This is a genomic window from Streptomyces sp. NPDC003036 (assembly GCF_040611175.1).
In the GTDB taxonomy this organism is placed as follows: Bacteria; Actinomycetota; Actinomycetes; order Streptomycetales; family Streptomycetaceae; genus Streptomyces.
Map to the genome: position 1 here is coordinate 1 of NZ_JBEXNO010000019.1, position 57,671 is coordinate 57,671.

Genomic DNA, 57,671 nt, shown 5'->3' on the forward strand with positions numbered 1-57,671 from the left:
GCGAAACGGGCACGCTCGCAGCGCTCTCCTGCCGCCAGGGCGGCCCGGCGGGCCTCGCCGTCCTGGAGGAGGCCTGGGATCCGCCAGCCGGTCCCTTCGACCGGGCGCGCCCGGCCCTGATCGCCGCCGACTTCCCGCACTTCCGCCCCTGGCGCAACCGCCTGTCGAGCCGCTCCCTCCAACTGCGCTACGGCCGCGACGGCCTCTGGTACGGCTACGAATCCGACCCGGACCGCGAGGACTGGTGGCCGCGCGGCACCCCCGACGCGGACCCCGTCGGCGCACTCGCCGACCTGCTCGGGCGCTGATGGGTAGGCTGCCGTGCATACGGGGAAACGACCACGAAGGGGGCCTGGTGGAAGCCGAGTTGGTAGCACTGGCGACGGCGGGGGCGACCGCGCTCGTCCAGCAGATGGTGGGCGAGAGCTGGGAGCAGGCCAAGGGTCGGATCGTCGCGTTCTTCGCCCGCCGCGCGGGCAAGGACCCGGAGGCGGTCACGGCGGAACTGGACGCGGTACGGGCGGAACTGCTCGCCGCCGAGGAGACGGGCGACGAACGCACGACGGCCGACGCCCAGGCCGAAGCGCGCACCGAGTGGCGGGCTCGTATGCGCCGAACTCTCCAGGCGGACCCGGAGGCGGCGGGGGAACTGCGGGCGATGCTGGATGAGTTGATGCCGACTTCCGGATCCATCACGGTCAACAACACCGTGAACGACGGGGTCTACCACGCCGCCGTGATCCAGGCCGGGTTCATCGGCAGGAACTACGGCACGCAAGGCGCCTGACCCCTACATTGGGCCGTGATCGACGAGACGCGGAACAGCGTGGGCGGAAGCGCACGGGGGGCCCGTCGTACCGGCAGGTCCCCATCCGTCACCTCGCGTCGTGCGTGCGCCAACCGGCCCAGCACCTCCCCTGATCGCGCACTCGCCCCGTGTCCTGGAGTGCGACCCGTAGAGGACATGTGAGGGTTCGATTAAGCCACCACTCGATGGGGTGAATGGCGGATGCGACATAACCCGCCTTGACTGTAAGGCGTTAATTCCGGTGCGGGCGGGTGCCCGTGAAAGTCTCCGGAAGGCAGGAAGCCATGAGGCACACTCGCCGAAATGGTCTGGCCACCCTGGTGGCCACCAGCGGCGCGCTCGCTCTGGCGGCGGGTTATGCGTACGCCGACTCCGAGGCGGCCGGCGCTGCGGTCGACTCGCCGGGGCTGGTCTCCGGCAACAGCGTGCAGCTGCCGGTGGACGTCCCGGTCAATGTCTGCGGCAACACCATCAACGTGGTCGGGCTCCTCAACCCCGCGGCCGGCAACACGTGCGCGAACAACGGCGGCGGAAAGTCGTCCCACAAGGACGAGGCGGCCACCCCGCACGGCGGCAGCGGTGGCGGTAGCGGAAAGGGCAGCGGGAACAGCGGCGGTGCGTCCGCCGAAGGCGTCACCAAGGGGTCCCCCGGGGTGATCACGGGCAACGGCATCCAGCTGCCCGTCGACCTGCCGGTCAACGTCAGCGGCAACTCCGTCAACTTCGTCGGCATCCTCAACCCCGTCTTCGGCAACGCCTCCAGCAACGGCGGTGGCAAGACCCCCGTCACGCCGCCGAAGGGCGACGAGCCGGCCCAGCCGCCGAAGCCGGGGGCGTCGAAGCCGGAGGAGCCGTCCGCCGCGGGGCCCGCCCCGGCGCCCGACACCCGTCCCGCGCTGGAGACCAGCACGACGCCGCTGGCCGAGACCGGCGCCGACGGCGGCCTGCTCGCCCTCGGCGGTGCCGCCATGGGCCTGATGCTCGGCGGCGCCGTCCTCTACCGCCGCTTCCGAGGCACCGCGACGCCCGAAGGCGTCTGAGCCGGTCGGGCCCGGCACCGGCGCGGAGGTTCACCGCCGCCAGGACCCCAGCATCGCGTCGATCACCGGTGCTACGCGGGTACGGGCCTGGTGGCGGGGGACGCCACGCATCAGCAGCGTGTCGTACTCGGTGTCGACGTGCCGCACCGATGCCCGCACCGCCGCGGTCACCGCGCCCTCGTCCAGGGCCCGCCCCGCCGCCGTGCGCCCGACGCGCCCGCTGCCGCGCAGGGAGGCGTGCGCCGCGATGCCGGCGGCCCGCTCCGGCGGGCAACCCGGGAACAGCCGGAGGATCTCGGCGGCCAGAGCGGCCGTGAACCGCTCGTCCTCGGCCGCCCGCCGCTCCGCGTCCCTCGCCCTGCGGCGGGCACGCGCCTCCGCGTCGGCGAGGCACGCGGCCTCGGCCCGCGCCAGGGCCGCCTCCTCCACGAGGATGCCCTGGCGTTCGTAGCGCGTACGGCGCCGGTTGTGGCGTACGACCACGGCCCACAGCCCGCTCGCCTCGCGGGCACGGCGGGTGAGCGCCGCGTCGCCGCGCGGCAGGTAGACCAGGTGGCCGAGGTCGGCGCAGTCCAGGCAGAGCGGCGCGTGGAACTCCAGGACCATCCGGGGCAGCGGGCCGCTGCGGCACTCCGCGCAGTGGCGGCGGCGTCGCAGCGGCTCGATCACCACGATCGGGGCCGGTACGGACATCTCGGCGCCCGCTCAGCGCACGCTCGGCGCCGCCGCCTCGATAAACGCGGTCAGTGCCCCGACCGCCCGCTCCGAGCGCCGCTCCCGGTCCGCCTCGTCCCTCGCCTCGTGCATGCAGTTCGTCACCTCGAAGGTCTCCTCGGCCAGCCGTACGATCGCGGGGTCGTCGCACACCAACTGCACCCGCACCAGGGCCTGCCGGGCCGTGGCCCGCCGCTCGTACGACTCCAGGCGTGTGCTCTCCGCGTGCGAGCCGTTCCGGCGGTACCAGCGTGCGTTCTGTGCCCGCCGGTACTCCACAACGGCGTCGGCGAACGCGCTGTACGTCGCGATCCGTTCCTGACGGAGCTGTTCCGCGCGGGCGAGCGTCGCGGTGCGCTGTGCCGCCCGCCCCTGGAAGAAGTGCGTGACCACCGCGCCGAGCAGTGTGCCGATCACCGCGATCAGCGCCGTCTCCATCGCTGCCTCCCCCTTCGGTCCCCGCTCCGCAACGCGGTCGCTCCGCACCCTATTACGGTCACACGCCGAGCCCCACCCGCCGGGAGCCGGGAGGGAGTTGAGTCCGCGAGCGCCGTCCCGTACACCCGCGGCGCCTCCTTGCCGCGCACGGTGCCGGACGGGTCCCCGGTACACCGGCGTGGGCATTGGGTGCATGGGGCAAGGACATGCTGCGGGGGCTCCTTCCTCGGGGAGCATGGGGGCGTGAGACTCGAACCGATCACCTGGGAACGGCTGGCCGACCGGCTCGCCGCGCACGTGGACGGGCTGCGCCCCGGCGACGGAGGGCCCTGGCTCAAGGTCGGCGTCGACGGGCCGCCCGCCGCCCGTCCGGACGAGCCGGCCGCGTTGCTGGCCGAGGCGTTGCGGCTGCGCGGCCGGGCGGTGGTGGTCGTCGGCACGGAGGGCTTTCTGCGCCCGGCGTCGCTGCGGTACGAGTACGGCAAGGAGGACCCCGACTCGTACTACAGCGGCTGGTTCGACACCAACGCGCTGTGGCGCGAGGTCTTCACGCCGCTGGAGCCGGGCGGCAGCGGACGCGTGCTGCCGGACCTGTGGGACCCGGTGGCGGACCGCGCCACGCGCAGCCCGTACACCCGACTCCCGCCGGGCGGTGTACTGGTGCTGCACGGTCCGTTCCTGTTCGGGCACTGGTTTCCGTTCGACCTGACCGTGCACCTGCGCCTGTCGCGGGGCGCCCTCGCCCGGCGTACGGCGGAGGCGTGGACCCTGCCCGCCTTCGACCGCTACGAGGCCGAGGTCGGGCCCGCGGAGACGGCGGACGTCCTCGTCCGCGCGGACGATCCCCGCCACCCCGCCTGGACCGGCCTCCCGGAGTAGCCCCCGCTTCCTTCCGCTTCCACCTCGCCCTCGCCCTTGCCCTCGTCCTCACCGTCTCGTCGGCCGGCCGCCCGGCACCGTCACCGCCTCCGCGCCCGCGCGGCAACCCGCCGACGCCGCTCCGGCCGGGGACGCGCCGGAGAGGCGGGCGGCCAGGAACGCGCCCGTGAAGGCGTCGCCCGCGCCCGTCGAGTCGATCGCCCGCACCCGCGGCGCCGAGGCGCGGGCGACGACGCGTCCGGACGCCGCCACCAGCGCGCCCGCCGCGCCGAGGGTCACCGCGACCAGCGGGAAGCCGTGGCTGAGCTTGGCCGCGGCGTCCGACGGGTCGGGCAGGCCCGTCAGCAGCGCGGCCTCGTCGGCGTTGGGCAGCAACACGTCCGCGCCCTCCACCGCCGCCAGGAACCGGGCTGCGCCGAACTCCGCGAGGAACCCCGCCGACGCCGGGTCCACGCTCACCGGGACGCCCCGCTCCCGCGCCGCCGCCAGGGCCAGGGACGCAGCCTCCCGGCTGGGCCCCGCGAAGAAGAGATACCCGGACAGATGTACGTGTGACACACCCTCCAACAGGCTTGGCGACCAGTCGCCACGGTCCAGCCGCAGCGCCGCCCCGCTGTCCGTGAGGAACGTCCGCTCGGCGGTCGCGTCGACCAGCGCCACGACGGTCGCGGTCGGCGCCTCCTCGTCCCGTACGAGCAGGGGCCGCACCCCGGCCGCCCGCAGCCGCTCCTCGTGCCAGGAGGCCCAGTCGGTGCCCACCCGCGCCAGGATCCGCACGTCGGGCCGGCCCGAACGCGCGGCCCAGCACGCGACGTTGCCTCCGGCGCCGCCGGGCAGGGTCCGGATCTCCGCCGCAGTGTCGGTCGCCCGCGCCGGCGGCGTACGGTGCCGGACCACGACATCGGTGACCACGTCACCGACCACGAGCAGCGCCCCGCTCATCGCACGGGATCGGCCGCAGCTGCGGTCGGTGCCGCGGTCGGTGCCGCGTCGCACGCTGCCGCCGCGATGCGCGCCGCCAGCCGCACATTGCCGCGCACCGCCGCGATGTTGGCCTCCAGGGACGCGCCGCCGGTGTGCCGCATCAGGTACTCCAGCAGGAACGGTGTCACCGCCTGCCCGGTGATCCCCCGCTCCCGGCACGCGTCCAGCGCCTCCGCCAGCACCCGGTCGTGCACCTCCGGATCCAGCTGCTCCGCCTCCGGCACCGGATTGGCGACGATCAGCGCCGCCTCGGCCCCGGCCCCTGAGCCGGAACCGGAGCCGCCGAGGGCGTCCTGCGCCCGCATCACCGCCGCCACCTCCTGCGGCGACCGCACCGTCCAGTCGACCGGCTCCCCGGAGGACGTCAGATAGAAACCGGGGAAGTGCTCGGTCCCGTATCCGAGGATGCCCACGCCCAGCGTCTCCAGCCGCTGGAGCGTCGCCGGGACGTCCAGGATCGATTTGACCCCCGCGCACACCACCGTGATCCGCGTCCGCGCCAGCAGGCGCAGGTCCGCCGACTCGTCCTGCGTGTGCGCCCACTCCCGGTGCACGCCGCCGAGCCCGCCGGTCGCGAAGACCCGGATGCCCGCCCGCGCGGCCAGGAACGCCGTCGCCGACACGGTCGTCGCCCCGCTCGCCCCCGTCGCCAGCGCGGGCGCCAGGTCCCGGTGCCCCAGCTTCCGTACGCCGGGATCCGTCGCCAGCCGCTCCAGGCCGCTCTTGTCGAGCCCGATGCGTGCCGCACCGTCCAGGACGGCGATGGTGGCCGGAACCGCACCACCCTCCCGTACGAGCGCCTCCAGCTCCTCCGCCACCGCCAGGTTGCGCGGGCGGGGCAGTCCGTGGGCGATGATCGTCGACTCGAGGGCCACGACGGGCCGGTTGGCCGTCAGGGCCTCTCGTACCTCTTCGGACAACACCACTGTGGTCTCTGGCATGTCCCCATCCCTGGCGCGGCGGCGGGCCCCGCAAACCTGGGCCCTCGGCAACGCTGAGGGCCCAGACCGGGCATCCGGGTCAGCAGGTCATCCGGGACGCTTCGGCGAGCGCAGCGCCAGGACGGCGAGCGGCAGGAGCAGGCACGCGCCGACCGCGTTCAGCCAGCCGTACCCGGCCTGGGCGACGATCAGGCCGGCCGCCGCGCCCCCGATGCCCGCCGACGTGTTCATCGTCAGGTCCGACAGGCCCTGGACGGCGGCGCGCGCCGCCTGCGGCACCGAGTCCGTCAGGAGCGCCGAGCCGGAGACCAGGCCCGCGGACCAGCCGAGGCCCAGCAGGAAGAGCCCGGCGGCCGTACGGCCGTGACTGCCCCCCGCCGTACCGGCCAGCAGGGCCGCGCAGGACAGCAGCCCGACCGCCAGGCCGATGACCGACAGCCTGCCGAGCTTGTCCGACAGCCACCCCATCACGGGCGAGAACGCGTACATGCCCGCGATGTGGCCGCTGATGACGAGCCCGATCAACTGGATGCCGGCGCCGTGGTGGCTGAGCGCCACGGGCGTCATCGACATGATCGAGACCATCGCGGTGTGCGAGGCCGCCACCGTCACCAGCGCGAGCCGGGCGCGCGGGGACTCCCGCACCGCCCGGAAGCCCGCCTTCAGGGAACGGCCCTCCGGTTCCGTGTCCTCCGCGGAGCCGGCCGCCAGCGCCCGCGCGGTCAGCAGCGGGTCGGGCCGCAGCAGCGCGGCGACCATCACCGCCGAGACCAGGAAGACCCCGGCCGCCCACAGGAAGGGGCCCGCCGCCGCGGGGATGCCCATCCCGGCGACGCTCCGCCCCGCCGGTGCGGCGATGTTCGGGCCCAGCACCGCGCCGATCGTGGTGGCCCACACGACCGTGGAGATGGCCCGCGCGCGCCGCTCCGGCTCGGCCAGGTCGGCGGCCGCGAAACGGGCCTGGAGGTTCGCCGACGACCCGGCGCCGAACCCCGCCATGCCCACGAGCAGCAGCGGAAAGCTCCCGACGACCGCCGCGACCACCACCACACCCGCGCCGACCGCCCCGAGCACGTACGCCAGGACCAGCCCGGGCCGCCGCCCGCGCGCGGTCATCAGCGCCGCCAGCGGCATGGACAGCAGCGCCGTTCCGGCCACCATGGCCGTGGGGGCGAGCCCGGACAGCGCCTCCGTCCCGCTCACCTCCTGCGCCAGTACGGAGGCGAGCGCGATGCCGATGGCCACCCCCAGCCCGCCCAGGATCTGGCTGACGATGAGGACGGCAGCGGTCCGCCGCCGCAGGGAGGGCAGCTCGGCCACCGCGACCGGCGCGGAAGCGGACGTCGGCGCCGGCACGGGAGCGTCGGGTATACCGGAGGGTGTAGTCACCGCAGCAGTTTGTCACCCCTTACATCATCGGACCAGATCCGGAGAGCGGTGGCGGTCGCCACACCCCGTCCGCCTGGCCGCCCGGTCCGCGCGGGCAGGGACGCCCTCCATGCCGACCACCGTACGACCCGCCACTGACGGCGCCACCCGGCACGTGGTCGCGGTGTGAATCTTTGTTTGGTACGACTCCGGCCATAGCCTCGCACCCCTACCAGCGGGTACACATGGCACGACCAGCAGGACAGCACCACGACGACAGACCACGTACGAGGCTTGGCAGGCGGCGGGGCACAAGGGGCGAAGGGCTTACGGGTATGCCGGGTATGCAGGGCACAGTCGACGGATTCAGCTACGGACTGGTCACCCCCGTGGCCGCCTATCTGATGGCCTGCCTCGGCGGCGCGCTCGGTCTGCGCTGCACCACCAGGTCACTGCGCGACGGCGGGCGCTTCCGGCTCGGCTGGCTCGCCCTCGGCGCCACCTCCATCGGCTCCGGCATCTGGACCATGCACTTCATCGCGATGATGGGCTTCAGCGTCCAGGAGTCGCCGATCGGCTACGACAGGCTCACCACCTTCGCCAGCCTCGCCGTCGCGATCGTCATGGTCGGCATCGGCATCTTCCTCGTGGGCTACCGCGGCGCGACCGCGATGGCCCTCGTCACCGGCGGCACCCTCACCGGGCTCGGCATCGCCACCATGCACTACCTCGGCATGGCCGGAATGCGGCTCCAGGGCCGGATCGAGTACGACACGGTCACCGTCGCCCTCTCGGTCGTGATCGCGGTGGTGGCGGCCACGGCCGCGCTGTGGGCGGCCGTATCGGTCCGCGGCTTCACGGCCACCCTGGGCGCCAGCCTGGTCATGGGCGTCGCGGTCACCGGCATGCACTACACGGGCATGGCCGCGGTCAACGTCCACCTCCACGGCGACGGCCAGGTGCCGGGCACGGAGAACACCACCGCGCTCCTCGCCCCGATCCTGATCGGCCCGGCGGCGTTCCTGCTGCTCGCCGGGATCGTGGTGCTCTTCGACCCGCTGCTGGTCCTGGGCGAGCCCGGCGGGCGGCGGCCCGCCGTTCGCCCTCCGCACCGGTACGGGGCGTCGGCCCGGCTCCACGGCCGCCGGGCCGACGAGTTCCACCAGGACCACCGGAGCCACGGGAGCCACGCCTACGGCGAGCCGGCCAACTGGTCGGCGGTCCGTCCGCCGCGCCGCAGCGAGCGCTCCCGCCACCGCTGACCCCGCGGGCGACCCCCGACTGTCAGTGGTGAGTCGTACGGTGGTTGCATGCGGCCCGTTTCCAAGATCGAACGTTCGGTGGCGCCCTTCGAGGTCGTCAGCCCCTACCAGCCCAGCGGCGACCAGCCCGCGGCCATCGCCGACCTGGCACGCCGTATCCAGGCGGGCGAGAAGGACGTCGTCCTGCTCGGCGCGACCGGCACCGGCAAGTCGGCGACGACCGCCTGGATGATCGAAAAGCTCCAGCGCCCCACCCTCGTGATGGCGCCGAACAAGACGCTGGCCGCGCAGCTGGCCAACGAATTCCGCGAGCTGCTGCCGAACAACGCCGTGGAGTACTTCGTCTCGTACTACGACTACTACCAGCCCGAGGCGTACGTCCCGCAGTCGGACACCTACATCGAGAAGGACTCCTCCATCAACGAGGAGGTCGAGCGGCTGCGCCACTCCGCCACCAACTCGCTGCTCACCCGGCGCGACGTCGTCGTGGTCGCCTCCGTCTCCTGCATCTACGGCCTCGGTACGCCGCAGGAGTACGTGGACCGGATGGTCCCGCTCAAGGTCGGCGAGGAGATCGACCGCGACGAGCTGCTGCGCCGCTTCGTCGACATCCAGTACACGCGCAACGACCTCGCCTTCACCCGCGGCACCTTCCGGGTGCGCGGCGACACCATCGAGATCTTCCCGGTCTACGAGGAGCTCGCCGTCCGCATCGAGATGTTCGGCGACGAGATCGAGGCCCTCTCCACGCTGCACCCGCTCACCGGCGAGGTCATCAGCGACGACCGGGAGCTCTACGTCTTCCCGGCCAGCCACTACGTGGCGGGCCCGGAGCGCATGGAGAAGGCGATCAACGGCATCGAGCGCGAGCTGGAGGTGCGCCTGGCCGAGCTGGAGAAGCAGGGCAAGCTGCTGGAGGCGCAGCGGCTGCGCATGCGCACCACGTACGACATCGAGATGATGCGCCAGATCGGCTCCTGCTCCGGCATCGAGAACTACTCGATGCACTTCGACGACCGCGAGCCCGGCTCCCCGCCCAACACCCTCCTCGACTACTTCCCCGAGGACTTCCTCCTCGTCATCGACGAGTCACACGTCACCGTCCCGCAGATCGGCGCCATGTACGAAGGCGACGCCTCGCGCAAGCGGACGCTGGTCGACCACGGCTTCCGGCTGCCGTCCGCGCTCGACAACCGGCCGCTGAAGTGGGAGGAGTTCCAGGAGCGGATCGGCCAGACCGTCTACCTGTCGGCGACGCCCGGACAGTACGAGCTGTCCCGCTCGGACGGCTTCGTCGAGCAGATCATCCGCCCCACTGGCCTCGTCGACCCCGAGGTCGTCGTCAAGCCCACCGAGGGGCAGATCGACGACCTGGTGCACGAGATCCGGCTGCGCACCGAGCGCGACGAGCGCGTCCTGGTCACCACCCTCACCAAGAAGATGGCCGAGGACCTCACCGACTACTTCCTGGAGCTGGGCATCCAGGTCCGCTACCTGCACAGCGACGTCGACACCCTGCGCCGGATCGAGCTCCTGCGCGAACTGCGCGCCGGTGACTACGACGTCCTGGTCGGCATCAACCTGCTCCGCGAGGGCCTGGACCTGCCCGAGGTGTCCCTGGTGGCCATCCTGGACGCCGACAAGCAGGGCTTCCTGCGCTCGGGCACCTCGCTGATCCAGACCATCGGCCGCGCCGCGCGCAACGTCTCCGGCCAGGTCCACATGTACGCGGACACCGTCACGCCCGCCATGGCGCAGGCCATCGACGAGACCAACCGGCGCCGCGAGAAGCAGGTCGCGTACAACAAGGCCAACGGCATCGATCCGCAGCCGCTCCGCAAGAAGATCAACGACATCGTGGCCACCATCGCGCGCGAGGAGGTCGACACCGAGCAGCTGCTCGGCACGGGCTACCGCAAGTCCAAGGACGGCAAGGGTGCCAAGGCGCCCGTGCCCTCCCTCGGCGGCGCCACGGCGGCCAAGGCCGGCAAGGGCGGCAAGGCGGCCAAGGCCGCCTCCAAGGGCGCGCTGGTCAGCGACCGCCCCGCGGCCGAACTGGCGGGCATCATCGAGGAGATGACCGACCGGATGCGGGCCGCCGCCGCGGAGCTGCAGTTCGAGGTGGCCGCGCGGCTGCGCGACGAGGTGAGCGAGCTGAAGAAGGAGCTGCGGCAGATGAAGGAGGCGGGCATCGCCTGACGCCCCCGCAGCCGGCCGACCCCAGCAGTCGGCCGACCCCGCAGCCGGTCGGCTGCCACAGCCGGTCCGCCGCGACGCACGAGTGAGGCGAGTGACGCCGCGGCGACCGGCTGTGTTGCAACACCGCCACAAAAGAGGGCCGCGCCTGCTGCGGTCCCAGCCCTTCTGCGTAGGGTGCTGGCAACCGCACTCGCAGACGGTCGCGGGGGAACGCAACGAGAGGGGACAGCGGTGACGGTCAACATGACCAAGGGTCAGGCCATCAGCCTGCAGAAGAGCGACGGAGGCACCCTGACCGCCGTGCGGATGGGGCTCGGCTGGCAGGCCGCGCCGCGCCGCGGTCTGTTCGGTTCCCGCACCCGGGAGATCGACCTCGACGCCTCGGCCGTGCTCTTCGCCGACAAGCAGCCCATCGACGTGGTCTTCTTCCGCCACCTGGTCAGCGACGACGGCTCCGTGCGCCACACCGGCGACAACCTGGTGGGCGGCGCCGGCCAGGGCGGCGACGACGAGGCGATCCTCGTCGACCTCGAGCGCGTCCCCGTCCACATCGACCAGATCGTCTTCACGGTGAACTCCTTCACCGGCCAGACGTTCCAGGAAGTGCAGAACGCCTTCTGCCGCATCGTCGACGAGACGAACGGCCAGGAGCTCGCCCGCTACACGCTCGACGGCGGCGGCCAGTACACCGCGCAGATCATGGCCAAGGTGCACCGGGCCGGCTCCGGCTGGCAGATGACGGCTCTGGGCAACCCGGCCAACGGCCGTACGTTCCAGGACCTCATGCCGGCGATCGTGCCGCACCTGTAAGTCCACGGCTCGTCGCCGCGACACGCGGCGACGAGCACCGCGTCCATCCGCAGCTCCCGGAGGCACCAGGTCGCCCCGGGAGCTGCCGCAGCGTTCGAGCTGTCGCAGCTACGAGGGGGGAACAGGCGCATGACGGCCGAGCTGGTCCGGGGACAGAACCATCCTCTGCCCCACGCCCGACTCGAGATCCGGGTGTCGGCCCGCGAGCCGGTCATGGCCGGTGCCACGCTCGGCGACGAGGACGGCCGCGTCCACGGTCCCGAGTGGGTCGTCCACCCCGGAGCGCCCGCCCTGCCCGGTGTGGAGGTCTCCCGCCAGGCCGCCGCCGACCACCGGCTCGCCGTCGACCTCGACGCGCTGCCGGCCGCCGTCCACCGGGTCACGGTGCTGCTCGCCCTGCCCCTCGGCCTCGGCGGCCCGGACCGGTTCGGCGCCGTCGCCGCGCCCTTCGTCTCGGTCACCACCCTCGACGGCACCGGCATCGCCGACTACACCCTCACCGGCCTCGACCGCGAGTCCGCCGTCGTCGCCCTGGAGCTCTACCGCCGCCAGGAGGCGTGGAAGGTCCGCGCCGTCGGCCAGGGGTATGCGGGTGGCCTCACGGCGCTCCTCGCCGACCAGGGGCTCGACCCGGCCGCGGACCTGGCGGGAGCCATCCAGGAGGCCATCGCGAAGGGCATGAGCCGCGCGGTGGCCGCGCCCCCGCCGCGTATCGCGCGGACCGCGCGTACCGCCGAAGGCGACCGCGCCCGCCGGGACACGCCCCCGACGGCCGGCCCCGTCGACTACACGCACCCCCGCCGCCAGGCCCCTCCGCAGCAGGCAGCCCCGGTCCCGGCGGCCTCGCGGCAGCCCGCAGCGCCGGTGGCCGGCGACGCGTCGGGCTGGACCATGGAGGAGCGGCTCTACAACCAGGTCTGGGGCATGTTCGAGGACCTGGCCCGCACCACCGCCGCCTACCGCAGCGCCGTCGACTTCGCCGAGTCCCGCATGGACCAGGAGCTCGAGCGCGTCCTGTCCGACCCGCGCAGCCGTAACGGAGCGGGCGGCGACGCCGTACGGGCCGCCGCCCGCGCCAAGCACGACGAGCTGACCGCCCGGGCCCGCGAGGCGCTCGACCGGGACCTCGCGCAGCTCACCGCCGAGGCGCAGGTCGTCGAACCGGCCCTGCCGCCCGCGTTCGCCGGCTGGGACAACCCCGTCTGGCACGCCTACCGCGTCCCCACCGAGGCCCCGATGGCCCTGCGCCTCGGCGACCTCCACCTCCCGGAGAGCCCGGAGCTGCGCATCCCGATGCTCGTACGGCTGCCGCTGGCGCGCGGCCTGTGGGTGGACAGCGGCCGCTCGGAGGCCGCCGAGGCCGTCGGCACGGACGACGCCGTGCTGCGCCGGCTCGCCATGGACACGGCGGTGTCGCTCGCGGCGCGGATCGTCGCGGTCCATCCGGCGGGGGAGTACGCCGTCCACGTCATCGACCCGGCGGGCTCGGCGGCGGCCTCCCTCGCCCCGCTCACCGGCTCCGGCGTGCTCGCCGGGCCGCCCGCGTCCGGCGCCGGGGGAGTGTCCGACGTCCTCGGCCGGCTCACCGACCGCGTGGACCTGGTGCAGATGGCCGTCCGCGGCGGGGCGGCCGACTCCCTCCCGCCGGACCTCGACACCGCCGAGCAGCTGCTGATCGTCAACGACTTCCCGCACGGCTTCGACGACCGGGCCGTCACGCGGCTGCGCTACCTCGCCGACGAGGGCCCGGCCGTCGGCGTGCACCTGCTGATGGTCGCGGACCGCGACGACGCCCGGGCGTACGGCCCGGTGCTCGACCCCTTGTGGCGTGCGCTGCTGCGGGTCACGCCCGTCCCGGACGACCACCTCGCCGACCCGTGGGTGGGCCATGCCTGGACGTACGAGCCGCCTCGGGTCCCGGAGGGCAGCGGCATCCTGCGCCAGGTCCTGTCCCAGGTCGCCGACGCCCGTCCCCATAGGCGTCCCTGACCTGGGCACTTGGGACTCCCTTTACTTTTCCCTTTACCTTCCTTTGGTGTATGCGGTACTGTTCTTTGCGCGGAGGGGAGTACTCCCACGTGCGGCGTTCCCGTCAATACGGACGGTCGGATCACGACCGGTCCCGGGGCGTCGGCCCGTGTGTCGTCCGGCGGTGAGAACCGGCGGGGCCTCGGGTGGAAGAGACCTCCGGCAGCGACGACGCTGATCAGTAGCCGTACGACGCCGGAGGCGCAGTGGACGTTTCAATGAACTTGTGGGTGGCGACCGTTCTCGGTCTGTCCATCCTGATCGCGGCCGACTTCTTCATCGGGCGCAAGCCGCACGACGTGTCGATCAAGGAAGCGGGAACCTGGACGGTCGTCTGGATCGTCCTCGCCGCGCTGTTCGGTGTGGGCCTGCTCGTCTTCGGCGAGAGCCAGGCGTCCGGCGAGTTCTTCGCCGGTTACATCACCGAGAAGTCGCTCAGCGTCGACAACCTCTTCGTCTTCGTCCTGATCATGGCGAAGTTCTCGGTGCCGACCCACCTCCAGCAGCGCGTGCTGCTCATCGGCGTCCTGATCGCCCTGGTCCTGCGCGCGATATTCATCGCCGCCGGCGCCGCGATCATCGCCAGCTTCTCCTGGGTCTTCTACATCTTCGGCGCGTTCCTGATCTACACCGCCTGGAAGCTCATCCAGGAGGCGCGGGCGGACGAGCCGGAGGAGGAGTTCGAGGAGAACCGCCTCCTGAAGTCCATCGAGAACCGCTTCGGCGTCGCGGACCGGTACCACGGCACCAAGCTCTTCATCCGCAACAACGGCAAGCGCATCCTGACCCCGCTGATGGTCGTCATGCTCGCCATCGGCACCACGGACGTGCTGTTCGCGCTGGACTCCATCCCCGCGATCTTCGGCCTGACCCAGGACCCGTACATCGTCTTCACGGCCAACGCGTTCGCCCTCATGGGTCTGCGGCAGCTGTACTTCCTCATCGGCGGCCTGCTGAAGAAGCTGGTCCACCTGAGCTACGGCCTGTCGGTGATCCTCGGCTTCATCGGCGTGAAGCTGGTGCTCCACGCCATGCACGAGTCGGGGGTGCACGTCCCGGAGATCTCGATCCCGGTCTCGCTGGCCTTCATCTGCGCCGTGCTGGTCATCACCACGATCACCAGCCTGATCGCCTCGAAGAAGCAGGCCGAGCGCGAGGCGGCCGCCGAGGGCGCCGCGGACAAGGACAGCGTCGAGGCCTGACGGCCGCCGTACGCGCCGCAGCAGGCACTGGCTCAGCCGGCCGGTACGGGTTCGCATGGCGACCCGCACCGGCCGGTGCTTGTGTGGACGGTGAACGGACCCGCCCAGACGGTGGTGGAAGGACCCGCGCTGAGCGGCCTCGTCACACCGCCGCCGATTCCCCGGCCGACTGCACGGCCTCGCCCCCGGCAGGCTCCGCCACCGGCTTCGGCCGCGTCTCCGGCAGCAGCGCGAAGCACGCGAAGCTCAGCAGCGCGATCCCGCTCAGATACGCCGCCACACCCCACGGCGGCCCGGCGCCCCCCGCCGCGGCCGTCGCCACGATCGGCGTGAGCGCGCCGCCCACCACCCCCGCCAGGTTGTAGCCGACCGCCGCACCGGTGCACCGCACCCTCGGCTCGTACAGCTCGGGCAGGTACGCCGCCACCACGGCGAACGTCGTGATGAAGGCCAGCAGCGCGCCGGAGAACCCCAGGAACATCAGCAGCGGCTGCGCGGTGTGCAACAGCGCCACCATCGGGAACATCCACAGCGCGGACGCCGCGCAACCCGCCAGGCACATGGGCCGCCGCCCGACGCGGTCCCCCAGCACCGCGACGAACGGCGTCACCACGCCGCTGATCGCCACCGCCGCCATGATGCAGACCAGCATCACCGTACGGCTCACGCCGAGCCGCTCCGTGCCGTACGCCAGCGCCCAGGTGGAGACCGCGTAGAAGACGGCGTATCCGACCGCGAGCGCCCCGGCGGTCAGCAGCACCAGCCGCCAGTGGCCGCGCGCCACCTCCACCAGAGGGGCGTTCGCCCGCTTCCCCGTCTCGGCCATCTCCTCGAACTGCGGAGTCTCCCGCAGCGAGCGGCGCAGCAGCAGCCCGCCGGCCGCCAGCACCCCGGCCGCCCAGAACGGCACCCGCCAGCCCCACTCCCGGAACTGGGCGTCGCTCAGCCCGGCCGACAGGCCGAGGATCACCCCGTTCGCCAGCAGGAATCCCACCGGCGGCCCCACCTGCGGAAAGCTCGCCCACAGCGCCCGCTGCCGCTCCGGCGCGTGCTCCACCGTCAGCAGCACCGCCCCGCCCCACTCCCCGCCGAGCCCGAGCCCCTGCACGAACCGCAGCACGAGCAGCAGGACGGGAGCGGCCACCCCGAGCGTCGCGTACGTCGGTACGCAGCCGACCGCGACCGTGGCCGCGCCCGTCAGCAGCAGCGAGGCGAGCATCACCGGACGCCGCCCGTACCGGTCACCGATGTGTCCGAACAGCGCGGAACCGAGCGGCCGTGAGACGAAACCGATCGCGAACGTGCCGAACGCCGCCAGCGTCCCGGCCACCGGCGAGAACGTCGGGAAGAACAGCGGCCCCAGCACGAGCGCGGCGGCGGTCCCGTACACGAAGAAGTCGTAGAACTCGACCGCCGTCCCGGCGAGGGCGGCGAGGGCGAGCCGTTTCATGGACGGGTTCGCGGATGGAGCGGGTGCGGTGTGACTCTGGCGCATGCCGCGCCAACCACCCCGCGCACACCATGGTTACGGCGCGTCACGGGGCGCGCGGAAGCACACGGCGCGCACGCTCCCCACGCCGCTTACCAGCCGCGCTCGCGCCACTCCGGCAGATGCGGGCGCTCGTCACCCAGCGTGGTGTCCTTGCCGTGGCCCGGGTAGATCCAGGTCTCGTCCGGCAGGACGTCGAAGAGCTTCGTCTCCACGTCCAGGATCAGGCTGGCGAAGGCGTCGGGGTCCTTGCGTGTGTTGCCGACGCCGCCGGGGAAGAGGCAGTCGCCGGTGAAGACATGCGGATGGCCGTGCGGGTCGTCGTAGATCAGCACGATCGAGCCGGGCGTGTGCCCCACCATCCGCCGCGCGGTGAGCTCGACCCGCCCCACGCGGATCGTGTCCCCGTCCTCGACCGGCACGTCCGTCGGGACGTCGATGCCCTCGGCGTCGTACCGTCCGGCGTACGTACGGGCGCCGGTGGCCGCCACGACGTCGGCGAGCGCCTGCCAGTGGTCGTGGTGGCGGTGGGTGGTGACGACGGCGGCGATGCCGTCGTCACCGATCAGCCGGAGCAGCGTCCGCGGCTCGTTCGCCGCGTCGATCAGCAGCTGCTCGCCGGTGGTCCGGCAGCGCAGCAGGTAGGAGTTGTTGTCCATCGGGCCGACGGCGACCTTCGAGATGATCAGGTCCGTGAGCTCGTGCGCATCCGCGGGCCCGCCGACCCTGACCGCTCCGCTGTACGTCATGACCCCAGGCTATAGCGGCGGCAGCGCCGGAAGGGTGCCACCGCGTACCTCCAGGGCCGAGCCGTCGCGGCGGCCGGCGAGCCAGCCGAGGAGGTCGGCCGCCGGGCCCGAGACGGTCACCTCGGTGCCCTCCTCGCCGCCGGTGCGCCACTCCCGGCCGCCGGCCAGCAGCCGGGTGGGCGGCACCGTCGGGTTGCCGGAGAACCGGTCGGCGAGGAACTCGATCTCCCGCTCAGTGAACTCCTGCGGGAGGTCTTCCAGCTCGTAGCCGATGCCCAGGTCGACGTGGTGCAGCTCGACCTCGACGAGGCGGCGGAAGGGCACCCGGACGGCGCGGTCGGTCACGCCGTTGCGGAGCTCCACCGTCCGGTCCCAGTCGGCCGGGACCTCGCCCTCCGCCTGGAAGCGCGCGGCGCTCTCGCGTACGTCGTGGAGCTGGGCGGCGAGCGGGCGCGGCGCGTCGCGCTCGATGTCGGTGTCGCGGGCCTCGGCACTCACGTACATCGGACGGCCCTGGAGAACATTCACGAGGGCATCCGCGTTACGTGAGAGGTGGGCCAGCACATGGCCCCGGGTCCAGCCCGGCAGCCGGGAGGGCGCGGCGACGGCCGCGTCGTCCAGCTTGGCGGCCGCGGTGAGCAGCCGCTCGGTCGCCTCGCGTACAGAGGCCAGGTCATGCACGTGGTCGATCATGCCGCCGACCCTAGCGCCGCCACACGATCGGGTGAAGGTGGCCGGGGAAGGCCGGAAATCGAATGCGCGTGCTATACGCTCGGTGGAGGCATCCTTGAAAGTCAGGCACTCATCCGTTTGGCGGCCCCCCGTAGGCTTGAACAGTCTGGGACGGGGGCTGTGCCCCCGCTTCTCTCAAGAAAGGTGCGGACCGGCGTGGCCGACCGTCTCATCGTCCGTGGCGCGCGCGAGCACAATCTGAAGAACGTCTCGCTCGACCTCCCGCGCGACTCCCTCATCGTCTTTACCGGGCTCTCGGGGTCGGGCAAGTCCTCCCTCGCGTTCGACACGATCTTCGCCGAGGGGCAGCGCCGGTACGTCGAGTCGCTCTCCTCCTACGCCCGGCAGTTCCTCGGCCAGATGGACAAGCCGGACGTCGACTTCATCGAGGGCCTCTCCCCGGCCGTCTCGATCGACCAGAAGTCGACCTCGCGCAACCCGCGCTCCACGGTCGGCACCATCACCGAGGTCTACGACTACCTGCGCCTGCTCTTCGCGCGCATCGGCAAGCCGCACTGCCCCGAGTGCCGCCGCCCGATCTCGCGCCAGTCGCCGCAGGCCATTGTCGACAAGGTCCTCGAGCTGCCCGAGGGCAGCCGCTTCCAGGTGCTCTCGCCGCTGGTGCGCGAGCGCAAGGGCGAGTTCGTCGACCTCTTCGCCGACCTCCAGACCAAGGGCTACAGCCGGGCCCGGGTGGACGGGCAGACCATCCACCTCGCCGAGCCGCCCACGCTGAAGAAGCAGGAGAAGCACACCATCGAGGTGGTCGTCGACCGCCTGACGGTGAAGGACAGCGCCAAGCGCCGGCTCACCGACTCCGTGGAGACCGCGCTCGGCCTGTCCGGCGGCATGGTCGTGCTCGACTTCGTCGACCTCCCCGAGGACGACCCCGAGCGCGAGCGGATGTACTCCGAGCACCTGTACTGCCCGTACGACGACCTCTCCTTCGAGGAGCTGGAGCCCCGCTCCTTCTCCTTCAACTCGCCCTTCGGCGCCTGCCCCGAGTGCACCGGCATCGGTACGCGCATGGAGGTCGACCCCGAGCTCGTCGTCCCGGACGAGGAGCGCTCCCTCGACGAGGGCGCGATCCACCCCTGGTCGCACGGCCACACCAAGGAGTACTTCGGCCGCCTGATCGGCGGGCTCGCCGACGCGCTCGGCTTCCGTACCGACATCCCGTGGGCCGGGCTGCCCGCCCGTGCCAAGAAGGCCCTGCTGTACGGGCACAAGACCCAGGTCGAGGTCCGCTACCGCAACCGGTACGGCAGGGAGCGGGCGTACACCACCCCCGCCTTCGAAGGCGCCGTCTCCTTCGTCAAGCGGCGGCACAGCGAGGCCGAGAGCGACTCCAGCCGTGAGCGCTTCGAGGGGTACATGCGCGAGGTGCCCTGCCCCACGTGTGAGGGCACGCGCCTCAAGCCGATCGTCCTCGCGGTCACGGTCATGGAGAAGTCCATCGCCGAGGTCTCGGCGATGTCCATCAGCGAGTGCGCCGACTTCCTCGGCCGCCTCACGCTGAACGCCCGCGACAAGAAGATCGCCGAGCGCGTGCTGAAGGAGGTCAACGAACGGCTCCGCTTCCTCGTGGACGTGGGCCTCGACTACCTCTCGCTGAACCGCGCGGCCGGCACGCTCTCCGGCGGCGAGGCCCAGCGCATCCGGCTCGCCACCCAGATCGGCTCCGGTCTGGTGGGTGTGCTGTATGTGCTCGACGAGCCGTCCATCGGCCTGCACCAGCGCGACAACCACCGGCTCATCGAGACGCTCGTGCGCCTGCGCGACATGGGCAACACGCTCATCGTCGTCGAGCACGACGAGGACACCATCAAGGTTGCGGACTGGGTCGTGGACATCGGCCCGGGCGCCGGTGAGCACGGCGGCAAGGTCGTCCACTCCGGCCCGTTGAAGCAGCTGCTGGCCAACAAGGAGTCGATGACCGGGCAGTACCTGTCCGGGAAGCGGTCCATCCCGACCCCCGACGTCCGACGGCCCGTGGACCCGTCCCGCCGGCTCACCGTGCACGGCGCCCGCGAGAACAACCTGCGGGACATCGACGTCTCCTTCCCGCTCGGCGTGCTCACGGCGGTCACCGGCGTCTCCGGATCCGGCAAGTCGACCCTGGTCAACGACATCCTCTACACCCACCTCGCGCGCGAGCTGAACGGCGCCAAGTCGGTGCCGGGGCGGCACACGCGCGTGGACGGCGACGACCTCGTCGACAAGGTCGTGCACGTCGACCAGTCGCCCATCGGCCGCACCCCGCGGTCGAACCCGGCGACGTACACCGGTGTCTTCGACCACGTCCGCAAGCTCTTCGCCGAGACGATGGAGGCGAAGGTCCGCGGGTACCTGCCCGGGCGCTTCTCCTTCAACGTCAAGGGCGGCCGCTGCGAGAACTGCTCCGGTGACGGCACCATCAAGATCGAGATGAACTTCCTGCCGGACGTGTACGTCCCGTGCGAGGTCTGCCACGGGGCGCGCTACAACCGGGAGACCCTGGAGGTCCATTACAAGGGCAAGTCCATCGCCGAGGTGCTGGACATGCCGATCGAGGAGGCCCTCGACTTCTTCGAGGCTGTCCCGACGATCGCCCGCCACCTGCGCACCCTGACCGAGGTCGGCCTCGGCTACGTACGGCTGGGCCAGTCGGCGCCGACGCTCTCCGGCGGCGAGGCGCAGCGCGTGAAGCTCGCCTCGGAGCTGCAGAAGCGGTCCACCGGGCGCACGGTGTACGTGCTGGACGAGCCGACCACCGGTCTGCACTTCGAGGACATCTCGAAGCTCATCAAGGTGCTGTCCAACCTGGTCGACAAGGGCAACACCGTGATCGTCATCGAGCACAACCTCGATGTCATCAAGACCGCCGACTGGGTCATCGACATGGGCCCCGAGGGCGGCAGCGGCGGCGGCCTGGTTGTCGCCGAGGGCACGCCCGAGCAGGTCGCGGGCGTCCCGGCCAGCCACACCGGCAAGTTCTTGCGCGACATCCTCGACCCGGAGCGCATCAGCGACGCGGTCCCGTCCGTGCCGGCGGCTCGCAAGCGCGCGCCGAAGAAGGCGGTCGCGGCGGCGGACGGTACGCCGCGCCGCAAGACGGCCACGGCCCGGACGACCCCGGCGAAGAAGACGGCGTCGGCCCGCGGCCGCACCTCCTGACGACCGGCCGCAGGCCGCGCCGCCCGGTGCCCCCTCCCCGCGCGGGAAGGGCCACCGGGCGGCGCCGGTTTCACCGGTGCGGCAGCAGCGACCGCGGCAGCTCCGCCGCGTACGGCGGCTCCGCGCCCGGGCGGGAGCAGGTGACGGCCGCCGCGTGGGAGGCGAAGGTCAGGAGCGCCCGCCAGCCGTCGGCATCCAAGGAGTCCACGGCATCCGGGTCGCGGCCCGCCAGGCCGTGCAGCAGCGCGGCGTTCACCGTGTCGCCGGCCCCGATCGTGTCGGCGACCGCCACCGGCACCGCCGGCACCGAGACGTCCAGGCCGCGGGTGTGGACCGACAGCCCCGACGCGCCACGGGTCAGCACCACCGCCGAGGGCCCCTTCGCCAGCCACTCCTCCGGCGAACCGCCCAGCCACCGGGCGTCCTCCTCGGAGAGCTTCAGCACCGACACATACGGCAGCCACCCCGCGAACCGCGCCCGGTAGGCGTCCGCGTCCGGGATCAGACCCGGCCGGACGTTCGGGTCCAGCAGCGTGAGCACCCCGCGCCCCGCCTCCCGCCGCAGCAGCGCCTCGTACGCGCTCGCGCCCGGCTCCAGCGCCAGCGAGCACGTCCCGAAGGAGATCGCGCGCACCCCCTCCGGCAGCCGCTCCGGCAGCGCGAAGAGCCGGTCGGCCGTGCCCTGCGCGTAGAACCCGTACCGCGCCGACCCGTCCGCCCCCACCGAGGCCACCGCCAGCGTCGTCGGCTCGGGACCGCGCTGTACGAGGCCGGTGGCGACACCCGCGGCCCGCAGCCCCTCCAGCAGGGCCTCGCCGAAGGCGTCGGTCGAGACCCGGGAGCAGAAGGCGACGTCCGCGCCCAGCCGCCCCAGCGCCACCGCGGTGTTGTACGGGCCGCCGCCCCGCCGCGGCACGAGCGGCGCGAGCGGACCGGCGCCCGCGGCATCGGCACCGGGCTCGGCACCGGGCTCGGCACCGGGCTCGGCACCGGGCTGGGGGACCAGGTCGATCAGGGACTCTCCTGCCACGACGATCACGAGGCCGAACGTAACCCATCGCCGAGGGGCGGGACAGCCCCCGCGGAAGGGCCGCACATCTACGCGGGTATCGTCGGATCCGTACCGAGTCGGACCGCGCAGGTCCGTCCGTGCCGCGTCGGCGCGTACCGAACGGTCCCGCCGCCGACGTCCCCCCTTCCGCCGTGAGACCCGTGGAGCGCCCATGTCCGGCCAGCCCGCAGCCCGCCGCACCGTGCTGAAAGGCGCCGCCCTCGCCGGGGCCGCCGGGCTGGGCGCCGCCGCCTGCTCCACCGAGTCCAAGCTCGGCCACGCGAAGACCCCGACCCCCACCGCCCCGGTCGACCTCGGCGCGGCGGACGAGGTGCCCGTCGGCGGCGCCAAGCTCTACCGCGAGCAGCGGTTGGTGGTGAGCTGCCCGGCCAAGGGCCAGTACAAGGCGTTCAGCGCCCAGTGCACCCACGCGGGCTGCGTCTTCGACAAGGTCGAGGGCATCGAGGGCAACTGCCCCTGCCACGGCAGCCGCTTCGACGTCACGACCGGCAAGGCGCTCAAGGGCCCGGCGACCGCCGCGCTGCCGGAGGTCCCGGTCAAGGTCACCGACGGCAAGCTGGTCGCGGGCCCCGACGCGTAGCGCGACGGTCCCCGCGGGGCCTGTGAGCCCACCCGGAGTGTCAGTGGGCGCCAGTAGGGTGTGAGACATGGCAGACCCCTCCAGCTACCGCCCCAAGCCGGGACAGATCCCCGACTCGCCGGGGGTCTACAAGTTCCGCGACGAGCACCGCCGGGTGATCTACGTCGGGAAGGCGAAGTCCCTGCGCCAGCGGCTCGCCAACTACTTCCAGGACCTGGCTGGCCTGCACCCGCGCACCCGGACCATGGTCACCACGGCCGCCTCCGTGGAGTGGACCGTGGTGTCGACGGAGGTCGAGGCGCTCCAGCTGGAGTACTCGTGGATCAAGGAGTTCGACCCCCGGTTCAACGTCAAGTACCGCGACGACAAGAGCTACCCCTACCTCGCCGTCACCCTCAACGAGGACTTCCCCCGCGTGCAGGTCATGCGCGGCCAGAAGCGCAAGGGCGTCCGGTACTTCGGCCCCTACAGCCACGCCTGGGCCATCCGCGACACCGTCGACCTGCTGCTGCGGGTCTTCCCCGTACGGACCTGCTCCGCCGGCGTGTTCAAGAACGCCGAGCGCACCGGCCGCCCCTGCCTCCTCGGCTACATCGGCAAGTGCTCGGCCCCCTGCGTGGGCCGGGTGAGCCCGGAGGAGCACCGGGAACTGGCCGAGGATTTCTGCGACTTCATGGCCGGCCGCACCGGCACGTACATCCGCCGCCTGGAGAAGGACATGATGGTGGCGGCCGAGGACATGGAGTACGAGCGGGCCGCCCGGCTCCGCGACGACATAGAGGCCCTGAAGCGGGCCATGGAGAAGAGCGCCGTCGTCCTCGCCGACGCCACCGACGCCGACCTGATCGCCGTCGCCGAGGACGAGCTGGAAGCCGCCGTCCAGATCTTCCACGTCCGCGGCGGCCGGGTCCGCGGCCAGCGCGGCTGGGTCACCGACAAGGTGGAGGCGGTCGACACGGCGGGCCTGGTCGAGCACGCGCTCCAGCAGCTGTACGGCGACGAGACCGGCGACGCCGTCCCCAAGGAGGTCCTCGTCCCGGCCCTCCCCGAGGACGTCGAGGCCGTCACCCAGTGGCTCGGCGGCCGCCGCGGGTCGAACGTCTCCCTGCGCATCCCGCAGCGCGGCGACAAGAAGGCGCTGATGGAGACCGTGGGCCGCAACGCCCAGCAGGCCCTCGTGCTGCACAAGACCAAGCGCGCCAGCGACCTCACCACGCGCTCCCGCGCCCTGGAGGAGATCGCCGAGGCGCTGGGTCTCCAGACGGCCCCCCTGCGCATCGAGTGCTTCGACATCTCACACCTCCAGGGCGAGGACGTCGTCGCGTCCATGGTCGTCTTCGAGGACGGCCTGCCCCGCAAGAGCGAGTACCGCCGCTTCCAGATCAGGGGCTTCGAGGGGCAGGACGACGTCCGCTCGATGCACGAGGTCGTCAGCCGCCGCTTCAAGCGGTACCTGGCGGAGCGCGAGCGGACCGGCGAGTGGGCGGTGGAGGAGCCCGACGGCGCCGCAGGCCGCGCCGACGGCGCCATCCCCGGCGCGGTCCCCGCGCCCGGCGAGGCCCCGGCCGCCCCCGGTACCGCGCCCGGCGAGGCCCCGGCCGCCCTCGGTCTCGCCGACGAGACCGGCCGGCCGAAGAAGTTCGCCTATCCGCCCCAGCTCGTGGTCGTCGACGGCGGCCGCCCGCAGGTCGCGGCGGCCCGCCGCGCCCTCGACGAGCTCGGCATCGACGACGTCGCCGTCTGCGGTCTCGCCAAGCGCCTGGAGGAGGTCTGGCTGCCGGACGAGGAGGACCCGGTCGTCCTGCCCCGCAGCAGCGAGGGGCTGTACCTCCTCCAGCGCGTCCGGGACACGGCGCACGACTTCGCCATCCGCTACCAGCGCAGCAAGCGCTCCAAGCGGATCAGGACCAGCCCGCTCGACGACGTCCCCGGTCTCGGCGACACCCGAAAGCAGGCGCTGATCAAGCATTTCGGCTCGGTGAAGCGGCTGCGGCAGGCGACAATCGAGCAGATCTGCGAGGTACCGGGCCTCGGCCGGAAGACCGCCGAAGCCGTGGCCGTCGCCCTCGCGCAGGCCGCCCCGGCCGCTCCCGCCGTGAACACCGCGACAGGAGAGATCATTGAAGACGACGGCGGGGGAACCGCACAGGACGGGGGAAGCAGAGATGACTGAGCACGAGCCACTGGCAACCGGACCGGCAGTCGACCCGGCAGCCGGACCAGCTGTCGAACCGGAAGCCGAACCGGCGGCAGCGCGAGAAGACGGAGCAGCACACGTGAGTACGGGCACGACGATGGAGCCCGGTGAGGCCGCCGAGGCGGCCATCCCCGAGCTGGTGATCATCTCCGGCATGTCCGGCGCCGGGCGCAGCACCGCCGCCAAGTGCCTGGAGGACCTCGGCTGGTTCGTGGTGGACAACCTGCCGCCCGCGCTGATCCCCACCATGGTGGAGCTCGGCGCCCGCTCCCAGGGCAATGTCGCGCGGATCGCCGTCGTCGTCGACGTACGCGGCCGCCAGTTCTTCGAGAGCCTGCGCGAGTCCCTCGCCGACCTCGACGCCAAGCAGGTCACGCGCCGCATCGTCTTCCTGGAGTCGTCCGACGACGCCCTGGTCCGCCGCTTCGAGTCGGTGCGCCGCCCGCACCCGCTCCAGGGCGACGGCCGGATCGTCGACGGCATCGCCGCCGAGCGCGACCTGCTGCGCGAGCTGCGCGGCGACGCCGACCTGGTGATCGACACCTCCAGCCTCAACGTCCACGAGCTGCGCGCCAAGATGGACGCCCAGTTCGCCGGCGACGAGGAGCCGGAGCTGCGCGCCACGGTCATGTCCTTCGGCTACAAGTACGGCCTGCCCGTCGACGCCGACCTGGTGGTGGACTGCCGCTTCCTGCCCAACCCGCACTGGGTGCCGGAGCTGCGCCCGTACACCGGCCTCAACGAAGAGGTCTCGGGGTACGTCTTCAACCAGCCGGGCGCCAAGGAGTTCCTGGACCGGTACACCGAGCTGCTCCAGCTGATCTCCACCGGCTACCGCCGCGAGGGCAAGCGGTACGTCACCATCGCCGTCGGCTGCACCGGCGGGAAGCACCGCTCCGTCGCCATGTCCGAGAAGCTCGCCGCCCGCCTCGCCTCCGAGGGAGTCGAGACCGTCGTCGTCCACCGGGACATGGGGCGCGAGTGAGGCCGTACCGCCGGCGTACGAGCACCCTGTCCGCTCGTACGCTCCGCCGACGCGGCGCGCAGCCCAAGGTCGTCGCCCTCGGCGGCGGCATGGGCCTGTCCGCGTCCCTCGCCGCGCTGCGCCGCATCACCGGCGACCTGACCGCCGTGGTCACGGTCGCCGACGACGGCGGCTCCAGCGGCCGGCTCCGCGAGGAGCTCGGCGTGCTGCCGCCCGGGGACCTGCGCAAGGCCCTGGCGGCGCTGTGCGGTGACGACGACTGGGGCCAGACCTGGGCCAGGGTCATCCAGCACCGCTTCCAGTCGCAGGGCGAGCTGCACGAGCACGCGGTCGGCAATCTGCTGATCGTCGCCCTGTGGGAGCAGCTCGGCGACCACGTCCAGGCACTGGACCTGGTCGGCAGGCTGCTCGGCGCGCACGGCCGGGTGCTGCCCATGTCAGCCGTGCCGCTGGAGCTCCAGGCGCTGGTCAAGGGCCATGATCCCGGGCGCCCGGACGACGTGGACCTGGTGCGCGGGCAGGCCACGGTGGCCCTCACGCCCGGCGAGGTGCAGTCGGTGCACCTCGTGCCGAACGACCCGCCCGCCGTGCCCGAGGCGGTCGCGGCCGTGCTGGACGCGGACTGGGTGGTCCTCGGCCCCGGCTCCTGGTTCTCGTCGGTGATACCGCACCTTCTGGTGCCCGAGTTGCTGGACGCCCTGATCGAGACGAAGGCCCGCCGGGTGCTGTCGCTCAACCTGGCGCCGCAGCCCGGCGAAACCGAGGGCTTCTCCCCGCAGCGTCATTTGGAGGTTTTGGGACGACACGCCCCTAAACTCGCCCTGGACGTGGTGCTGGCCGACGAGGCCGCCGTACCCGACCGCGAGTCCCTCGCAGACGCCGCCCAGCGGCTCGGTGCCGCGGTCGAGCTGGCCCCGGTGGCCAGGAAGGACGGCTTGCCGAAGCACGACCCGGAGCTGTTGGCCGCCGCGTACGACCGTATTTTTCGGATGCATGGAAGGATCGGCCCATGGCGATGACGGCAGCGGTGAAGGACGAAATCTCCCGGCTTCCCGTCACCCGGACCTGCTGCAGAAAGGCGGAGGTCTCGTCGATCCTGCGGTTCGCCGGCGGACTGCACCTGGTCAGCGGGCGGATCGTGATCGAGGCGGAGCTGGACACGGCGATGGCGGCCCGCCGCCTGAAGCGGGACATCGCGGAGATCTTCGGCCACAACTCCGAGTTGATCGTGATGGCACCCGGCGGTCTGCGGCGCGGCTCGCGCTTCGTCGTACGCGTGGTGGCCGGCGGCGACCAGCTGGCGCGGCAGACCGGGCTGGTGGACGGCCGGGGCCGCCCCATCCGGGGACTGCCGCCGCAGGTCGTCTCCGGCGCCACCTGTGACGCCGAGGCCGCCTGGCGCGGCGCGTTCCTGGCGCACGGCTCGCTGACCGAGCCGGGCCGCTCCTCGTCGCTGGAGGTCACCTGCCCGGGACCGGAGGCGGCGCTCGCGCTGGTCGGTGCCGCCCGGCGGCTGTCCATTCCCGCCAAGGCCCGCGAGGTGCGGGGTGTGGACCGCGTGGTGGTACGGGACGGTGACGCGATCGGTGCGCTGCTGACCCGGCTCGGGGCACACGACTCGGTGCTGGCCTGGGAGGAGCGGCGGATGCGCCGCGAGGTCCGCGCCACCGCCAACCGCCTGGCCAACTTCGACGACGCCAACCTGCGCCGCTCGGCCCGCGCGGCCGTCGCCGCCGGCGCCCGGGTGCAGCGCGCCCTGGAGATCCTCGGCGAGGAGGTGCCCGAGCACCTGGCGGCTGCCGGTCGGCTGCGCATGGAGCACAAGCAGGCCTCGTTGGAGGAGCTGGGCGCGCTCGCCGACCCGCCGCTGACCAAGGACGCGGTCGCCGGCCGGATCCGCCGCCTCCTGGCGATGGCCGACAAGCGGGCGCAGGACCTGGGCATTCCGGGCACGGAGTCCAGCTTGACGGAGGAAATGGCCGACGGCCTCGTCGGCTGACGTCCGAGACCCCGGTGTGTGTCATTCGCTGCCGGCGCCCCCTCCCCGGGCGCCGGCAGCGGCGTTTCCCGGGCCCGCGCCCATCCCGCGCCCACCCCGCGCCGGCACCGTACAAGACCTGGCCGGTCTCCCCGAGGCGGTATTGACATGATCATGAAGTCTCACAAGCCTGGCGCTGTTCACTTTCGTGGCAGACAACAGCAAGGGGGGCTAATGAGACGCAGAGCGAGATCGATCCTCGCCGCGGCTTCACTGCTGATCGCCGGACTGGCGGCGGGACCCGTCGCCGGAGCGGTACCGAACGACGACACGGACGGCGACCGCCTGTCCGTATGGCACGCGAAGGTCGGCAAGGACCAGGTGCAGCTGCTCCTCGAAGCCGGTGCCGACGGACATGAGCTGAGCGAGCGCGTCCCCGACAAGGGCACCGCCACCGTCGAGGTGTACCTCACCGGGCCGCAGGCGAAGAGCCTGCGCGACAAGGGCGTCAGCCTCACCGAGCACACCGTCCCCGCCGCCGCCGAGAAGCGCCTCGACGCCGCCGGGGACGGCGTCTTCCGCCCGTACGGCGGCGAGAGGGGGCTCAAGGCGGAGATCATGGCGACCGCCCGCGCCCACCCCGGCATCACCAAGGTCGTCAGCATCGGCAAGACCGTGCGCGGCCAGGACATCCTCGCCCTCAAGCTCACCAAAGCCGCCCAGAAGTCCAAGGACGGCTCCAAGCCCGCCACCCTCTACCTCTCCAACCAGCACGCCCGCGAGTGGATCACCCCCGAGATGACTCGGCGGCTGCTCCACCACTACCTCGCCGGCTACGGCAAGGACCCCCGCATCACGAAGATCGTCGACACCACCGAGCTGTGGTTCGTGCTCTCCGCCAACCCCGACGGCTACGACTTCACGCACGCCGACCCCGCCAACCGCCAGTGGCGCAAGAACCTCCGCGACAACAACGGCGACGGCCGGATCACCCCCGGCGACGGCGTCGACCTCAACCGCAACTTCTCCTACAAGTGGGGCTACGACGACGAGGGCTCGTCCCCCGACCCCGCCGACGAGACCTACCGCGGCCCCGGCCCCATGTCCGAGCCGGAGACGAAGGCGCTCGACGCCTTCCAGAAGCGGATCGGCTTCCAGTACGGCATCAACTACCACTCCGCCGCCCAGCTGATCCTCTACGGCGTGGGCTGGCAGGTCGCCACCGACACCCCTGACGACGTGGCCCTCAAGGCGCTGGCCGGCACCCCGGCCAAGCCCGCGATCCCCGGCTACCGCCCGCAGGTCTCCTCCGAGCTCTACACCACCAACGGCGAAGCCGACGGCCACGCCGCCAACGTCAACGGCATGCAGATGTTCACCCCGGAGATGTCGACCTGCGCCACCGCCTCCCGCGTCGACCCGAACGACCCCTGGGAACCGGCCGACTGCGCCTCCGTCTTCACCTTCCCCGACGACGAGAAGCTGATCCAGCAGGAGTTCGCCAAGAACATCCCGTTCGCGCTCGCCGTCGCCGAATCCGCCGCCCGCCCGGACAGCCCGGTCTCCCCGACCGGTGCCGACGCGCCCCCCTTCGTCCCCGACGCCTTCACCACCTCGTACGCGTACGACGGCGCCGACCAGGAGGTCTCCGTCACCGCCCGCAGATCCCTGCGCGACAAGGAGCTCAAGTACCGCGTCAACGGCGGCCGCACGCACGACCAGCGCCTCGAGGCCTGGGAGGGCGGCGAGACGTACGGCGGCGAGGACAACCTCTACTACGACGAGTACCGCGCCGAGGTCCAGGACGGCGAACCGGGCGACACGGTCGAGGTCTGGTTCACCGGCCGCACCCGCGACGGCGAACGCGTCTCCTCGACCCCCTTCACGTACACCATCGCCGCCCGCCCGCGCGGCGACGTACTGGTCCTCGCCGAGGAGGGCGGCACCGCGCAGCACACGGCCGCGTACACCCAGGCCGTGCGGGACAACGGCCGCCGCGCCGCCGTCTGGGACGTCGCCACCCAGGGAGCCCCGCACCCGCTCGGCGTCCTCGGCCACTTCGGGACCGTCGTCTGGTACACCGGCGCGAACGCGCCCTCCGGCCCCACCATGCTCGCCGTGCGCGACTACCTCAACGAGGGCGGCAAGCTCGTCAACGCCGGCGAGCAGGCGGGCGGCCTGGTCGACATCGGCCGCGCCGACTCCAACGACTTCGCGCAGTACTACCTCGGCGCGTACCACCGCGCCGGGCTGAAGGACCCGACGGGCTTCACCGGTGCCGGGCCCTTCGCCGGTACGGGCGCGTCGCTCGGCCCGGTCGCGGGCAACCCCCTCGACCACGCCGGCGCCTACACCGTCACCTCCGACACCCTCCCGCCGGACCGCTTCCCGCAGTTCCGCAGCGCCGCCGCCGGCGACTACCCCGGCCTGCGCACCCCCTTCGAACCGTCCGAGGGCACCTCCTTCGCGGCCGTCCGGCACGCCGACGACACCTGGGCGCGGCTCACCCGCACCATCGACCTCACCGGTGTCGACGCCGCCTCGAAGCCCACCCTCCGCTTCGCCCTCAGCCACGACACCGAGCCCGGCTACGACAACGTCCTCGTCGAGGCCCACACCGCCGGGCAGGACGACTGGACCACCCTCCCCGACGCCAACGGCAACACCTCCACCACCGTCCCGACCGACTGCGGCGAAGGCTTCTACGTCGCCGGCCACCCCTTCCTCACGCGCTACCTCACCGTCGGCGCCGACGGCTGCACCGCCACCGGCACCACCGGCGCCTGGCACGCTTTCACCGGCGCCTCCAACGGCTGGCGCCAGGCCGCCGTCGACCTGACCGCGTACGCGGGCAAGAAGGTCGAGCTCTCCCTCTCGTACGTCACCGACCCCGGCACCGGCGGGATGGGCGTCTTCGTCGACGACACCGAGCTGGTCGTCGGCTCCGCCCGGCAGGACGGCGAGGGCTTCGAGGCCTCGCTGGGCCCCTGGACCGTCACCGGCCCGCCGGCCGGCAGCCCGGGCAACGGCGCCGACTGGACGCGCTCGCCCGCGCTGTTCCACTCCCAGGCGGCCGTCGCCACCCGCGACACCGTGCTCCTCGGCTTCGGTCTGGAGCACGTGGCCACCGCGGCGGAGCGCAAGCAGCTCCTCGGAAGGGCGCTCACCGCGCTCCGCCGCTGACCCTGCGTAATCGGCGAGAGGCCCCGGGAACCGTACCCACCAGTAGGTACGGGACCCGGGGCCGGACGGATGCGCTGGATGTCACTAGCGCGCCCTAGGCGGGGTAGGGTCGTAATCGGTCGGGGACATCCCAAATAAAACTCGCCGGCGTCGAAACCCGGCGTACCTAACGAGGAGATCGGTTCGTGACGATCCGCGTAGGCATCAACGGCTTTGGCCGCATCGGTCGTAACTACTTCCGCGCGCTGCTGGAGCAGGGTGCAGACATCGAGATCGTGGCTGTCAACGACCTGGGTGACACCGCGACCACCGCTCACCTGCTGAAGTACGACACCATCCTGGGCCGTCTCAAGGCCGAGGTGAGCCACACCGCCGACACCATCACGGTCGACGGCCACACGATCAAGGTGCTGTCCGAGCGCAACCCCGCCGACATCCCGTGGGGCGAGCTGGGCGTCGACATCGTCATCGAGTCGACCGGCATCTTCACGAAGAAGGCCGACGCCGAGAAGCACATCGCCGGCGGCGCGAAGAAGGTCCTCATCTCGGCTCCGGCCAGCGACGAGGACATCACCATCGTCATGGGTGTCAACCAGGACAAGTACGACGCGGCCAACCACCACGTCATCTCCAACGCCTCCTGCACCACCAACTGCGTGGCGCCGATGGCCAAGGTCCTCGACGAGAACTTCGGCATCGTCAAGGGCATGATGACGACCGTCCACGCGTACACCAACGACCAGCGCATCCTGGACTTCCCGCACAAGGACCTCCGCCGCGCCCGCGCCGCCGCGGAGAACATCATCCCGACCTCCACGGGCGCCGCCAAGGCCACCGCGCTGGTCCTCCCACAGCTCAAGGGCAAGCTGGACGGCATCGCCATGCGCGTCCCGGTCCCGACCGGCTCGGTCACCGACCTCGTCATCGAGCTCGACCGCGAGGTCACCAAGGACGAGATCAACACCGCCTTCCAGAAGGCCGCCGAGGGTCAGCTCAAGGGCATCCTGGAGTACACCGAGGACCCGATCGTCTCCTCGGACATCGTCAACTGGCCGGCCTCCTGCACCTTCGACTCGCAGCTGACGATGGTCCAGGGCAAGCAGGTCAAGGTCGTCGGCTGGTACGACAACGAGTGGGGTTACTCCAACCGACTCGTCGACCTCACCGTCTTCGTCGGCGAGCAGCTCTGAGAGTCTAAAGCCACCAGGGCAGGCATCACGATGTGAGCACAGGGCTCGGGCAGCGCAACGCCGCGCTGTACGGGCCCTGTCGCTTGCGCGATCCTCCCTCGCGTTGATCTTCCTAGGAGTACGGAGCAACAGGACAGATGAAGACGATCGACGAACTTCTCCGCCAAGGAGTGGACGGCAAGCGGGTATTCGTCCGCGCCGACCTCAACGTGCCGCTGGACGGCACCACCATCACCGACGACGGCCGCATCCGCGCCGTCCTGCCGACCGTCAAGGCGCTGACCGAGGCCGGTGCCAAGGTCGTCGTGGCGTCGCACCTCGGCCGCCCCAAGGGCGCCCCGGACCTGGCCTTCACGCTGCGGTTCGCCGCCTCGCGCCTCGGCGAGCTCCTCGGCCGCCCGGTGGCCTTCGCCGGCGACACCATCGGCTCCGAGGCCCACTCCGCGGTCTCCAACCTGGAGGCCGGCCAGGTCGCCGTCCTGGAGAACCTCCGCTTCAACGCCGGCGAGACCTCCAAGGACGACGCCGAGCGCGCCGAGTTCGCCGCCCGCCTCGCCGCCCTCGCGGACGTGTACGTCGGCGACGGCTTCGGCGCGGTGCACCGCAAGCACGCCTCCGTCTACGACCTGCCGAAGCTGCTCCCGAGCTACGCCGGGTACCTGATCTCCTCCGAGGTCACCGTCCTCAAGCGGCTCACCGAGGACGTCAAGCGGCCGTACGTCGTCGTCCTCGGCGGCGCCAAGGTCTCCGACAAGCTGGGCGTCATCGACCAGCTGCTGGAGAAGGCCGACCGCATCCTGATCGGCGGCGGCATGGCGTACACCTTCCTCAAGGCCAAGGGCCACGAGGTCGGCATCTCGCTGCTCCAGGAGGACCAGATCCCGGAGTGCCTGAAGTACCTGGCGCGCGCCGAGAAGAAGGGCGTGGAGTTCGTGCTCCCCGTCGACGTCCTGGTCTCCGCCGACTTCCCGGACCTGAAGACCAAGGCCCCGGCGCACCCCACCACGGTGGCCGCCACCGCCATCCCGGCGGACCAGGAGGGTCTGGACATCGGTCCGGAGACCCGCAAGCTGTACGCATCGAAGCTCGCCGACGCGGCCACCGTTTTCTGGAACGGCCCCATGGGCGTCTTCGAGCACCCCGACTACGCCGAGGGCACCAAGGCCGTCGCCCAGGCGCTCGCCGACTCCCCGGCCTTCTCGGTCGTCGGCGGTGGCGACTCCGCCGCGGCCGTCCGGACCCTGGGCTTCGACGAGAACGCTTTCGGCCACATCTCGACCGGCGGCGGCGCGAGCCTCGAGTACCTCGAGGGCAAGACGCTTCCCGGCCTCGCCGCACTGGAGGACTGACCCCTACATGAGCAACACCCGCACCCCGCTGATGGCGGGCAACTGGAAGATGAACCTCAACCACCTGGAGGCCATCGCCCACGTCCAGAAGCTCGCCTTCGCGCTGACCGACAAGGACTACGACGCCGTCGAGGTGGCGGTCCTGGCGCCCTTCACCGACCTGCGCTCCGTGCAGACGCTCGTCGAGGGCGACAAGCTCAAGATCAAGTACGGCGCCCAGGACATCTCGGCGCACGAGTCCGGCGCGTACACCGGCGAGATCTCGGGCGCGATGCTGGCCAAGCTGAAGTGCTCGTACGTGGCCGTCGGCCACTCCGAGCGCCGCCAGTACCACGGCGAGACCGACGAGCTGTGCAACGCCAAGGTGAAGGCCGCCTTCCAGCACGGCCTGACCCCGATCCTCTGCGTCGGCGAGGGCCTGGACGTCCGCAAGGCCGGTGACCAGGTCTCCTACACGCTCGCGCAGCTCGACGGCGGACTGAAGGACATCCCGGCCGAGCAGGCCGAGACGATCGTGATCGCGTACGAGCCGGTGTGGGCCATCGGCACCGGCGAGGTCGCCACCCCCGAGGACGCGCAGGAGGTCTGCGGAGCGATCCGCGGGCGTCTGGCCGAGCTGTACTCGCAGGAGCTGGCCGACAAGGTCCGCATCCAGTACGGCGGCTCGGTCAAGGCGTCGAACGTCGCCGCGATCATGGCGCAGCCGGACGTGGACGGAGCCCTGGTGGGCGGCGCGGCGCTGGACGCCGACGAGTTCGTCAAGATCGTGCGCTTCCGCGACCAGTAAGTATGCGGTAGAGCGGATCCGTCGTACTCTTGCGGGGGCCGGGGCCCGGAATCCGGGCGCCGTGCCCCCGCAGTGCGTAGAAGTCCGTTTGTCGGTGTAGTCCGAGAATTGCCAGGAAGTAGGGTCCAGCCGTGGTTATGGGGTTCTCGATCGCCCTGATCGTCTTCAGCCTGCTGCTGATGCTGCTGGTGCTGATGCACAAGGGGAAGGGCGGCGGCCTCTCCGACATGTTCGGCGGCGGCATGCAGTCGTCCGTCGGCGGCTCGTCGGTCGCCGAGCGCAACCTGGACCGCATCACCGTGGTGGTCGGTCTGCTGTGGTTCGCGTGCATCGTCGTCCTCGCGCTGCTGGTGAAGCTGGACGGCTGAGCCATCGGTTCCGTGTCCCGTGGCCGGGTGTAACTCCCACCACTGGACGCGCGTTGGGCCTTACGTAGACTGGGGCATCTTCGAGCACCATCACGCAGGGAGTTACGACCGTGGCAAGTGGCAACGCGATCCGGGGAAGCCGGGTCGGGGCGGGGCCGATGGGGGAGGCCGAGCGGGGCGAATCCGCGCCGCGTCTCCGGATCTCCTTCTGGTGCTCGAACGGGCACGAGACCCAGCCGAGCTTCGCCAGCGACGCGCAGGTTCCCGACACCTGGGACTGCCCGCGGTGCGGGTTCCCGGCCGGCCAGGACCGGGACAACCCGCCGGACCCGCCGCGCACCGAGCCGTACAAGACGCACCTGGCGTACGTACGAGAGCGGCGCAGCGACGCGGACGGCGAGGCGATCCTGGCCGAGGCGCTGGCCAAACTGCGGGGCGAGATCTGACCTGGACGACGACGGGCTTCGCCGGTGGACATCACCGGCGGGGCCCGTTGTCAGTGGTGCCCTCTATCGTCGTGCTCATCGCCTCACCGGCGCCCGGGATCAATTAGGTTGGAGTCGCAGCGGGGCAAGCAGGCACGTACGAGAAGAAGTGGGCTGATGTCCGAGATGAACGCAGAAGGACGTACCAGGCTCAACCGGTTGCCCGAGTGGACGGCTCTGGGCAAGCACCGGGAGCAGCTGGGGGAGACGCATCTGCGCGAGCTGTTCGCCACCGACCCGGAGCGCGGCAGCCGGTTCACCCTGCGGGTGGGCGACCTGTATCTGGACTACTCCAAGCAGCTGGTCACCGACGAGACGCTGAGGCTCCTGCGGGAGCTGGCCGCGGCGACCGGGGTGGCCGAGCTGCGGGACGCCATGTTCCGCGGCGAGAAGATCAACACCACCGAGAACCGCGCCGTGCTGCACACCGCGCTGCGCGCCCCGCGCGACGCCGTGATCGAGGTCGACGGGGAGAACGTTGTCCCCGGCGTCCACGCCGTGCTCGAGAAGATGGCCGCGTTCTCCGAGCGGGTCCGCTCCGGTGCGTGGACCGGCCACACCGGAAAGCCCATCAAGAACGTCGTCAACATCGGTATCGGCGGCTCCGACCTCGGCCCGGCGATGGCGTACGAGGCGCTGCGCTCCTTCACCCAGCGGGACCTGACGTTCCGTTTCGTGTCGAACGTCGACGGTGCCGACCTGCACGAGGCGATCCGCGACCTGGACGCCGCCGAGACGCTGTTCATCATCGCGTCCAAGACCTTCACCACCATCGAGACCATCACCAACGCCACCTCCGCCCGTGACTGGCTGCTCACCGAGCTGAGGGCCGGTCAGGAGGCCGTCGCCAAGCACTTCGTGGCGCTGTCGACGAATGCCGGGAAGGTCGAGGAATTCGGCATCGACACGGCGAACATGTTCGAGTTCTGGGACTGGGTCGGCGGCCGGTACTCGTACGACTCCGCCATCGGCCTCTCCCTGATGATCGCCATCGGACCGGACCGCTTCCGGGAGATGCTCGACGGCTTCCACCTCGTCGACGAGCACTTCCGCACCGCTCCGCCCGAGGAGAACGCGCCCCTGCTGCTGGGCCTGCTGGGCATCTGGTACGGCGCCTTCTTCGACGCCCAGTCGCACGCCGTCCTGCCGTACAGCCACTACCTGTCGAAGTTCACGGCGTACCTCCAGCAGCTCGACATGGAGTCCAACGGCAAGTCCGTCGACCGCGAGGGCAACCCCGTCGACTGGCAGACCGGCCCGGTCGTCTGGGGCACCCCCGGCACCAACGGGCAGCACGCCTACTACCAGTTGATCCACCAGGGCACCAAGGTCATCCCGGCCGACTTCATCGGCTTCGCCAAGCCGGTCCCCGACCTGCTGCCCGGCCTGGTCGCCCAGCACGACCTGCTCATGGCCAACTTCTTCGCCCAGACGCAGGCGCTCGCCTTCGGCAAGACGCCCGAGGAGGTACGCGCCGAGGGCGTCCCGGAGGAGCTGGTGCCGCACAAGACCTTCCGCGGCAACCACCCGACGACCACGATCCTCGCCGACGAACTGACGCCGTCCGTGCTGGGCCAGCTCATCGCGCTGTACGAGCACAAGGTCTTCGTCCAGGGCGCCGTCTGGAACATCGACTCCTTCGACCAGTGGGGCGTCGAGCTCGGCAAGGTACTGGCCAAGAAGATCGAGCCGGTGCTCACCGAGGGCAAGGGCGGCGAGAGCCTGGACAGCTCCACCGCCGCGCTGGCCGACCGGTACCGCGCGCTCCGCGGCCGTAGGGCATAGGCAGGCAGATCCGATGACGGGGGAGAACGCGGTGCGGCTGCGGCCGCCGGCACACACGCTGAACGAGCGGGCCATCGGCTGGTGGCGGGCGCAGCTGCTGCTGCTGACGGCGGTGCCGGTGGTCGTGCTGGTCCTGCTCGGCGGCTTCATCGGGCCCGCCCGGCCCTGGCTGCTCGCGGGCGCGGCGGCCGGGGCCGTACTGGGGCTCGTCTGCACCGCGTTCCTCCCCCGCTGGTGGTTCACCGTCCACCGCTGGGAGGTGACGGACGACGCCGTCTATGTCCGAACCGGCTCCTTCTGGCAGGAGTGGCGGATCGCGCCGATGTCCCGGATCCAGACCGTGGACACCGTGCGCGGCCCGCTGGAGCAGGTCTTCCGGCTCGCCACGGTGACCGTCACCACCGCCTCCGCCAAGGGTGCCCTCCGCATCGAGGGACTGGACCACGAGGTGGCCGCGGCCCTCGCCGAGCGGCTGACCCGCATCACCCGGGCCACCCCCGGCGACGCGACATGACCGCCCCGGGGAGCCCCGCCGACGGTCGGCACGCCGACGGCGACTGGCGGCGGCTGGACAAGCGGACGGTCCTTGTCACCGCCCTGGTCATGGCCGGCGTCTCGGTCGGCGGTGGGGTCCCCGCCTTCCTCGGCCTCTCCGGAGGGATGGCCGCCTGGCAGGCGCTCGCCCTCGTGGTGGCCGGTGCGGCGCTGCTCGTGACCGGCGCGGCCGCCGCCGACTACGTCCGCTGGCGCAGGACCCGCTACCGCATCGGACCCGAGCGCGCCGAACTCCACACCGGCCTGCTCCTGGTCAAGCGCCGCTCCCTGGCGAGGGAGCGCATCCGCAGCGTCGACCTGACGGCCCATCCGCTGCTGCGCGTCCTCGGACTCGTCAAGGTCCGCATGGGAACCGGTGAGCACACCGGCGGCGGCGAGTCGACCCTGGAGCTCGACGCCGTCACCCGGGCCGAGGGGGAGCGGCTGCGCCGCGAGCTCCTGGACCGGACCCTGACCCGGCCTCAGGACGACCGCCAGGACGGCGAACTGGCCGCCCTCGACCCGGCCTGGATCCGGTACGCCCCGGTGTCGTTCGTCGCCCCGGTGCTGGGCGGAGCGGCGGCCGGTGCCGTGATGCAGGTCAGCGAGTGGTTCGGCGCCCGGCGGGAGGTCATCCACTGGATAGGGGACCGCTTCCGCGAGACGCCCCTGGTGTGGGTCGTGGTGACACTCGTCGCGGCCGCCGTACTCACGGGCGCCGTCGGCGCGCTCGGCCTGTGGGTCGAGATGTGGTGGAACTACCGGCTGGAGCGCGAGCCGGGCGGCACCCTCAGGGTCCGGCGGGGCCTGCTCACCGCGCGCTCGGTCTCCATCGAGGAGCGGCGGCTGCGCGGCGTGGAACTCGTCGAACCGCTCGGTGTGCGCCTCAGCGGCGCCGCCCGGCTCGACGCGGTCGCCACCGGCCTGGTCAAGGACCAGGAGGACAAGCACGCCGACCTGCGGACGCTGCTGCCCGCCGCGCCGCGCGCCGTCGCGGACACGGTGGCCGCCCGGGTGCTCCGCGAACCCGCCGCCCCCACCGGTGCGCCCCTCACCGCCCACCCCCGCGCGGCCCGCACCCGGCGCCTGCGCTGGGCCCTCGCCGCCGCCCTCCCGCCCGTGCTGGTCCTCGCCCTCCTCGGAGCGCTCCTCACCGACGTACTGCTCTACGCGGCGGCCGTCTGCGCCATGGTGCTCGTGCCGCTCGCGGTGGTCCTCGCCCTGGACGCGTACCGGAGCCTGGGCCACGGCCTCAGCGGCGGCTACCTCGTCACCCGCTCCGGCACCCTCCGCCGGGCGACGGTCGCCCTCCAGCGCGGCGGCGTCATCGGCTGGACGGTCAAGCAGTCGTACGTCCAGCGCCGCGCGGGCCTGATCACCCTGACCGCCACCACGGCGGCGGGCACCGGCGCGTACGCCGTCCACGACGCCGACGAGACGGAGGGCCTGCGCTTCGCGGCGGAGGCGGTTCCGGAACTGCTGGAGCCCTTCCTCGAACCGCGGACATGAGGAACGGCCCGGTTCACCTCTCGGTGAGCCGGGCCGTTACGGTCTGTCCGTCCGCCCGTCAGGGCGACGCCGGTGGATACAGCGCGCGCGGCAGGCGGGAGGCCGCCGCCGCGTCCAGGAGCCACAGGGTGCGGGAGCGGCCGTACGCCCCGGCGGCCGGGGTCTGGAGCTCTCCCGCGCCCGACAGGGCGATGGCCGCCGCCTTCGCCTTGTCCTCGCCCGCCGCCAGCAGCCACACCTCACGTGCCGCCCGGATCGCCGGGAAGGTCAGCGAGATACGGGTCGGCGGCGGCTTCGGTGCGCCGTGGACGCCCACCACCGTGCGCTCGGTCTCGCGCGTCGCCGGGTGCTCCGGGAAGAGCGAAGCGACGTGCGTGTCCGGGCCGACGCCCAGCAGGAGGACGTCGAAGGCGGGTACCGGGCCGTGGTCGTCGGGCCGGGCGGCCGCGGCGAGCTCCTCGGCGTAGGCGGCGGCTGCCGCGTCCGCGTCCGAGCCGTGCGCGCCGCCCGCCACCGGCATGGTGTGCACGCGCGCCGGGTCCAGCGGGACGCCGTCCAGCAGGGCGGCGCGGGCCTGGGTGTCGTTGCGGTCCGGGTCGCCCTCCGGCAGGAACCTTTCGTCGCCCCACCACAGGTCCAGCCGCGACCAGTCGATCGCGTCCCGGGCGGGGGAGGAGCCCAGCGCGGCGAGCAGGCCGTTGCCGTTGCGGCCGCCCGTCAGGACCACCGAGGCGGAGCCCCGGGCGGCCTGGGCGTCAACGATCTTGGTGATCAGCCGGGCCGCCGCGGCCTGCGCCATCAGCTCCTTGTCCCGGTGGACCACCAGCTGCGGAGCGCTCACTTGGCGGCCGCCTTCTTGGCCTGTGCCTTCGCCGCGCCCGCGGGCGCCTTCTCCGGGGCCGCCTTCTTGGCCGGCTCCTGAGAAGTGGCTGCCTCCGCGGCGGGCTTTTCAGGAGCGGTCGCGGCCGCCGGCTCGCCCAGCCGGTCGACGCCGTAGCGCAGCGCCGACGCGTACGTGTCGTCCGGGTCCAGCCGCCGCAGCTCCTCCGCGATCAGCTCCGCGGTCTCCCGCCGCTTGAGCGCGACCGCCCGGTCCGGCTGCCCCTGGATGGAGAGGGTGGCCAGCGAGCCGTCCGCCCGGTCCAGCACGATCGGACCGCAGTCGGTCGCCAGCCGGACGGCGGTGAGCCCCGGCCCCTGCGAACCCGACCGCTTCACCGGGATCTTCAGCCGGTCGGCCAGCCACATGGCCAGGAGCTCGACGCTCGGGTTGTACTCCTCGCCCTCCACCTCGGCCGACGTGACCTCGCACGCGATCTGGTCCAGGGCCGCCGCCAGCATGGAACGCCACGGCGTGATCCGCGTCCAGGACAGGTCCGTGTCGCCCGGGGTGTAGGCGGCGGCGCGGGCCTTCAGCTCCTCGATGGGGTGCTCGGCGGCGTAGGTGTCGGTGACCCGCCGCTGCCCGAGGGCGCCCAGCGGGTCGCTCGCGGGGTCGGTCGGCGCGTCGACCGGCCACCACACCACCACCGGGGCATCCGGCAAGAGCAGCGGCAGCACGACCGACTGGGCGTGGTTGATCACCTCGCCGTACAGCCGCAGTACCACCGTCTCGCCGGTCCCGGCGGCGGTACCCACCCGCACCTCGGCGTCCAGGCGCGCCTGGGCGCGGTCCCGGGGCGACCGCGAGACCCGCTTGATGACGACGAGCTTGCGCGAGGGGTGCTCGCGGGACGCCTCGTTGGCGGCCTTGAGCGCGTCGTACGCGTTCTCCTCGTCCGTGACGATGACCAGGGTGAGGACCATGCCGATGGCCGGCGTGCCGATGGCCCGCCGCGCCTGCACCAGGGCCTTGTTGATCTTGCCAGACGAGGTGTCCGTAAGGTCGATCTTCATGGCCGGCGCCAGCTCCGTCCGTCTCGTGCGAGCATTTCGTCCGCCTCGACCGGCCCCCAGCTCCCGGCCTGGTACTGCGCCGGCTTGCCGTGCTTGTCCCAGTACTGCTCGATCGGGTCGAGGATCTTCCAGGACAGCTCGACCTCCTCCGTGCGCGGGAAGAGGTTGGCGTCGCCGAGCAGGACGTCGAGGATCAGCCGCTCGTACGCCTCCGGGCTGGACTCCGTGAAGGACTCGCCGTACGCGAAGTCCATCGAGACGTCCCGCACCTCCATCGAGGTGCCCGGCACCTTGGAGCCGAAGCGCATGGTCACGCCCTCGTCCGGCTGGACGCGGATGACCAGGGCGTTCTGCCCGAGCTCCTCGGTCGCCGTGTGGTCGAAGGGCGAGTGCGGCGCGCGCTGGAAGACCACCGCGATCTCGGTGACCCGGCGGCCCAGCCGCTTTCCGGTGCGCAGGTAGAAGGGGACGCCCGCCCAGCGGCGGTTGTCGATCCCCAGCTTGATCGCGGCGTACGTGTCGGTCTTGGAGTTCGGGTCGATGCCCTCCTCCTCCAGGTAGCCGACCGCCTGCGCGCCGCCCTGCCACCCGGCGGCGTACTGCGCGCGCACGGTCGACTTGCCGAGGTCCTTCGGCAGCCGCACCGCGCCCAGCACCTTGGTCTTCTCGGCGGCGAGCGCGTCGGCGTCGAAGGAGGCGGGCTCCTCCATCGCGGTCAGCGCGAGCAGCTGGAGGAGGTGGTTCTGGATGACGTCACGGGCGGCGCCGATGCCGTCGTAGTAGCCGGCGCGGCCGCCGATGCCGATGTCCTCGGCCATGGTGATCTGTACGTGGTCGACGTACGACCGGTTCCAGATCGGCTCGAAGAGCGTGTTGGCGAACCGCAGCGCCAGGATGTTCTGGACGGTCTCCTTGCCCAGGTAGTGGTCGATCCGGAAGACCTGCTCCGGGGCGAACACCTCGTGGACGATGGAGTTGAGCTCCTTGGCGGAGGCCAGGTCGTGCCCGAAGGGCTTCTCGATGACCGCGCGCCGCCAGCAGCCCTCCTTCTGGTCGGCCAGCCCGTGCTTCTTCAGCTGCTGGACGACGACGGGGAAGAACTTGGGCGGCACGGACAGGTAGAAGGCGAAGTTGCCGCCGGTGCCCTGCGCCTGGTCCAGCTCCTCCATCGTCTTCTTGAGGGTCTCGAAGGCTTCGTTGTCGTCGAAGTTGCCCTGGACGAAGCGCATGCCCTGGCTCAGCTGCTGCCAGACCTCCTCGCGGAACGGCGTGCGCGCGTGCTGCTTGACGGCCTGGTAGACCTCGTCCGCGAAGTCCTCGTCGGCCCACTCGCGGCGGGCGAACCCGATCAGCGAGAAGCCCGGCGGCAACAGGCCGCGGTTGGCGAGGTCGTACACCGCGGGCATCAGCTTTTTACGGGACAAATCGCCCGTGACGCCGAAGATCACCAGACCCGACGGCCCCGCGATGCGCGGGAGCCGTCGGTCTGCGGCGTCACGAAGCGGGTTGGCTCCGTGAAGAACGGACAATGTTCTTACGCCTCCGAAGGTGCGAGGCGCTTGAGCTCCGCCTCGGTCGACTTGAGCAGGTCGTTCCAGGACGCCTCGAACTTGTCGACGCCCTCGTCCTCCAGCAGCTGCACGACGTCGTCGTACCCGATGCCGAGCTTCTCGAGGGCCGCGAGGTCCGCGCGCGCCTGCTCGTACGTGCCCGCGATCGTGTTGCCGGTGATCTCACCGTGATCGGCGGTGGCCTCGAGGGTGGCCTCCGGCATGGTGTTGACCGTGCCCGGCGCGACCAGCTCGTCGACGTACAGCGTGTCCTTGTACGCCGGGTCCTTGACGCCGGTCGAGGCCCACAGCGGACGCTGCTTGTTGGCCTGCGCCTTGTCCAGGGCCGCCCAGCGGTCGGACGAGAACACCTCTTCGTACGCCTCGTACGCCAGACGGGCGTTGGCCAGGGCGGCCTTGCCGCGCAGCGCCTTGGCCTCGTCGGTGCCGATCGAGTCCAGCCGCTTGTCGATCTCGGTGTCCACCCGGGACACGAAGAAGGACGCCACCGAGTGGATCTTCGACAGGTCCAGGCCGCGCTCCTTGGCCTTCTCCAGGCCGGCCAGGTACGCGTCCATGACCGCGCGGTAGCGCTCCAGCGAGAAGATCAGCGTGACGTTGACGCTGATGCCGAGGCCGATGACCTCGGTGATCGCCGGCAGGCCCGCCTGGGTGGCCGGGATCTTGATGAGCGTGTTCGGCCGGTCCACCAGCCACGCCAGCTGCTTCGCCTCGGCGACCGTCGCCTTGGTGTTGTGCGCCAGGCGCGGGTCGACCTCGATCGACACCCGGCCGTCCTGGCCCTGCGTGGCGTCGAAGACCGGGCGCAGGATGTCGGCGGCGTCGCGGACGTCCGCCGTCGTGATCATGCGGATGGCTTCCTCGACGGTGACCTCGCGGGCGGCGAGGTCCTCCAGCTGCTGGTCGTAACCGTGGCCCTCGGAGATCGCCTTCTGGAAGATCGAGGGGTTGGTGGTGACGCCCACGACGTGGCTCTGGTCGATCAGCTCGGCCAGGTTGCCGGAGGTGATCCGCTTGCGCGACAGGTCGTCCAGCCAGATCGCGACGCCTTCGTCGGAGAGGCGCTTGAGTGCGTCTGTCATGAGAGTTGCATCTCCTACTTGTCGTATACCGGCGTCAGCGCGCTGCGGCTTCGATCGATTCCCGGGCGGCGGCGGCCACGTTGTCGGCCGTGAAGCCGTACTCGCGGAAGAGGACCTTGCCGTCCGCCGAGGCACCGAAGTGCTCCAGCGAGACGATGCGGCCCGCGTCGCCCACGTACCGGTGCCAGGTCAGGCCGATCCCGGCCTCGACCGCGACCCGCGCCTTCACCGACGGCGGCAGCACGGCATCCCGGTACCCCTGGTCCTGCTCCTCGAACCACTCGACGGACGGCATCGACACCACCCGGGTCGGGATGCCCGCGGCCTGCAGCTGCTCGCGCGCCTCGACGCACAGGTGGACCTCGGAGCCCGTACCGATCAGGACGACCTGCGGCTCACCGCCGTCGGCGTCGAACAGCACGTACCCGCCGCGCGCGGCCTCGTCGTTCCACTCGTACGTCGGAACGCCCTGGCGCGTCAGCGCGAGGCCGTGCGGGGCGCCCTTGCCGAACTCCTTGGTCCAGCGGCGCAGGATCTCGCGCCACGCGATCGCCGTCTCGTTGGCGTCCGCCGGGCGCACGATGTTCAGGCCCGGGATGGCGCGCAGCGAGGCCAGGTGCTCCACCGGCTGGTGCGTCGGGCCGTCCTCGCCGAGGCCGATCGAGTCGTGCGTCCACACGTACGTCACCGGCAGGTGCATCAGCGCGGAGAGGCGGACGGCGTTGCGCATGTAGTCGGAGAACACCAGGAAGGTGCCGCCGAAGATACGGGTGTTGCCGTGCAGCGCGATGCCGTTCATCTCGGCGGCCATCGCGTGCTCGCGGATGCCGAAGTGGATGGTCCGGCCGTACGGGTCGGCCTCCGGCAGCGGGTTGCCCTTCGGCAGGAAGGACGACGTCTTGTCGATCGTCGTGTTGTTCGAACCGGCGAGGTCGGCCGAGCCGCCCCACAGCTCGGGGATGACCCCGCCGAGCGCCTGGAGCACCTTGCCGGAGGCGGCGCGGGTGGCGACGCCCTTGCCCGGCTCGAACACCGGGAGCTTCTGCTCCCAGCCGGCCGGCAGCTCGCCCGCGGCGATCCGGTCGAACTCGGCGGCGCGCTCGGGGTTGGCGGTGCGCCACTCCTCGAACTGCTTCTCCCAGGCGGCGCGGGCCTCGCGGCCGCGGTCCAGGGCCTCGCGGGTGTGCGCGATGACCTCGTCGGCGACCTCGAAGGTCTTCTCCGGGTCGAAGCCCAGGACGCGCTTGGTGGCCGCGACCTCCTCGTCGCCGAGCGCCGAGCCGTGCGAGGCCTCGGTGTTCTGCGCGTTCGGCGCGGGCCAGGCGATGATCGAGCGCATCGCGATGAACGACGGGCGCTCGGTCTCGGCCTTGGCGGCCTGGAGGGCGTCGAACAGCGCCTGCGGGTCGAGGTCGCCGTTCTCCTTGGGCTCGACGCGCTGCACGTGCCAGCCGTACGCCTCGTACCGCTTCATCGTGTCCTCGGACACGGCGGTCTCGGTGTCGCCCTCGATCGAGATGTGGTTGTCGTCCCACAGCAGGATCAGGTTGCCGAGCTTCTGGTGCCCGGCCGTCGAGGACGCCTCGGCGGAGATGCCCTCCTGGAGGCAGCCGTCACCGGCGATGCAGTAGACGAAGTGGTCGAACGGAGACGTGCCCGGCGCGGCCTCCGGGTCGAAAAGACCCCGCTCGTAGCGCGCGGCCATCGCCATGCCCACGGCGTTGGCGACACCCTGGCCCAGCGGCCCGGTCGTCGTCTCGACGCCGACGGTGTGGCCGTACTCCGGGTGGCCCGGGGTCTTCGAGCCCCAGGTGCGGAACGCCTTCAGGTCGTCCAGCTCCAGGCCGAAGCCGGCCAGGTACAGCTGGATGTACAGCGTCAGCGAGGAGTGGCCCGCGGACAGCACGAACCGGTCGCGGCCGGTCCAGTCGGCGTCCGAGGGGTCGTGCCGCATCACCTTCTGGAAGAGGGTGTACGCGGCGGGGGCCAGGCTCATGGCCGTACCGGGATGGCCGTTGCCGACCTTCTGTACGGCGTCCGCGGCCAGGACACGGGCGGTGTCCACGGCCCGCTGGTCCAATTCGGTCCACTCGAGGTCTGTGGTGGTCGGCTTGGTGCTCACCCTGGGTCAGGGCTCCTCTCCACATGTTCCACATGTCGAATGCCGGTGACGTCGATCTCACCGGCTGTTGTCGAGCCTACCCCCGCGAGAACGCGCATTTTTTCGGGTCATTCCAGAGTGTGGTCATCGGGTGTCACCCGCCTCCCGACTGGCCCTTTCGGTGTTCGGCAAATGAATACGGAGCCGCTCACCCGAGTGCTCAATCGAGCGCTGTCCAGGCCCTTTGCTGCACCCGGCCCAACACGGCCGACCCCGGCGGAGGGCGAGGTATGGGCAACGTCTACAGTGGCGTGGTACGCGCGAGTCTTTACCGGCCCTTCACGGCCTCCTGTCGTCACGTCCGGTGCGACTCGCTGGGAGTCTCTGTCAGGGGTGTGCGTGACGGCCGTCGAATCCCGTCCGGCGGGTGTGCTTGCTTCAAGCACCGGCAAGCGGCCATTCGGGGCCCGCGTCAAGGCGTTCGTGGCGCTGACCAAGCCGCGGATCATCGAGCTGCTGCTGATCACCACGGTGCCGGTGATGTTCCTCGCCGAGCAGGGGGTGCCGGATCTGTGGCTGGTGCTCGCCACCTGCCTCGGCGGTTACCTGTCGGCCGGCGGCGCGAACGCGCTGAACATGTACATCGACCGCGACATCGACGCCCTGATGGACCGCACGTCGCAGCGGCCCCTGGTCACCGGCATGGTCTCGCCGCGCGAGGGCCTGGTCTTCGGCCTCACCCTCGCGGTGGTCTCCACGCTCTGGTTCGGCCTGCTGGTCAACTGGCTCTCGGCCTGGCTGTCGCTGGGTGCGCTGCTTTTCTACGTCGTCGTCTACACGATGATCCTCAAACGGCGTACCGCGCAGAACATCGTGTGGGGCGGTATCGCCGGCTGCATGCCCGTCCTCATCGGCTGGTCGGCCGTGACGAATTCGATGTCCTGGGCCGCCGTCATCCTCTTCCTTGTCATCTTCTTCTGGACGCCGCCGCACTACTGGCCGCTGTCGATGAAGGTGAAGGAGGACTACGCACGCGTGGGCGTGCCCATGCTGCCGGTCGTCGCCTCCAACAAGGTGGTGGCCCGCCAGATCGTCCTCTACAGCTGGGTGATGGTCGCCGTCTCCCTGCTGCTGACGCCGCTCGGCTACACCGGCTGGTTCTACACGGCGGTGGCGCTGGCGACCGGCGGCTGGTGGCTGTGGGAGGCGCATGCGCTCCAGGCCCGCGCGAAGGCGGGGGAGACGGGCGCCAAGCTCAAGGAGATGCGCCTCTTCCACTGGTCCATCACCTACGTCTCGCTGCTGTTCGTGGCGGTCGCGGTGGACCCGTTCCTGAAGTGACCGGGGATCTGGCCAGGTCGGCTACTGGTCGGTAGCATTCCAGTCATGGCAGACACCAAGCAGGCGGAGAACCAGGCGGAGGCGCGGGCGGACAAGCGCGCCGAGCGCAAGGCCTCCCAGCTCGCCAAGCGGATCCAGGCGTTCTCCAAGGAGCACGGCGGCGCCGAGGGCCAGCTGGCGTACATCGGCCAGATGGGCACCCGCATCGTGCTCGTCGGCGAGGACGGCGGCTGGGGCGACCTGGTCGCGCCCACCCACGAGGTCGCGAAGAGCGCGGCCGAGAAGGCCGGGCTCACGCTCCACGAGGAGTTCGACGGCGACTTCGCGGCCAAGGTCCGCACCGGGCCGTACGAGTGGACCCGCATGGCCGGCATTCAGCTCGGCGGCCCGTCCAACGACTGAGACGACGCCCCGGGCGACGCCTGAGGCAACACCTTGCGCGGGGTTCACCCGTTAGGACCTGTGAAGGTCCATCGGACGCGTCCGTCGCAGGGAGCCCTCGCAATGATCGACACCCCGTCGCTGGTGGACCAGTACTGCCACGGGGTGCTCCGCACGGAACTGGGCCTCGGCACGTTCGAGGCCCACCTCGGCAGGGCCGCGGGCCCGCCCGCGGCCGGCACCACGTTCTTCGACACCCAGACCGGCTTCGCCGTACGGCGCTGGTGCCCGCCGCTCCTCGGCCTGGAGCCGCACTGCCCGCCCGCCCGCTACCTGGCCCGCCGCCGGGAGCTCGGGTTCCTGGAATCGGGCCGGCGGCTCCTGCGGTCCACCGGGATCTCCACCTATCTGGTGGACACCGGTCCGCCCGGCGACCTCATCGGTCCGGTGGAGATGGGCGCCGCGGGCGACGCCGAGGCCCGCGAGATCGTCCGCCTGGAACCGCTCGCCCAGCAGGTCGCCGACACCTCCGGCACGGTCGACTCTCTGCTCGCCAACCTCGCCGAGGCCGTCCACGGCGCGGCCGTCTCCGCCGTCGCCTTCGCCTCCGTCGCCGCCCTGCGGCACGGTCTCGTCCTCGCCCCCGACCCGCCGGGGCCCGGCGAGGTGCGCGGCGCGGCCGGCCGCTGGCTGGCGGGCCGCCGCGCCGGAGAGCCGCTCACCGACCCCGTCCTGCTGCGGCACCTGCTGTGGATCGCCGTCGCCTCCGGCCGCCCGCTCCAGCTGTACGTCGGGGTCGACGACCCGATACGGCTCGGCGACTTCGCCGCCGCGACCAGCGGACTCGGCACGGACCTGGTGCTGCTGCACGGCTACCCGCACCACCGGCAGGCCGCCCATCTGACGAGCGTCTTCCCCCATGTGTACGCCGACCTCGGCGCCACCCTCGCCCAGACCGGGCCCCGGGCCGCCGCCGTACTGGCGGAGACCCTGGAGCTCGCGCCCTTCGGCAAGCTGCTCTTCTCCAGCGGTGCCCGCGGCCTGCCCGAGCTGCACGTGGTCGGCGCGCGGGTGTTCCGCGAGGCGCTCGGGCGGGTGCTGGACGAGTGGGTGTACGCCGGCGCGTGGTCCCGTACGGACGCGCAACGCGTCGCCGGGATGATCGCGTCGGGCAACGCGCGCCGGGTGTACGGGCTCGGTTAGGCCGCGGTCAGCGCCGCGTCGGACTGCTGCGGGGCGGGGACGCCCGGGGTGGCCGACGGCCGCTCGCGCAGGCTCAGCACCAGGCGCAGCACCGCGATCCACATGAGAGACGAGCCCAGCATGTGCAGGCCCACCAGGACCTCCGGCACACCCGTGAAGTACTGCACGTAGCCGATGCCGCCCTGGAGCAGCAGCACCAGCAGCAGGTCGCGGGCGCGCGCCCGGGTGTCGTCCGGGGCGTCCACCACGCGCAGCACGAAGAACATCGCCAGCGCCAGCGCGCACACCACCCAGGCGAAGATCGCGTGGAGGTGGGCCATCGTCGCGAAGTCGAACGGCATGCGCGGCACGTCGCTGCTGTCGCCCGCGTGCTTGCCGGAGCCCGTCACCGTCGTACCCGCCGCGATCAGCAGCCCGGACACGACCACCAGCGCCCAGCCGAGCTTGCGCACCGGTCCCGGGACGCGCGGCCGCCGGGGGCCGTCGCCCTCACCCGCGCGCACCCAGGTGACCACGGTGACCGTGAGCAGCGCGTTCGCGGCGAGGAAGTGGCCCGCGACCGTCCACGGGTTCAGCCCCATCCACACGGTGATGCCGCCGAGGACGGCGTTGACCATCACCACCCAGAACTGCGCCCAGCCGAGCCGGGTCAGCCCGCGCCGCCACGGCTTGGTGGAGCGCGCCGCGATGATCGCCCAGCCGACCGCCGCCGACAGGACGTACGTCAGCATGCGGTTGCCGAACTCGATGGCGCCGTGGATGCCCTGCGCGGGCGTGGCGAAGAGGCTGTCGTCCGTGCACTTGGGCCAGGTGTCGCAGCCGAGACCGGAGCCGGTGAGCCGGACCGCGCCGCCCGTGACGATGATGACGACGCTCATCACGACGGCGGCGAGCGCGGCGCGCCGGACCGTCCGGGGGGAGGGGGTCCAGCGCTGGGCGATGAAGGCGAGGGGGGTCAACACGGTTCCCTATCGTAGGTCCCCGCTTGTGCACGCTTTCACGAGGGCCCTCGTTCCGGTCATTCCCAGCGGAAGAAACGTGCCGCCGCGCCCAGCCCCAGCACCGCCCACGCCGCCAGGATGCCGGCCGCGCCCCACGGCATCGACGCCCCGTCCCGCAGCACGTCCCGCAGCCCCTCCGACAGCGCCGAGATCGGCAGCAGCTCCAGCGCCGTGCGCGCCGCGTCCGGGAACTTCTCCAGCGGTACGACCACGCCGCCGCCCACCAGGAGCAGCAGGAACACCAGGTTGGCCGCCGCCAGCGTCGCCTCCGCCTTCAGCGTGCCGGCCATCAGCAGCCCGAGCCCGGAGAAGGCGGCCGTACCGAGGACGAGCAGCAGGAGCACGGAGAGCGGGCCGCCGTGCGGGGACCAGCCGAGCGCCAGCGCGATCACCGTCAGGAGCGCGATCTGGAGCACCTCCGTCACCAGGACCGAGACCGTCTTGGCGGTCATCAGCGCCCAGCGCGGCAGCGGCGACGCGCCGAGCCGCTTGAGCACCCCGTACCGCCGCTCGAAGCCGGTCGCGATGGCCTGCCCGGTGAACGCCGTCGACATCACGGCCAGCGCCAGCACGCCCGGCGCCAGGAAGTCCACGGCCTTGCCGTCGCCCGTGTCGACGATGTCGACGGTCGAGAAGAGCACCAGCAGCAGCGACGGGATGACGACCGTGAGCAGCAGCTGCTCGCCGTTGCGCAGCAGCATCCTCGTCTCGAGCGCCGCCTGCGCCGCGATCATCCGGCCGATCGGCGCCGCTCCGGGCTGGGGCGTGTAGGTCCCGGCGCTCGTGCTCATGAACGCAGCTCCTTGCCGGTCAGAGTGAGGAAGACGTCTTCGAGGGTGTGCCGCTCGACCGAGATGCGGTCGGGCATCACCCCGTGCTGCGCGCACCACGTGGTCACCGTGGCGAGCAGCTGGGGGTCGACCGTGCCGCTGATCCGGTACGCGCCCGGCGTCAGCTCCGCGGCGGCGGTGCCGTCCGGCAGCGCCTTGAGCAGCGAGCCGAGGTCCAGGCCGGGGCGGCCGGTGAAGCGCAGGGTGTTCTCGGCGCCGCCGCGGCACAGCTCCTCGGGGCTGCCCTGGGCGACGACGCGGCCCGCGTCGATGATCGCTATGTCGTCGGCGAGCTCTTCGGCCTCGTCCATGAAGTGGGTCGTGAGGACGGTGGTGACCCCGTCGGCGCGCAGCTCGCGCACCAGCTCCCAGGTGGAGCGGCGGGCCTGCGGGTCGAGGCCCGCGGTCGGCTCGTCCAGGAAGACCAGCTCGGGCCGCCCGACCACCGCCATGGCGAGCGCGAGGCGCTGCTGCTGCCCGCCGGAGAGGCGGCGGTAGGTCGTACGGCCGCACGAGCCGAGGCCGAGGCGCTCGATCAGCGCGTCGACGTCGAGGGGGTGGGCGTGGAGCTTCGCCATGTGGCGCAGCATCTCGTCGGCGCGCGCACCGGAGTAGACGCCACCCGACTGGAGCATCACCCCGATGCGGGGCCGCAGGCGGACGGCGTCGGCGAGCGGGTCGAGCCCGAGGACGCGCACGGTGCCGGCGTCGGCGCGGCGGTAGCCCTCGCAGGTCTCGATGGTCGTGGTCTTGCCGGCGCCGTTGGGCCCGAGGACGGCGGTGACGCCGCCCGCGCGGACGTCGAGGTCGAGGCCGTCGACGGCGGTCTTGGTCCCGTACCGCTTGACGAGGCCCTGGACCCGTACGACGGACTCGTATCGCATGCGGGAAGTCTAAAGAGCCCGCGGACCCCTCCGGCCCACAGGCCCCCGAGGGGGCGCGAAAGGCCCGGTCAGAGGGGCGCGGAGAGGGGGCGGCGGGTGGCTGGAAATCATCCCACCAATGATCGTTTCCGCAGGTCAGGTGAGGCTTCCCTAAGTGACGCAGAGCACCGTCCACTGGTCAGGACGTCGCTTGTCACTCTCTCGCGAATTACGCAACAATGGCGTTGTGAAAAACGTCGGCCACGCCCAGCAGGCTCCAGCGGAGGAGCTCGCGACCGGGGAGCGCTCCACGCGCAACCGGGTCGCGCGGTCCATCCTGGACCACGGGCCGTCCACGGTGGCCGAGCTGGCTCAGCGGCTCGGCCTCACGCAGGCCGCCGTCCGCCGCCATCTCGACGCGCTCGTCGCCGACGACGTCGTCGCCCCGCGCGAGCAGCGCGTCTACGGCGCGCGCACGCGCGGCCGCCCGGCCAAGGTGTTCGCCCTGACGGACGGCGGCCGGGACGCCTTCGACCAGTCGTACGACACGCTCGCCGTCGAGGCCCTGCGCTGGATCGAGCAGAACGCGGGCGGGGAAGCCGCCGTCGCCGCGTTCGCGCGCGACCGGATCGAGGCCCAGGCGGAGGCGTACCGCGAGGCCGTCGAGGCCGCGGCGCCCGAGGAGCGCGCCGAGGCGCTCGCGAAGGCGCTGAGCGCCGACGGGTACGCTGCCACGGCGCGCAACGCGCCGGTCGGACAGCAGCTGTGCCAGCACCACTGCCCCGTGGCCCACGTCGCCGAGAGGTACCCGCAGCTGTGCGAGGCGGAGACCGAGGTCTTCAGCCGGCTGCTCGGGACGCACGTGCAGAGACTGGCGACCATCGCCCACGGCGACGGGGTCTGCACGACGTACATCCCGCACACCACGCACACCACACCAACAGCATCCGCAAGCACGGCCGGGAGGAACCCCGCATGACCACCGAGATCAGCCACCCCGAGCTCGAGGGCCTGGGTCGGTACGAATATGGCTGGGCCGACCCGGACGCCGCCGGCGCCACCGCCAAGCGCGGTCTCTCCGAGGACGTCGTCCGCGACATCTCCGCGAAGAAGAACGAGCCCGAGTGGATGCTGAAGCTCCGCCTCAAGGGTCTGCGCCTCTTCGACAAGAAGCCCATGCCGAACTGGGGCTCCGACCTGTCGGGCATCGACTTCGACAACATCAAGTACTTCGTCCGGTCCACCGAGAAGCAGGCCGCTTCCTGGGAGGACCTGCCCGAGGACATCAAGAACACGTACGACAAGCTCGGCATCCCGGAGGCGGAGAAGCAGCGCCTCGTCGCCGGTGTCGCCGCGCAGTACGAGTCCGAGGTTGTGTACCACCAGATCCGCGAGGACCTGGAGGCCCAGGGCGTGATCTTCCTCGACACGGACACCGCGCTCAAGGAGCACCCGGAGCTCTTCCAGGAGTACTTCGGCACGGTCATCCCGGTCGGCGACAACAAGTTCGCGTCGCTGAACACCGCGGTGTGGTCCGGCGGCTCCTTCATCTACGTGCCGAAGGGCGTGCACGTCGACATCCCGCTCCAGGCCTACTTCCGCATCAACACGGAGAACATGGGCCAGTTCGAGCGGACGCTGATCATCGTCGACGAGGACGCCTACGTCCACTACGTCGAGGGCTGCACCGCCCCGATCTACTCCTCCGACTCGCTGCACAGCGCCGTCGTGGAGATCATCGTCAAGAAGGGCGGCCGCTGCCGCTACACGACGATCCAGAACTGGTCGAACAACGTCTACAACCTGGTCACCAAGCGCGCCGTGGCGTACGAGGGCGCGACCATGGAGTGGGTCGACGGCAACATCGGCTCCAAGGTGACGATGAAGTACCCGGCCGTCTACCTGATGGGCGAGCACGCCAAGGGCGAGACCCTGTCCATCGCCTTCGCGGGCGAGGGCCAGCACCAGGACGCCGGCGCCAAGATGGTCCACATGGCCCCGAACACCTCCTCCAACATCGTCTCCAAGTCGGTGGCGCGAGGCGGCGGCCGCACCTCCTACCGCGGTCTCATCGAGATCGGCGAGGGCGCCCCGGGCTCCAAGTCGAACGTGCTCTGCGACGCGCTGCTCGTCGACACGATCTCGCGGTCGGACACGTACCCGTACGTCGACGTGCGCGAGGACGACGTGTCCATGGGCCACGAGGCGACCGTCTCCAAGGTCTCCGAGGACCAGCTCTTCTACCTGATGAGCCGCGGCCTCTCCGAGGACGAGGCGATGGCGATGATCGTGCGCGGCTTCGTCGAGCCGATCGCCAAGGAGCTGCCCATGGAGTACGCGCTGGAGCTCAACCGGCTGATCGAGCTGCAGATGGAGGGTGCGGTCGGCTGACGCCGCCCCCGCCGTCCGTACCAGTCTTTACGTAGGAAGAGAGCAACACGACAGCCATGGCTGAGGCCCAGAACATCCCGGCGGGCTCCACCACCGCCGGCTCCATCGCGGTGGCCGCCGAGTCCACCGTCGCCACCCGCATGAGCGCGCCCCCGTCCTTCGACGTCGCGGACTTCCCCGTCCCGCACGGCCGCGAGGAGGAGTGGCGGTTCACGCCGCTGGAGCGGCTGCGCGGCCTGCACGACGGCACCGCGGTCGCCACCGGCGACGGCGTACGCGTCGAGGTGGAGGCGCCCGAGGGTGTCACCGTCGAGACCGTCGGCCGCGACGACGCGCGGCTCGGCAAGGCCGGCACCCCGGTGGACCGGGTCGCCGCCCAGGCGTACTCCGCCTTCGAGAAGGCCTCGGTCGTCACCGTGCCCAAGGAGACCGTGCTCACCGAGCCGGTCCGGATCTCCGTGCACGGCCAGGGCGGCACCGCCTTCGGCCACCAGGTCATCGAGCTCGGCGCCTTCGCCGAGGCCGTCGTGGTCATCGACCACACCGGTGACGCGGTGCTCGCCGCCAACGTCGACTACCTCCTCGGCGACGGCGCCAAGCTCACCGTCGTCTCCATCCAGGACTGGGACGAGAAGGCCGTCCACGTCGGCCAGCACAACGCGCTGGTCGGGCGGGACGCCTCCTTCAAGTCGGTCGTCGTCACCTTCGGCGGTGACCTGGTCCGCCTGCACCCGCGCGTGACGTACGCCGGGACCGGCGGCGAGGCCGAGCTCTTCGGCCTGTACTTCACCGAGCAGGGCCAGCACCAGGAGCACCGCCTCCTGGTCGACCACAACACCCCGCACTGCAAGTCCAACGTGGCCTACAAGGGCGCGCTGCAGGGCGAGAACGCGCACGCCGTGTGGATCGGCGACGTCCTCATCCAGGCCGCGGCCGAGGGCACCGACACGTACGAGATGAACCGCAACCTGGTTCTGACGGACGGCGCCCGCGTCGACTCCGTGCCGAACCTGGAGATCGAGACCGGCGAGATCGCCGGCGCCGGTCACGCCTCCGCCACCGGCCGCTTCGACGACGAGCAGCTCTTCTACCTGATGGCCCGCGGTATCCCGGAGGCCGAGGCCCGCCGCCTCGTCGTCCGCGGCTTCTTCGCGGAGCTCGTCCAGCAGATCGGCCTGCCGGACGTCGAGGAGCGCCTCATCGCCAAGATCGAGGCCGAGCTGGAGGCGTCGCTCTGATGCCCTTCGTCCGCGCCTGTGGGCTGAGCGAGCTGGAGGAGGACACCCCGAAGAGGGTGGAGATCGACGGCACGCCGGTCTCCGTCGTCCACACCGAGGGGGAGGTGTTCGCGATCCACGACATCTGCTCGCACGCGAACGTCTCGCTCTCGGAGGGCGAGGTGGAGGACTGCCAGATCGAGTGCTGGCTGCACGGCTCCGCCTTCGACCTCCGCACCGGCAAGCCGTCCGGCCTTCCCGCGACGCGCCCCGTCCCCGTATACCCCGTAAAGATCGAAGGGGACGATGTGCTCGTCTCCGTCACCCAGGAGTCCTGAGTCACCCATGGCAACGCTTGAAATCCGCGACCTGCACGTCTCCGTCGAGGCCGACAACGCCACGAAGGAGATCCTCAAGGGCGTCGACCTGACCGTGAAGCAGGGCGAGACCCACGCCATCATGGGCCCCAACGGCTCCGGCAAGTCGACGCTCGCGTACTCGCTGGCGGGTCACCCCAAGTACACGATCACCGGCGGCACCGTCACCCTCGACGGCGAGGACGTCCTGGAGATGTCCGTCGACGAGCGCGCCCGCGCCGGCCTCTTCCTCGCCATGCAGTACCCGGTCGAGGTCCCGGGCGTCTCGGTGAGCAACTTCCTGCGCACCTCCGCCACCGCCGTCCGCGGCGAGGCCCCCAAGCTGCGCACCTGGGTGAAGGAGGTCAAGGAGGCCATGCAGCGCCTCAACATGGACCCCGCCTTCGCCGAGCGCAACGTCAACGAGGGCTTCTCCGGCGGTGAGAAGAAGCGCCACGAGATCCTCCAGCTGGAGCTCCTCAAGCCGAAGGTCGCGATCCTCGACGAGACCGACTCCGGCCTCGACGTCGACGCCCTGCGCATCGTCTCCGAGGGCGTCAACCGCGTCCGCGAGACCGGCGAGGTCGGCACCCTGCTGATCACGCACTACACGCGCATCCTCCGCTACATCAAGCCCGACTTCGTCCACGTCTTCTCCGCCGGCCGGATCGTGGAGTCGGGCGGCCCCGAGCTCGCCGACAAGCTGGAGAACGAGGGCTACGAGTCCTACACGAAGGGTGGCGTATCCGCGTGACACAGCTGCCGGGCCTTCTCGACACCGAGGCGATCCGCAAGGACTTCCCGATCCTCGACCGGGTGCTCCACGACGGCAAGAAGCTCGTGTACCTGGACAACGCGGCGACCTCGCAGACGCCGCGCCAGGTCATCGACGTGCTGAGTGAGTACTACGAACAGCACAACGCCAACGTGCACCGCGGCGTGCATGTGCTGGCCGAGGAGGCCACGGCGCTGTACGAGGGCGCGCGCGACAAGGTCGCCGCCTTCATCAACGCGCCGAGCCGCAACGAGGTGATCTTCACCAAGAACGCCTCGGAGTCGCTCAACCTCGTGGCGAACATGCTGGGCTGGGCCGACGAGCCCTACCGGGTCGACCACGAGACCGAGATCGTCATCACGGAGATGGAGCACCACTCCAACATCGTGCCGTGGCAGCTGCTCGCGCAGCGCACCGGCGCGAAGCTGAAGTGGTTCGGGCTGACCGACGACGGCCGGCTCGACCTGTCGAACATCGAAGAGATCATCACCGAGAAGACGAAGATCGTCTCCTTCACGCTGGTCTCCAACATCATGGGAACCGTCAACCCGGTCGAGGCGCTCGTGCGCCGCGCCCAGGACGTCGGCGCCCTGGTGCTGATCGACGCCTCGCAGGCCGCCCCGCACATGCCGCTGGACGTGCAGGCGCTCCAGGCCGACTTCGTGGCCTTCACCGGCCACAAGATGTGCGGCCCGACGGGCATCGGCGTGCTGTGGGGCCGCCAGGAGCTGCTGGAGGACCTCCCGCCGTTCCTCGGCGGTGGCGAGATGATCGAGACGGTCTCCATGAGCTCGTCGACGTATGCCCCCGCCCCGCACAAGTTCGAGGCCGGTACGCCCCCGATCGCGCAGGCCGTCGGCCTCGGCGCGGCCGTGGACTACCTCTCCTCGATCGGCATGGACAAGATCGCCGCGCATGAGCACGCGATCACCGAGTACGCCATCCAGCGCCTCCGGGAGGTCCCCGACCTTCGGATCATCGGCCCGGTGACGGCCGAGGACCGCGGTGCGGCGATCTCCTTCACGCTCGGCGACATCCACCCGCACGACGTGGGCCAGGTCCTCGACGAGCAGGGCATCGCCGTCCGGGTCGGGCACCACTGCGCCCGCCCGGTCTGCCTGCGGTACGGAATTCCTGCGACCACGCGAGCGTCGTTCTATCTGTACTCCACGCCGGCCGAGGTGGACGCCCTCGTGGCGGGCCTGGAGCACGTCCGGAACTTCTTCGGCTAGGAGCGGGTGTGAAGCTGGATTCGATGTACCAGGACGTCATCCTGGACCACTACAAGAACCCGCATGGCCGGGGCTTGCGGGACGGCGACGCCGAGGTGCACCACGTCAACCCGACGTGCGGTGACGAGATCACGCTTCGCGTGAAGTACGACGGCACGCGCATCGCGGACGTCTCGTACGAGGGCCAGGGCTGCTCCATCAGCCAGGCGTCGGCCTCCGTACTGAATGATCTCCTCGTCGGCAAGGAACTCGCCGAGGCGCAGCAGATCCAGGGCACCTTCCTGGAGCTGATGCAGTCCAAGGGAAGGATCGAGCCGGACGACGCCATGGAGGAGGTGCTGGAGGACGCGGTCGCGTTCGCCGGCGTCTCCAAGTACCCGGCCCGGGTGAAGTGCGCCCTGCTGAGCTGGATGGCCTGGAAGGACGCGACGGCCCAGGTGATGGGTGAGGGCGCGGAGAGGAAGACCGCATGACCGAGAACCAGACGGCCGAGACCGTGGAAGCAGCCGAGGGGGTCTCGACGGCCGACGCGGCCCCGATGAAGCCGGCGACCGAGGACGAGATCCGCGAGGCGCTGTACGACGTCGTCGACCCCGAGCTGGGCATCGACGTCGTCAACCTCGGCCTCAT

General features: G+C 71.5%; 51 protein-coding genes and 1 pseudogene (1 of these 52 running past the window's edge). 35 read left to right on the forward strand and 17 right to left on the reverse strand.

The features are described 5' to 3' along the window. The 3 genes and pseudogenes from ABZX67_RS16040 to ABZX67_RS16050 all read left to right on the forward strand — a co-directional run. Positions 1-308: pseudogene (locus ABZX67_RS16040) on the forward strand (hypothetical protein); the annotation flags it as partial. A gap of 47 nt (positions 309-355) precedes the next feature. Further along, a complete protein-coding gene (locus tag ABZX67_RS16045) occupies positions 356-787 on the forward strand; it encodes a hypothetical protein (RefSeq protein WP_355360060.1) in 432 nt (143 codons plus the stop codon). Between the two features lie 305 nt (positions 788-1,092). Then, positions 1,093-1,848, forward strand: coding sequence for a chaplin (locus ABZX67_RS16050; RefSeq protein ID WP_355360063.1), 756 nt, complete (start codon positions 1,093-1,095; stop codon positions 1,846-1,848). Positions 1,849-1,878: 30 nt separating this feature from the next. On the opposite strand, the gene ABZX67_RS16055 is transcribed toward ABZX67_RS16050, so the two are convergent. Together ABZX67_RS16055 and ABZX67_RS16060 are read right to left on the reverse strand one after the other, a co-directional pair. Then, on the reverse strand, positions 1,879-2,541 hold the full coding sequence (locus ABZX67_RS16055) for a DUF2293 domain-containing protein (protein WP_355360066.1): 663 nt from the start codon (positions 2,539-2,541) through the stop codon (positions 1,879-1,881). A 12-nt stretch (positions 2,542-2,553) separates the two neighbouring features. Beyond that, positions 2,554-3,000: a hypothetical protein gene (locus tag ABZX67_RS16060; RefSeq protein ID WP_355360069.1), complete on the reverse strand. Its 447-nt coding sequence runs from the start codon at positions 2,998-3,000 to the stop codon at positions 2,554-2,556. 243 nt (positions 3,001-3,243) lie between these two features. Here ABZX67_RS16060 and ABZX67_RS16065 point away from each other — a divergent pair, with 243 nt between their 5' ends. Then, positions 3,244-3,879 carry a uridine kinase gene (locus ABZX67_RS16065; protein WP_355360072.1) on the forward strand — a complete coding sequence of 212 codons (636 nt, stop codon included), beginning with the start codon at positions 3,244-3,246 and terminating at the stop codon, positions 3,877-3,879. A 48-nt stretch (positions 3,880-3,927) separates the two neighbouring features. Here the strand turns inward: ABZX67_RS16065 and ABZX67_RS16070 are convergent, their stop codons facing one another. The 3 genes from ABZX67_RS16070 to ABZX67_RS16080 form a co-directional block, all read right to left on the reverse strand. Further along, positions 3,928-4,821, reverse strand: coding sequence for a PfkB family carbohydrate kinase (locus tag ABZX67_RS16070; protein ID WP_355360075.1), 894 nt, complete (start codon positions 4,819-4,821; stop codon positions 3,928-3,930). After that, positions 4,818-5,804, reverse strand: coding sequence for a pseudouridine-5'-phosphate glycosidase (locus ABZX67_RS16075; RefSeq protein ID WP_355360078.1), 987 nt, complete (start codon positions 5,802-5,804; stop codon positions 4,818-4,820). Before ABZX67_RS16075 ends, ABZX67_RS16070 begins: the two co-directional genes overlap by 4 nt. Before the next feature lie 87 nt (positions 5,805-5,891). Next, positions 5,892-7,160, reverse strand: a complete 1,269-nt coding sequence (locus tag ABZX67_RS16080) for an MFS transporter (RefSeq protein WP_355360081.1) — start codon at positions 7,158-7,160, stop codon at positions 5,892-5,894. A 356-nt stretch (positions 7,161-7,516) separates the two neighbouring features. On the opposite strand from ABZX67_RS16080, the gene ABZX67_RS16085 reads away from it, so the two are divergent. The 5 genes from ABZX67_RS16085 (at position 7,517) to ABZX67_RS16105 (ending at position 14,673) form a co-directional block, all read left to right on the forward strand. Further along, positions 7,517-8,434, forward strand: a complete 918-nt coding sequence (locus ABZX67_RS16085) for an MHYT domain-containing protein (protein WP_355360386.1) — start codon at positions 7,517-7,519, stop codon at positions 8,432-8,434. Positions 8,435-8,482: 48 nt separating this feature from the next. Beyond that, positions 8,483-10,633: an excinuclease ABC subunit UvrB gene (gene uvrB, locus ABZX67_RS16090; RefSeq protein ID WP_355360084.1), complete on the forward strand. Its 2,151-nt coding sequence runs from the start codon at positions 8,483-8,485 to the stop codon at positions 10,631-10,633. A gap of 231 nt (positions 10,634-10,864) precedes the next feature. Beyond that, positions 10,865-11,443, forward strand: coding sequence for a TerD family protein (locus tag ABZX67_RS16095; RefSeq protein ID WP_355360087.1), 579 nt, complete (start codon positions 10,865-10,867; stop codon positions 11,441-11,443). Between the two features lie 129 nt (positions 11,444-11,572). Beyond that, entirely contained in the window at positions 11,573-13,432 is a 1,860-nt protein-coding gene (locus ABZX67_RS16100; protein WP_355360090.1) for a TerD family protein, read from the forward strand. Between the two features lie 245 nt (positions 13,433-13,677). Further along, positions 13,678-14,673 (forward strand): TerC family protein, encoded by a 996-nt coding sequence (locus tag ABZX67_RS16105; RefSeq protein WP_355360093.1) that lies wholly within the window; start codon positions 13,678-13,680, stop codon positions 14,671-14,673. Positions 14,674-14,815: 142 nt separating this feature from the next. On the opposite strand, the gene ABZX67_RS16110 is transcribed toward ABZX67_RS16105, so the two are convergent. The 3 genes from ABZX67_RS16110 to ABZX67_RS16120 form a co-directional block, all read right to left on the reverse strand. Continuing rightward, positions 14,816-16,123: an MFS transporter gene (locus ABZX67_RS16110; protein WP_355360096.1), complete on the reverse strand. Its 1,308-nt coding sequence runs from the start codon at positions 16,121-16,123 to the stop codon at positions 14,816-14,818. A gap of 131 nt (positions 16,124-16,254) precedes the next feature. Next, positions 16,255-16,911 (reverse strand): MBL fold metallo-hydrolase, encoded by a 657-nt coding sequence (locus tag ABZX67_RS16115; protein ID WP_355360099.1) that lies wholly within the window; start codon positions 16,909-16,911, stop codon positions 16,255-16,257. A 9-nt stretch (positions 16,912-16,920) separates the two neighbouring features. Continuing rightward, the gene (locus ABZX67_RS16120; RefSeq protein ID WP_355360102.1) at positions 16,921-17,604 is read right to left on the reverse strand and encodes a maleylpyruvate isomerase family mycothiol-dependent enzyme; all 684 of its coding nucleotides are present in this window, start codon (positions 17,602-17,604) and stop codon (positions 16,921-16,923) included. Between the two features lie 195 nt (positions 17,605-17,799). Between ABZX67_RS16120 and uvrA the strand changes: the two genes are divergently transcribed. Further along, a complete protein-coding gene (gene uvrA / locus ABZX67_RS16125) occupies positions 17,800-20,799 on the forward strand; it encodes an excinuclease ABC subunit UvrA (protein ID WP_355360105.1) in 3,000 nt (999 codons plus the stop codon). Positions 20,800-20,869: 70 nt separating this feature from the next. Here uvrA and ABZX67_RS16130 read toward each other — a convergent pair whose 3' ends face one another. Further along, positions 20,870-21,838 carry a carbohydrate kinase gene (locus tag ABZX67_RS16130; protein WP_355360108.1) on the reverse strand — a complete coding sequence of 323 codons (969 nt, stop codon included), beginning with the start codon at positions 21,836-21,838 and terminating at the stop codon, positions 20,870-20,872. Positions 21,839-22,022: 184 nt separating this feature from the next. Between ABZX67_RS16130 and ABZX67_RS16135 the strand changes: the two genes are divergently transcribed. From ABZX67_RS16135 to ABZX67_RS16200, 14 genes are all read left to right on the forward strand, one after another. Further along, positions 22,023-22,451 carry a Rieske (2Fe-2S) protein gene (locus tag ABZX67_RS16135; RefSeq protein WP_355360111.1) on the forward strand — a complete coding sequence of 143 codons (429 nt, stop codon included), beginning with the start codon at positions 22,023-22,025 and terminating at the stop codon, positions 22,449-22,451. Between the two features lie 67 nt (positions 22,452-22,518). Continuing rightward, positions 22,519-24,624 (forward strand): excinuclease ABC subunit UvrC, encoded by a 2,106-nt coding sequence (gene uvrC, locus ABZX67_RS16140; protein WP_355360114.1) that lies wholly within the window; start codon positions 22,519-22,521, stop codon positions 24,622-24,624. 121 nt (positions 24,625-24,745) lie between these two features. Next, a complete protein-coding gene (gene rapZ, locus ABZX67_RS16145; protein WP_355360389.1) occupies positions 24,746-25,633 on the forward strand; it encodes an RNase adapter RapZ in 888 nt (295 codons plus the stop codon). After that, positions 25,630-26,652 (forward strand): uridine diphosphate-N-acetylglucosamine-binding protein YvcK, encoded by a 1,023-nt coding sequence (gene yvcK / locus ABZX67_RS16150; RefSeq protein ID WP_355360117.1) that lies wholly within the window; start codon positions 25,630-25,632, stop codon positions 26,650-26,652. The genes rapZ and yvcK overlap by 4 nt, the downstream gene beginning before the upstream one ends. After that, complete coding sequence (gene whiA / locus ABZX67_RS16155) at positions 26,643-27,632, forward strand: DNA-binding protein WhiA (protein ID WP_355360120.1); 990 nt, start codon at positions 26,643-26,645, stop codon at positions 27,630-27,632. Before yvcK ends, whiA begins: the two co-directional genes overlap by 10 nt. Before the next feature lie 213 nt (positions 27,633-27,845). Further along, positions 27,846-30,794, forward strand: a complete 2,949-nt coding sequence (locus ABZX67_RS16160) for a M14 family zinc carboxypeptidase (RefSeq protein WP_355360123.1) — start codon at positions 27,846-27,848, stop codon at positions 30,792-30,794. Positions 30,795-30,979: 185 nt separating this feature from the next. Next, positions 30,980-31,984, forward strand: a complete 1,005-nt coding sequence (gap, locus tag ABZX67_RS16165; protein ID WP_355360126.1) for a type I glyceraldehyde-3-phosphate dehydrogenase — start codon at positions 30,980-30,982, stop codon at positions 31,982-31,984. 137 nt (positions 31,985-32,121) lie between these two features. Next, positions 32,122-33,333, forward strand: a complete 1,212-nt coding sequence (locus ABZX67_RS16170) for a phosphoglycerate kinase (protein ID WP_355360129.1) — start codon at positions 32,122-32,124, stop codon at positions 33,331-33,333. A gap of 7 nt (positions 33,334-33,340) precedes the next feature. After that, positions 33,341-34,120 carry a triose-phosphate isomerase gene (gene tpiA / locus ABZX67_RS16175; protein ID WP_355360132.1) on the forward strand — a complete coding sequence of 260 codons (780 nt, stop codon included), beginning with the start codon at positions 33,341-33,343 and terminating at the stop codon, positions 34,118-34,120. 137 nt (positions 34,121-34,257) lie between these two features. Then, positions 34,258-34,488: a preprotein translocase subunit SecG gene (gene secG / locus ABZX67_RS16180; RefSeq protein WP_031072642.1), complete on the forward strand. Its 231-nt coding sequence runs from the start codon at positions 34,258-34,260 to the stop codon at positions 34,486-34,488. A 110-nt stretch (positions 34,489-34,598) separates the two neighbouring features. Next, positions 34,599-34,934: an RNA polymerase-binding protein RbpA gene (locus ABZX67_RS16185; RefSeq protein WP_003957010.1), complete on the forward strand. Its 336-nt coding sequence runs from the start codon at positions 34,599-34,601 to the stop codon at positions 34,932-34,934. Between the two features lie 165 nt (positions 34,935-35,099). Further along, positions 35,100-36,758 (forward strand): glucose-6-phosphate isomerase, encoded by a 1,659-nt coding sequence (pgi, locus tag ABZX67_RS16190; RefSeq protein WP_355360393.1) that lies wholly within the window; start codon positions 35,100-35,102, stop codon positions 36,756-36,758. Positions 36,759-36,771: 13 nt separating this feature from the next. Further along, positions 36,772-37,272 carry a PH domain-containing protein gene (locus tag ABZX67_RS16195; RefSeq protein ID WP_355360135.1) on the forward strand — a complete coding sequence of 167 codons (501 nt, stop codon included), beginning with the start codon at positions 36,772-36,774 and terminating at the stop codon, positions 37,270-37,272. Next, positions 37,269-38,801, forward strand: a complete 1,533-nt coding sequence (locus ABZX67_RS16200) for a PH domain-containing protein (RefSeq protein ID WP_355360138.1) — start codon at positions 37,269-37,271, stop codon at positions 38,799-38,801. The genes ABZX67_RS16195 and ABZX67_RS16200 overlap by 4 nt, the downstream gene beginning before the upstream one ends. A 58-nt stretch (positions 38,802-38,859) precedes the next feature. On the opposite strand, the gene pgl is transcribed toward ABZX67_RS16200, so the two are convergent. Genes pgl through tkt form a run of 5 tightly spaced genes read right to left on the reverse strand, consistent with a single transcriptional unit; the run spans position 38,860 to position 45,472 of the window. Continuing rightward, positions 38,860-39,642: a 6-phosphogluconolactonase gene (gene pgl, locus ABZX67_RS16205; RefSeq protein ID WP_355360141.1), complete on the reverse strand. Its 783-nt coding sequence runs from the start codon at positions 39,640-39,642 to the stop codon at positions 38,860-38,862. Beyond that, entirely contained in the window at positions 39,639-40,697 is a 1,059-nt protein-coding gene (gene opcA, locus ABZX67_RS16210; RefSeq protein ID WP_355360144.1) for a glucose-6-phosphate dehydrogenase assembly protein OpcA, read from the reverse strand. The genes pgl and opcA overlap by 4 nt, the downstream gene beginning before the upstream one ends. Further along, on the reverse strand, positions 40,694-42,226 hold the full coding sequence (gene zwf, locus ABZX67_RS16215; protein WP_355360147.1) for a glucose-6-phosphate dehydrogenase: 1,533 nt from the start codon (positions 42,224-42,226) through the stop codon (positions 40,694-40,696). Before zwf ends, opcA begins: the two co-directional genes overlap by 4 nt. Positions 42,227-42,231: 5 nt before the next feature. After that, complete coding sequence (tal, locus tag ABZX67_RS16220) at positions 42,232-43,350, reverse strand: transaldolase (protein ID WP_355360150.1); 1,119 nt, start codon at positions 43,348-43,350, stop codon at positions 42,232-42,234. A gap of 34 nt (positions 43,351-43,384) precedes the next feature. Beyond that, a complete protein-coding gene (gene tkt / locus ABZX67_RS16225) occupies positions 43,385-45,472 on the reverse strand; it encodes a transketolase (RefSeq protein WP_355360153.1) in 2,088 nt (695 codons plus the stop codon). Positions 45,473-45,850: 378 nt separating this feature from the next. Between tkt and ABZX67_RS16230 the strand changes: the two genes are divergently transcribed. From ABZX67_RS16230 to ABZX67_RS16240, 3 genes are all read left to right on the forward strand, one after another. Then, a complete protein-coding gene (locus ABZX67_RS16230) occupies positions 45,851-46,792 on the forward strand; it encodes a heme o synthase (RefSeq protein WP_355360156.1) in 942 nt (313 codons plus the stop codon). Positions 46,793-46,837: 45 nt separating this feature from the next. After that, the gene (locus ABZX67_RS16235) at positions 46,838-47,194 is read left to right on the forward strand and encodes a hypothetical protein (protein WP_355360159.1); all 357 of its coding nucleotides are present in this window, start codon (positions 46,838-46,840) and stop codon (positions 47,192-47,194) included. A gap of 102 nt (positions 47,195-47,296) precedes the next feature. Further along, entirely contained in the window at positions 47,297-48,376 is a 1,080-nt protein-coding gene (locus ABZX67_RS16240) for an amidohydrolase (protein ID WP_355360162.1), read from the forward strand. Here ABZX67_RS16240 and ABZX67_RS16245 read toward each other — a convergent pair. The 3 genes from ABZX67_RS16245 to ABZX67_RS16255 are packed head-to-tail and all read right to left on the reverse strand — an operon-like array spanning position 48,373 to position 51,091. Beyond that, positions 48,373-49,338: a COX15/CtaA family protein gene (locus ABZX67_RS16245; RefSeq protein WP_355360165.1), complete on the reverse strand. Its 966-nt coding sequence runs from the start codon at positions 49,336-49,338 to the stop codon at positions 48,373-48,375. The genes ABZX67_RS16240 and ABZX67_RS16245 overlap by 4 nt on opposite strands. 56 nt (positions 49,339-49,394) lie before the next feature. Beyond that, positions 49,395-50,168 carry an ABC transporter permease gene (locus ABZX67_RS16250; protein ID WP_355360168.1) on the reverse strand — a complete coding sequence of 258 codons (774 nt, stop codon included), beginning with the start codon at positions 50,166-50,168 and terminating at the stop codon, positions 49,395-49,397. Then, positions 50,165-51,091, reverse strand: coding sequence for an ABC transporter ATP-binding protein (locus ABZX67_RS16255; protein WP_355360171.1), 927 nt, complete (start codon positions 51,089-51,091; stop codon positions 50,165-50,167). Before ABZX67_RS16255 ends, ABZX67_RS16250 begins: the two co-directional genes overlap by 4 nt. A 226-nt stretch (positions 51,092-51,317) precedes the next feature. Here ABZX67_RS16255 and ABZX67_RS16260 point away from each other — a divergent pair, with 226 nt between their 5' ends. From ABZX67_RS16260 to ABZX67_RS16295, 8 genes are all read left to right on the forward strand, one after another. Beyond that, on the forward strand, positions 51,318-52,049 hold the full coding sequence (locus tag ABZX67_RS16260) for a helix-turn-helix domain-containing protein (protein ID WP_355360174.1): 732 nt from the start codon (positions 51,318-51,320) through the stop codon (positions 52,047-52,049). Next, entirely contained in the window at positions 52,046-53,461 is a 1,416-nt protein-coding gene (gene sufB / locus ABZX67_RS16265; RefSeq protein ID WP_355360177.1) for a Fe-S cluster assembly protein SufB, read from the forward strand. Before ABZX67_RS16260 ends, sufB begins: the two co-directional genes overlap by 4 nt. 56 nt (positions 53,462-53,517) lie before the next feature. Further along, complete coding sequence (sufD, locus tag ABZX67_RS16270) at positions 53,518-54,699, forward strand: Fe-S cluster assembly protein SufD (protein ID WP_355360180.1); 1,182 nt, start codon at positions 53,518-53,520, stop codon at positions 54,697-54,699. Continuing rightward, the gene (locus ABZX67_RS16275; protein WP_355360183.1) at positions 54,699-55,016 is read left to right on the forward strand and encodes a non-heme iron oxygenase ferredoxin subunit; all 318 of its coding nucleotides are present in this window, start codon (positions 54,699-54,701) and stop codon (positions 55,014-55,016) included. The genes sufD and ABZX67_RS16275 overlap by 1 nt, the downstream gene beginning before the upstream one ends. A 7-nt stretch (positions 55,017-55,023) precedes the next feature. Beyond that, entirely contained in the window at positions 55,024-55,788 is a 765-nt protein-coding gene (gene sufC, locus ABZX67_RS16280; RefSeq protein WP_355360186.1) for a Fe-S cluster assembly ATPase SufC, read from the forward strand. Then, positions 55,785-57,041 (forward strand): cysteine desulfurase, encoded by a 1,257-nt coding sequence (locus ABZX67_RS16285; RefSeq protein ID WP_355360189.1) that lies wholly within the window; start codon positions 55,785-55,787, stop codon positions 57,039-57,041. The genes sufC and ABZX67_RS16285 overlap by 4 nt, the downstream gene beginning before the upstream one ends. An 8-nt stretch (positions 57,042-57,049) precedes the next feature. Beyond that, positions 57,050-57,514: a Fe-S cluster assembly sulfur transfer protein SufU gene (sufU, locus tag ABZX67_RS16290; protein ID WP_355360192.1), complete on the forward strand. Its 465-nt coding sequence runs from the start codon at positions 57,050-57,052 to the stop codon at positions 57,512-57,514. Positions 57,515-57,579: 65 nt separating this feature from the next. Further along, positions 57,580-57,671, forward strand: the 5' portion of a protein-coding gene (locus tag ABZX67_RS16295) for a metal-sulfur cluster assembly factor (RefSeq protein ID WP_355360396.1). It continues 223 nt past the right edge of the window; the window shows 92 of its 315 coding nt (coding positions 1-92); its start codon is at positions 57,580-57,582; its stop codon lies off the right edge, out of view.

Bases quoted from the DNA above. Each gene is read 5' to 3' on its own strand.
- ABZX67_RS16050 (WP_355360063.1), top strand. From the start codon at position 1,093: ATGAGGCACACTCGCCGAAATGGTCTGGCCACCCTGGTGGCCACCAGC.
- ABZX67_RS16055 (WP_355360066.1), bottom strand. From the start codon at position 2,541: ATGTCCGTACCGGCCCCGATCGTGGTGATCGAGCCGCTGCGACGCCGC.
- ABZX67_RS16060 (WP_355360069.1), bottom strand. From the start codon at position 3,000: ATGGAGACGGCGCTGATCGCGGTGATCGGCACACTGCTCGGCGCGGTG.
- ABZX67_RS16070 (WP_355360075.1), bottom strand. From the start codon at position 4,821: ATGAGCGGGGCGCTGCTCGTGGTCGGTGACGTGGTCACCGATGTCGTG.
- ABZX67_RS16075 (WP_355360078.1), bottom strand. From the start codon at position 5,804: ATGCCAGAGACCACAGTGGTGTTGTCCGAAGAGGTACGAGAGGCCCTG.
- ABZX67_RS16085 (WP_355360386.1), top strand. From the start codon at position 7,517: ATGCAGGGCACAGTCGACGGATTCAGCTACGGACTGGTCACCCCCGTG.
- uvrB (WP_355360084.1), top strand. From the start codon at position 8,483: ATGCGGCCCGTTTCCAAGATCGAACGTTCGGTGGCGCCCTTCGAGGTC.
- ABZX67_RS16100 (WP_355360090.1), top strand. From the start codon at position 11,573: ATGACGGCCGAGCTGGTCCGGGGACAGAACCATCCTCTGCCCCACGCC.
- ABZX67_RS16110 (WP_355360096.1), bottom strand. From the start codon at position 16,123: ATGAAACGGCTCGCCCTCGCCGCCCTCGCCGGGACGGCGGTCGAGTTC.
- ABZX67_RS16115 (WP_355360099.1), bottom strand. From the start codon at position 16,911: ATGACGTACAGCGGAGCGGTCAGGGTCGGCGGGCCCGCGGATGCGCAC.
- ABZX67_RS16120 (WP_355360102.1), bottom strand. From the start codon at position 17,604: ATGATCGACCACGTGCATGACCTGGCCTCTGTACGCGAGGCGACCGAG.
- ABZX67_RS16135 (WP_355360111.1), top strand. From the start codon at position 22,023: ATGTCCGGCCAGCCCGCAGCCCGCCGCACCGTGCTGAAAGGCGCCGCC.
- uvrC (WP_355360114.1), top strand. From the start codon at position 22,519: ATGGCAGACCCCTCCAGCTACCGCCCCAAGCCGGGACAGATCCCCGAC.
- rapZ (WP_355360389.1), top strand. From the start codon at position 24,746: ATGGAGCCCGGTGAGGCCGCCGAGGCGGCCATCCCCGAGCTGGTGATC.
- whiA (WP_355360120.1), top strand. From the start codon at position 26,643: ATGGCGATGACGGCAGCGGTGAAGGACGAAATCTCCCGGCTTCCCGTC.
- ABZX67_RS16160 (WP_355360123.1), top strand. From the start codon at position 27,846: ATGAGACGCAGAGCGAGATCGATCCTCGCCGCGGCTTCACTGCTGATC.
- ABZX67_RS16170 (WP_355360129.1), top strand. From the start codon at position 32,122: ATGAAGACGATCGACGAACTTCTCCGCCAAGGAGTGGACGGCAAGCGG.
- tpiA (WP_355360132.1), top strand. From the start codon at position 33,341: ATGAGCAACACCCGCACCCCGCTGATGGCGGGCAACTGGAAGATGAAC.
- secG (WP_031072642.1), top strand. From the start codon at position 34,258: ATGGGGTTCTCGATCGCCCTGATCGTCTTCAGCCTGCTGCTGATGCTG.
- pgi (WP_355360393.1), top strand. From the start codon at position 35,100: ATGAACGCAGAAGGACGTACCAGGCTCAACCGGTTGCCCGAGTGGACG.
- ABZX67_RS16195 (WP_355360135.1), top strand. From the start codon at position 36,772: ATGACGGGGGAGAACGCGGTGCGGCTGCGGCCGCCGGCACACACGCTG.
- ABZX67_RS16200 (WP_355360138.1), top strand. From the start codon at position 37,269: ATGACCGCCCCGGGGAGCCCCGCCGACGGTCGGCACGCCGACGGCGAC.
- opcA (WP_355360144.1), bottom strand. From the start codon at position 40,697: ATGAAGATCGACCTTACGGACACCTCGTCTGGCAAGATCAACAAGGCC.
- tal (WP_355360150.1), bottom strand. From the start codon at position 43,350: ATGACAGACGCACTCAAGCGCCTCTCCGACGAAGGCGTCGCGATCTGG.
- ABZX67_RS16235 (WP_355360159.1), top strand. From the start codon at position 46,838: ATGGCAGACACCAAGCAGGCGGAGAACCAGGCGGAGGCGCGGGCGGAC.
- ABZX67_RS16240 (WP_355360162.1), top strand. From the start codon at position 47,297: ATGATCGACACCCCGTCGCTGGTGGACCAGTACTGCCACGGGGTGCTC.
- ABZX67_RS16250 (WP_355360168.1), bottom strand. From the start codon at position 50,168: ATGAGCACGAGCGCCGGGACCTACACGCCCCAGCCCGGAGCGGCGCCG.
- ABZX67_RS16255 (WP_355360171.1), bottom strand. From the start codon at position 51,091: ATGCGATACGAGTCCGTCGTACGGGTCCAGGGCCTCGTCAAGCGGTAC.
- sufB (WP_355360177.1), top strand. From the start codon at position 52,046: ATGACCACCGAGATCAGCCACCCCGAGCTCGAGGGCCTGGGTCGGTAC.
- sufD (WP_355360180.1), top strand. From the start codon at position 53,518: ATGGCTGAGGCCCAGAACATCCCGGCGGGCTCCACCACCGCCGGCTCC.
- ABZX67_RS16275 (WP_355360183.1), top strand. From the start codon at position 54,699: ATGCCCTTCGTCCGCGCCTGTGGGCTGAGCGAGCTGGAGGAGGACACC.
- sufC (WP_355360186.1), top strand. From the start codon at position 55,024: ATGGCAACGCTTGAAATCCGCGACCTGCACGTCTCCGTCGAGGCCGAC.